The 46,505-nt window shown below is 69.9% G+C and carries 43 protein-coding genes and 1 pseudogene; 10 read left to right on the plus strand and 34 right to left on the minus strand.

The features are described 5' to 3' along the window. Positions 1-370: 370 nt before the first annotated feature. From mftF to mftA, 6 genes are read right to left on the minus strand one after another with little or no spacing between them, the layout of a single operon-like run. Positions 371-1,792 (minus strand): mycofactocin biosynthesis glycosyltransferase MftF, encoded by a 1,422-nt coding sequence (gene mftF, locus ABZ453_RS44545; RefSeq protein WP_359024764.1) that lies wholly within the window; start codon positions 1,790-1,792, stop codon positions 371-373. Next, a complete protein-coding gene (gene mftE, locus ABZ453_RS44550) occupies positions 1,789-2,601 on the minus strand; it encodes a mycofactocin biosynthesis peptidyl-dipeptidase MftE (protein WP_359024766.1) in 813 nt (270 codons plus the stop codon). Before mftE ends, mftF begins: the two co-directional genes overlap by 4 nt. A 2-nt stretch (positions 2,602-2,603) precedes the next feature. Further along, on the minus strand, positions 2,604-3,785 hold the full coding sequence (gene mftD / locus ABZ453_RS44555) for a pre-mycofactocin synthase MftD (RefSeq protein ID WP_359024769.1): 1,182 nt from the start codon (positions 3,783-3,785) through the stop codon (positions 2,604-2,606). Between the two features lie 59 nt (positions 3,786-3,844). After that, a complete protein-coding gene (gene mftC, locus ABZ453_RS44560) occupies positions 3,845-5,095 on the minus strand; it encodes a mycofactocin radical SAM maturase (RefSeq protein ID WP_359024771.1) in 1,251 nt (416 codons plus the stop codon). Further along, positions 5,092-5,379 carry a mycofactocin biosynthesis chaperone MftB gene (gene mftB, locus ABZ453_RS44565; protein ID WP_359024773.1) on the minus strand — a complete coding sequence of 96 codons (288 nt, stop codon included), beginning with the start codon at positions 5,377-5,379 and terminating at the stop codon, positions 5,092-5,094. Before mftB ends, mftC begins: the two co-directional genes overlap by 4 nt. A 13-nt stretch (positions 5,380-5,392) precedes the next feature. Then, complete coding sequence (mftA, locus tag ABZ453_RS44570) at positions 5,393-5,545, minus strand: mycofactocin precursor MftA (protein WP_359024775.1); 153 nt, start codon at positions 5,543-5,545, stop codon at positions 5,393-5,395. A gap of 298 nt (positions 5,546-5,843) precedes the next feature. Here mftA and ABZ453_RS44575 point away from each other — a divergent pair, with 298 nt between their 5' ends. Continuing rightward, positions 5,844-7,427, plus strand: a complete 1,584-nt coding sequence (locus ABZ453_RS44575) for a GMC family oxidoreductase N-terminal domain-containing protein (RefSeq protein ID WP_359024777.1) — start codon at positions 5,844-5,846, stop codon at positions 7,425-7,427. A 28-nt stretch (positions 7,428-7,455) separates the two neighbouring features. Here the strand turns inward: ABZ453_RS44575 and mftR are convergent, their stop codons facing one another. From mftR to ABZ453_RS44595, 4 genes are all read right to left on the minus strand, one after another. Then, entirely contained in the window at positions 7,456-8,142 is a 687-nt protein-coding gene (gene mftR, locus ABZ453_RS44580) for a mycofactocin system transcriptional regulator (RefSeq protein ID WP_359024779.1), read from the minus strand. A gap of 484 nt (positions 8,143-8,626) precedes the next feature. Further along, positions 8,627-9,703 (minus strand): CaiB/BaiF CoA-transferase family protein, encoded by a 1,077-nt coding sequence (locus tag ABZ453_RS44585; protein WP_359024781.1) that lies wholly within the window; start codon positions 9,701-9,703, stop codon positions 8,627-8,629. A 1-nt stretch (position 9,704) separates the two neighbouring features. Continuing rightward, positions 9,705-10,862 (minus strand): acyl-CoA dehydrogenase family protein, encoded by a 1,158-nt coding sequence (locus ABZ453_RS44590; protein WP_359024783.1) that lies wholly within the window; start codon positions 10,860-10,862, stop codon positions 9,705-9,707. A gap of 8 nt (positions 10,863-10,870) precedes the next feature. After that, entirely contained in the window at positions 10,871-12,055 is a 1,185-nt protein-coding gene (locus ABZ453_RS44595; RefSeq protein ID WP_359024785.1) for a thiolase family protein, read from the minus strand. A 136-nt stretch (positions 12,056-12,191) separates the two neighbouring features. Between ABZ453_RS44595 and ABZ453_RS44600 the strand changes: the two genes are divergently transcribed. Genes ABZ453_RS44600 through ABZ453_RS44610 form a run of 3 tightly spaced genes read left to right on the plus strand, consistent with a single transcriptional unit; the run spans position 12,192 to position 14,647 of the window. Beyond that, entirely contained in the window at positions 12,192-13,160 is a 969-nt protein-coding gene (locus tag ABZ453_RS44600) for a nitronate monooxygenase family protein (protein ID WP_359024787.1), read from the plus strand. An 18-nt stretch (positions 13,161-13,178) separates the two neighbouring features. Next, entirely contained in the window at positions 13,179-13,940 is a 762-nt protein-coding gene (locus ABZ453_RS44605; RefSeq protein WP_359024789.1) for a 3-hydroxyacyl-CoA dehydrogenase, read from the plus strand. A 47-nt stretch (positions 13,941-13,987) separates the two neighbouring features. Continuing rightward, positions 13,988-14,647 (plus strand): TetR/AcrR family transcriptional regulator, encoded by a 660-nt coding sequence (locus ABZ453_RS44610; RefSeq protein WP_359024791.1) that lies wholly within the window; start codon positions 13,988-13,990, stop codon positions 14,645-14,647. Positions 14,648-14,928: 281 nt separating this feature from the next. Here the strand turns inward: ABZ453_RS44610 and ABZ453_RS44615 are convergent, their stop codons facing one another. Next, a complete protein-coding gene (locus ABZ453_RS44615) occupies positions 14,929-15,582 on the minus strand; it encodes a PaaI family thioesterase (protein WP_359024793.1) in 654 nt (217 codons plus the stop codon). A gap of 191 nt (positions 15,583-15,773) precedes the next feature. Between ABZ453_RS44615 and ABZ453_RS44620 the strand changes: the two genes are divergently transcribed. After that, positions 15,774-16,445 carry a TetR family transcriptional regulator gene (locus ABZ453_RS44620; RefSeq protein ID WP_359024795.1) on the plus strand — a complete coding sequence of 224 codons (672 nt, stop codon included), beginning with the start codon at positions 15,774-15,776 and terminating at the stop codon, positions 16,443-16,445. 9 nt (positions 16,446-16,454) lie between these two features. Here the strand turns inward: ABZ453_RS44620 and ABZ453_RS44625 are convergent, their stop codons facing one another. The 17 genes from ABZ453_RS44625 to ABZ453_RS44705 all read right to left on the minus strand — a co-directional run bounded on the left by ABZ453_RS44625 (position 16,455) and on the right by ABZ453_RS44705 (position 34,566). Then, on the minus strand, positions 16,455-17,891 hold the full coding sequence (locus ABZ453_RS44625; protein WP_359024797.1) for an aldehyde dehydrogenase: 1,437 nt from the start codon (positions 17,889-17,891) through the stop codon (positions 16,455-16,457). Positions 17,892-18,058: 167 nt separating this feature from the next. Then, the gene (locus ABZ453_RS44630) at positions 18,059-19,234 is read right to left on the minus strand and encodes a transporter (protein WP_359024799.1); all 1,176 of its coding nucleotides are present in this window, start codon (positions 19,232-19,234) and stop codon (positions 18,059-18,061) included. Next, a complete protein-coding gene (locus ABZ453_RS44635) occupies positions 19,231-19,671 on the minus strand; it encodes an OB-fold domain-containing protein (protein WP_359024801.1) in 441 nt (146 codons plus the stop codon). Before ABZ453_RS44635 ends, ABZ453_RS44630 begins: the two co-directional genes overlap by 4 nt. After that, a complete protein-coding gene (locus ABZ453_RS44640; protein WP_359024803.1) occupies positions 19,668-19,991 on the minus strand; it encodes a hypothetical protein in 324 nt (107 codons plus the stop codon). The genes ABZ453_RS44635 and ABZ453_RS44640 overlap by 4 nt, the downstream gene beginning before the upstream one ends. 48 nt (positions 19,992-20,039) lie before the next feature. Next, a complete protein-coding gene (locus ABZ453_RS44645) occupies positions 20,040-21,506 on the minus strand; it encodes an acetyl-CoA acetyltransferase (RefSeq protein WP_359024805.1) in 1,467 nt (488 codons plus the stop codon). Between the two features lie 37 nt (positions 21,507-21,543). Then, positions 21,544-23,187 carry an FAD-dependent oxidoreductase gene (locus tag ABZ453_RS44650; protein WP_359024807.1) on the minus strand — a complete coding sequence of 548 codons (1,644 nt, stop codon included), beginning with the start codon at positions 23,185-23,187 and terminating at the stop codon, positions 21,544-21,546. Positions 23,188-23,223: 36 nt separating this feature from the next. Next, a complete protein-coding gene (locus ABZ453_RS44655; protein WP_359024809.1) occupies positions 23,224-24,336 on the minus strand; it encodes an NDMA-dependent alcohol dehydrogenase in 1,113 nt (370 codons plus the stop codon). Further along, complete coding sequence (locus ABZ453_RS44660; protein ID WP_359024811.1) at positions 24,333-24,722, minus strand: SCP2 sterol-binding domain-containing protein; 390 nt, start codon at positions 24,720-24,722, stop codon at positions 24,333-24,335. The genes ABZ453_RS44655 and ABZ453_RS44660 overlap by 4 nt, the downstream gene beginning before the upstream one ends. Positions 24,723-24,769: 47 nt before the next feature. Next, positions 24,770-25,987: a cytochrome P450 gene (locus ABZ453_RS44665; RefSeq protein WP_359024813.1), complete on the minus strand. Its 1,218-nt coding sequence runs from the start codon at positions 25,985-25,987 to the stop codon at positions 24,770-24,772. Between the two features lie 30 nt (positions 25,988-26,017). Beyond that, entirely contained in the window at positions 26,018-26,224 is a 207-nt protein-coding gene (locus ABZ453_RS44670; protein WP_359024815.1) for a ferredoxin, read from the minus strand. Further along, on the minus strand, positions 26,221-27,720 hold the full coding sequence (locus ABZ453_RS44675; RefSeq protein WP_359024817.1) for an aldehyde dehydrogenase family protein: 1,500 nt from the start codon (positions 27,718-27,720) through the stop codon (positions 26,221-26,223). Before ABZ453_RS44675 ends, ABZ453_RS44670 begins: the two co-directional genes overlap by 4 nt. Further along, positions 27,704-28,687: a hypothetical protein gene (locus ABZ453_RS44680; RefSeq protein WP_359024819.1), complete on the minus strand. Its 984-nt coding sequence runs from the start codon at positions 28,685-28,687 to the stop codon at positions 27,704-27,706. The genes ABZ453_RS44675 and ABZ453_RS44680 overlap by 17 nt, the downstream gene beginning before the upstream one ends. After that, positions 28,684-29,862: an SRPBCC family protein gene (locus tag ABZ453_RS44685; RefSeq protein ID WP_359024821.1), complete on the minus strand. Its 1,179-nt coding sequence runs from the start codon at positions 29,860-29,862 to the stop codon at positions 28,684-28,686. The genes ABZ453_RS44680 and ABZ453_RS44685 overlap by 4 nt, the downstream gene beginning before the upstream one ends. A gap of 91 nt (positions 29,863-29,953) precedes the next feature. After that, positions 29,954-31,222, minus strand: coding sequence for an FAD-dependent oxidoreductase (locus ABZ453_RS44690; protein ID WP_359024823.1), 1,269 nt, complete (start codon positions 31,220-31,222; stop codon positions 29,954-29,956). 1 nt (position 31,223) lies between these two features. Continuing rightward, entirely contained in the window at positions 31,224-32,033 is an 810-nt protein-coding gene (locus tag ABZ453_RS44695; RefSeq protein WP_359024825.1) for an enoyl-CoA hydratase-related protein, read from the minus strand. A 51-nt stretch (positions 32,034-32,084) separates the two neighbouring features. Then, a complete protein-coding gene (locus ABZ453_RS44700) occupies positions 32,085-33,602 on the minus strand; it encodes an AMP-binding protein (protein WP_359024827.1) in 1,518 nt (505 codons plus the stop codon). A 13-nt stretch (positions 33,603-33,615) separates the two neighbouring features. Further along, on the minus strand, positions 33,616-34,566 hold the full coding sequence (locus tag ABZ453_RS44705) for a PDR/VanB family oxidoreductase (protein ID WP_359024829.1): 951 nt from the start codon (positions 34,564-34,566) through the stop codon (positions 33,616-33,618). Positions 34,567-34,671: 105 nt separating this feature from the next. Here ABZ453_RS44705 and ABZ453_RS44710 point away from each other — a divergent pair, with 105 nt between their 5' ends. Next, positions 34,672-35,433 (plus strand): SDR family NAD(P)-dependent oxidoreductase, encoded by a 762-nt coding sequence (locus ABZ453_RS44710; RefSeq protein WP_359024831.1) that lies wholly within the window; start codon positions 34,672-34,674, stop codon positions 35,431-35,433. Here the strand turns inward: ABZ453_RS44710 and ABZ453_RS44715 are convergent. Next, positions 35,420-36,319, minus strand: coding sequence for an enoyl-CoA hydratase-related protein (locus tag ABZ453_RS44715; protein WP_359024833.1), 900 nt, complete (start codon positions 36,317-36,319; stop codon positions 35,420-35,422). The two genes, ABZ453_RS44710 and ABZ453_RS44715, sit on opposite strands and share 14 nt — an antisense overlap. Before the next feature lie 70 nt (positions 36,320-36,389). Between ABZ453_RS44715 and ABZ453_RS44720 the strand changes: the two genes are divergently transcribed. Then, positions 36,390-38,720, plus strand: a complete 2,331-nt coding sequence (locus ABZ453_RS44720) for a CoA transferase (RefSeq protein ID WP_359024834.1) — start codon at positions 36,390-36,392, stop codon at positions 38,718-38,720. 73 nt (positions 38,721-38,793) lie between these two features. Continuing rightward, positions 38,794-39,381, plus strand: a pseudogene (locus tag ABZ453_RS44725) (glutamine synthetase); the annotation flags it as partial. Between the two features lie 108 nt (positions 39,382-39,489). On the opposite strand, the gene ABZ453_RS44730 reads toward ABZ453_RS44725, so the two are convergent. Genes ABZ453_RS44730 through ABZ453_RS44740 form a run of 3 tightly spaced genes read right to left on the minus strand, consistent with a single transcriptional unit; the run spans position 39,490 to position 43,852 of the window. After that, positions 39,490-40,092: a DUF6262 family protein gene (locus ABZ453_RS44730; protein ID WP_358583149.1), complete on the minus strand. Its 603-nt coding sequence runs from the start codon at positions 40,090-40,092 to the stop codon at positions 39,490-39,492. Continuing rightward, positions 40,089-42,692 (minus strand): site-specific integrase, encoded by a 2,604-nt coding sequence (locus ABZ453_RS44735; protein ID WP_359024836.1) that lies wholly within the window; start codon positions 42,690-42,692, stop codon positions 40,089-40,091. The genes ABZ453_RS44730 and ABZ453_RS44735 overlap by 4 nt, the downstream gene beginning before the upstream one ends. After that, positions 42,689-43,852, minus strand: coding sequence for a tyrosine-type recombinase/integrase (locus ABZ453_RS44740; RefSeq protein ID WP_359024837.1), 1,164 nt, complete (start codon positions 43,850-43,852; stop codon positions 42,689-42,691). The genes ABZ453_RS44735 and ABZ453_RS44740 overlap by 4 nt, the downstream gene beginning before the upstream one ends. Positions 43,853-43,919: 67 nt before the next feature. On the opposite strand from ABZ453_RS44740, the gene ABZ453_RS44745 reads away from it, so the two are divergent. Then, entirely contained in the window at positions 43,920-44,297 is a 378-nt protein-coding gene (locus tag ABZ453_RS44745; protein ID WP_359024839.1) for a hypothetical protein, read from the plus strand. A 319-nt stretch (positions 44,298-44,616) separates the two neighbouring features. Here the strand turns inward: ABZ453_RS44745 and ABZ453_RS44750 are convergent, their stop codons facing one another. Next, positions 44,617-45,771 carry an ISL3 family transposase gene (locus tag ABZ453_RS44750; RefSeq protein WP_359024841.1) on the minus strand — a complete coding sequence of 385 codons (1,155 nt, stop codon included), beginning with the start codon at positions 45,769-45,771 and terminating at the stop codon, positions 44,617-44,619. A gap of 160 nt (positions 45,772-45,931) precedes the next feature. Between ABZ453_RS44750 and ABZ453_RS44755 the strand changes: the two genes are divergently transcribed. Next, positions 45,932-46,300 carry a DDE-type integrase/transposase/recombinase gene (locus ABZ453_RS44755; RefSeq protein ID WP_359024843.1) on the plus strand — a complete coding sequence of 123 codons (369 nt, stop codon included), beginning with the start codon at positions 45,932-45,934 and terminating at the stop codon, positions 46,298-46,300. A 73-nt stretch (positions 46,301-46,373) separates the two neighbouring features. Here ABZ453_RS44755 and ABZ453_RS44760 read toward each other — a convergent pair whose 3' ends face one another. Further along, positions 46,374-46,493, minus strand: coding sequence for a hypothetical protein (locus ABZ453_RS44760; protein ID WP_359024845.1), 120 nt, complete (start codon positions 46,491-46,493; stop codon positions 46,374-46,376). Between the last annotated feature and the right edge of the window lie 12 nt (positions 46,494-46,505).

Raw genomic sequence — 46,505 nt, forward strand, 5'->3', positions numbered from 1 at the left:
CTGGGCAGACCAGCGGACACCTCCTGCCCGCACACCAGCCGAAAGCCCAGAACCCGCCCTCGGAGAACTTCGAAATCCCGTCGGTGGATCAAGGCTAAAGCCTCGATGTATGGCTCGGCCGAAGGCCAGTCGGTCGGTCGGCCGGTCGGCCAGTCACGGTGTCCTGGACATGGCGACTCTGCCCGCGGCGATGGGGATCATCCACCTGGAGCACGCCTATGGCTTCGCGACCGACGACCGGTTCCTCGTCGGCACTCCGTTCGCGTTGCTCGCAGTGATCACCGTCCTGTTCATGAAGGGAGGTGCCATGGCCATGGGCGCAGCAGCCCGACGTGGTCGGGCTGGGGCGTCAGCCGGGTGTCCGCCCCGGTCAGCACGCACGCCGACCGGATATTCGCATGGACGGGCGTAGCGCCGCCGTGGAGCGGCCTTTGACGGCGGAATACCATACTCCGGCGCCGTAGGCCAGATCGTCGAGGCGGCGTGCGATGCCGTAGCGAAGTGGATCCAGGCCCGTCTCACCGAACCGGTACTCACAGACGACGTCCGCCACGGCCGCCACCGCAGCCGCACGGCGCAGACGGCTCGACGCCAGACAGCCGACGGCGGCGAGCGGCCACCAGTGTCGGGTGATCAGGGACCCGCCCTGCAGCAGCGTGACCACTCCCCCGTTGGCGATGAGCCGCACCGCGTGGCGCCACGGCCGGTCGGTTCCCCGCAGCTTCCCGGCGATCCGCCCGGTGGTGACCGCGCAGACGACGCCGGCCGCCGGGAGGGACCATCGTCGCTGCGCGAGCAGGGCGAGCAGCAGCGCGGCGCTCCAGGGCGCCAGCACGACAGGCGCGGCGTACCCGGGATGGCGCTTGGCGATCGGGTGCGCGCCGGTACCGTAGAACGCCTTCCGCCGGATCCAGGCGGTGAGCCGCGTCCGGTGCTCGTGGGCGGCCTGCGCGGTGGGTTCATAGCGCAGACGCCATCCGTCCCGCTCAAGTCGCCAGCACAGGTCGACGTCCTCTCCGACGCGCATGCGGGCGTCGAATCCCGCGGCGGCGGCGAAGGCATCGGTACGGACGACCACACAGGCGCTCGGCACCCAGGAGACCGGCGTGCCGGAGCGGACGGCGGCCGGTCTGCTCCCCAGGTCGAGGGACGACCGGGCGTTCTCGTAGCGGCCGAGCCAACCGGTGGTGTCTCCCGTGTCGAGGCCGGCGATCCGTGGCGCGGCCAGGGCGACGCGCGGATCGGCGAAGCAGTCCAGCAGGGTGGGCACGGTGGTGGGCGACAGCACGACATCCGAGTCGACGAAGGCGACGAAGGGCGTGGTGACAAGGCTCAGTCCGGCATTGCGGGCACCGGCCGGACCGAGATTGACCGGCAGCAGCAGCAGCCGTGCACCGTGCCGCGCTGCGACCCGGGCGATGTGGTCGGGGCTTCGCGAGGCGTCGTCCACGATCACTACCGGGGCACCGGAGGGGATGCTCGCCAGTAGGCGGTCGAGTTGCCGGGGGCGGTCGCGCACCGGGACGACGTATGTGCAGACCGGTCCGTCTCCCCTTACGTCCGTCGTGCCCGGCTCCGGTGAGGGGTGTGCGAGGCCCGCATCCAGAAGGCGGTCCGCGAGGAACGCTCCGGCCTCGTCCCGTACGCGAAGCTCGCGTCCGGACAGCAGCGTCCGGGCGCGAGGGCTGAGCCGGAGCAGCCGGGTGGGGTGTCCGCCGAGGAGTGCCCGCCCTTCGTCGAGTATCCGGGTACGGTCGTCGAGGACGACCCTGAAGCCATGCGGCAGTGTCACGAGTGGCCCTCCTTCGGCAGCGTTGCGGGCGGAGCGGATGTGAGGGAACCGCCTCGGCAGGGCGGTACGCAGACGCACTCCTCAGATGTCGCGACGAGTCGGCCGTGCCTGCCCGTGCAGCCCGCGCTGACGCGGCTCAGGGCGGCCGACACCATGGACGCGAGCAGGGCCCGGCCCTCGGACGCGGTCGCTCCGGCGGGGTCGCCGAGCACGCCGGTGGGCGACACATGTCTCACACCCTGGGCCATCAGCTCCGGCAGCAGGTCGGCGAGTGGGCGGGTGTCGCCGGGAACGGCCTCGGCGAGGCGGACGTCGGCAGGGGCCAGATGCAGCATCAGTGAGGTCTCGGTCCGCCCCGCGTGGGCATCCCCGCCGGGTACTTCACAGCCCAGCCAGGCCACGTCATGGCCTTCGTGGCGGAGGCTGCCGACGGCCGCGTCGAGAGTGGACACATTGCCGCCGTGTCCGTTGACGAAGACGGTGCGGCCGGCCCATGTGGACAGCGAGCGGACGGTCTCCACGAGCACGACGCGCAGCGCGTCGCGGCCGATGGAGACCGTCCCGGGGAAGCCGGCGTGCTCTCCGCTGGCGCCGTAGGCGATGGTCGGAGCGAGTACGGCGGACAACTCGGCCGCGACCGACCGCGCCACCGCGGTGGCGATGACGCTGTCCGTGTGCAGGGGCAGATGCGGCCCGTGCTGCTCGGTGGCGCCCACCGGCACCAGTACCAGCGGGTTCGCGGGTACCTTTGGCCAGGTGAGGTGTGCCAGCGGTGCGGGGCGGGCTGCCTGGTGACGGTCTGTCGGCATGGTCAGCCGTTCGGTCCGGCGATGCGCGTGAATCCGTCCGGGACGACGAGGTCGTCCGGCGACAGTTCGTGGACCGAGGCCCGGCCGAGGCCGAGGACGGCGGAATCGAGTCCACCGCGCATGATGTCGAGGACGTTCTCCACGCCTGCCTGCCCGTTGGCCGCGAGCCCCCAGAGGTATGCGCGGCCGATGAGCACCGCCCTCGCGCCCAGCGCCAGGGCCTTCGCCACGTCACCGCCGCGGCGTACGCCCCCGTCGAGGAGAACCTCCACCGTGTGGCCGACAGCCTTGGCCACCTCAGGGAGCAGGCGGATGGTGGCGGGTGTGGTGTCGAGGTTGTTGCCGCCGTGGTTGGAAACGGAGATGCCCGTCACACCGGCGTCGACCGCCCGCTTGGCATCGTCGACCCGGCTGACCCCCTTGAGCAGGAACGGGCCTCCCCACTCCTCCCGCATCCACTTGATGTCGTCCCAGGTCGGGGGAGTGGTCTGCATCCACTCGCCGTAGGCGCCGAAGAAGGTCGGAACGCCGCCCTCGGGCGAGCGGAGGTTCGGTGTGGTGAGATCGGGTACTCGCCCGGCCCGTGCGAAGGACCACAGCCATCGGGGGTGCCGCGCCACTTCGGGGGCGAACCTCAGCATCGTTCTGAGATCGATCCGGTCGGGGATGCTCGGACTGCCCCAGTCCCGTCCGTTGGAGAACGACCAGTCCAGAGTGGCGATCAGCGCTCTGGCACCGGAGGCCCGCGCCCGCTCCATCCGCTGGACCATCGTCTCCCGGGTGCCCGACCAGTACATCTGGAAGAACGTGTTCGGGTTGGCCGCGGTCACCTCCTCGACGGGCTTGCTCGCGAAGGAGCTCAAGCCCATGATGACGCCACGGTTCGCCGCGGCGCGGGCGACCGCCACCTCTCCGTCGGGGTGCACCGCCTGAACGCCTGTCGGTGAGATGACCACGGGGATCGCGGACGGTGTTCCGAGGACGGTGGTGGACAGATCGCGCTCCGCGTGATGGCCCACGATACGTGGGGCGAAGCCGAGTTCGGCGAATGCCTCGTTGTTGTCGTCCACGGTGCGCCCTCGCTCCGAACCTGCGACGAGCGCGCCGTAGACCGAGCTCGGGAGTCGTTTGCGCGCACGGCGTTGCGCTTCGGCGACGGTCTCGAACCAGGGGTTCCTGCCCATATACGGCCTCTCCGTACAGTTTTCGAAGTACTCGGATGTGGTGTCGCCCAGCCGTCGGGTCAGTCGGTGCGCAGTCCGGCGAGAGGATTTTCGGCACACGCGGCGACGGGCGGTGCGGCCAGGTCCGGACGGCGGGTCAGCACGAGGTCGACGGTGCCGGGACGGCGTGCGGGTTCCTTGCGGTGGGAGTGGTCACCGGACGGCTTGGGCAGGTGGCCGGCGCCCTTGGAGCGGTCGGCCAGCAGATGTTCGCCGTGACCCTGGACGCATTCGGGGTCGGGGCCGTCCAGCGGCAGCCCGGTGAAGAACTTGGCCGCCAGGCACCCGCCCTTGCAGCTGTCGTAGAAGGCACAGGACGCGCACGCTCCGCCGTGCTGCGGTGCGCGCAGCCGGTGGAAGAGCCCGGAATCGCGCCAGACCGCGGCGAAGCCACCGGGCGTGCGCACATTACCCGCGAGAAAGTCGTCGTGGATGGCGAACGGACAGGCGTACACGTCTCCGACCGGGTCGATCAGACACACCACCCGTCCGGCTCCGCACAGGTTCAGGCCGGGCAACGCCTTGCCGTACGCGGAGAGGTGGAAGAAGGAGTCGCCGGTCAGAACACTGTCACCGTGCTCCATCAGCCAGTCGTACAGCTGCCGTTGCTGCTCCGGTCGCGGGTGCAGCTCGTCCCACACGTCCGCGCCGCGCCCCGACGGCCGCAGCCGGGTCAGCCTCAGCTGGGCTCCGTAGCGGTCGGCGATGGCCTTGAACTCGTCCATCTGCGGAATGTTGTGACGAGTGCACACGACGGAGAGCTTGAAGTTCGCCATCCCGGCATCGCTGAGGTTGCCCATCGCGCGAAGTGCCGTGTCGTACGAACCGGGCCCGCGTACCACATCGTTGACCCCGCGTGTCGCGCCGTCGAGCGAGATCTGCACGTCCACGTAGTCGTCATCGGCCAGGCGACGGGCGGCCTCGGGTGTGATGCGTACCCCGTTGGTGGAGAACTTCACTCCCACGTGGTGTGCGGTGGCGTAGTCGAGGAGTTCGAAGAAGTCCGGGCGAGTCGTGGGCTCGCCACCACCGATGTTGACGTAGAAGACCTGCATGGCCTCCAGTTCGTCGATGACGGCCCGGGCTTCCGCCGTGGTCAGCTCGCGCGGGTCGCGGCGCCCGGAGCTGGACAGACAGTGACTGCAGGACAGATTGCAGGCGTAGGTGAGTTCCCAGGTGAGACAGATCGGGGCGGCGAGGCCGCGCTCGAAGAGATCCACCAGACGTTCGGTGCCTGGGGCCGGCCGCAGCGTGCCGGGGACTGGGGTCATGGGATCGGAGTCCTTTCGACGACCATCGACGACCTGGCGAGGGCGGCGAGCGCCCGCCCGTAGCGCGGCAGGTCCTGCTCCGCCACGCCGGCGGCCGCGCAGGCCGCGCGCGCGGTGGCCGCACTCTCGAGCGTCCGGACGACCGTGAGCAGCCTGACGTCCTTGAGGAAGGAGAGCTGCCGGGTACCGAAGTGGTACAGCAGCGCGCCGAAGGGTTCCGGCCGTACCGAGACCTGAGGGTGCAGCGCCCAGGCTCGGTCGAGTTCGGGAGGCAGGGGAGTCATGGCCGGCAAGTCCTTAGTAGACACCGCACATGCCGTCGATCGAGACCTCCTCGATCAGGTCGTCCGCCTCGATGAGCGGGGCGGACGCTTCCGGGGATCCGGGCGCGATGTCCCCCGGGAGGCGGGCGGCCTCGGTCTCCGGTGTCGTCGACGAGACGTCATTCATGTGTTCTCCCTGGTTGGTGCCAAATGTGTGGGTGGGAATCACGGAGCCACGTGGTGTGCCGTGACAGGTGCGGAGGGAGTGGGAGGCGCGCCGTGGACCACGGCGGACAACTATGGCCTCCGGTTGGGGAATTACCGGGTGTTGTGCGGTTCACCGCCGTGCCGTGGGTACAGTCGGAGAGTATTGGCATGCCGTGCCAAAATGGAAGGGGTGTGCAGATGTTGTTGTCCACCGAACCGGATGAAGCCTCGTCAACGGCCCCGTTTCACATGGAGACGACGGTCATAAAGGCGCGGCAGTGACGCGTTCCCGCCCCGATGTGATCGTGGTCGGCGCGGGGGCGGCCGGTGCGACGCTCGCGTCACGGCTGACCGAGGTTCCCGGGCTGAAGGTGCTGCTGTTGGAGGCGGGGCGAGTCCCCCGCGGTCTCGCCGGATTCGGTCCGGAACTGCTGGACGCGCGGTTGATCCCCGGAGCTCGGCCGGGCCATCCGGACATAACCGCTCACCATGTGCGCCTCACTCCGCGGCGCCCGTGGCAGGTCCCGCGCGGGCGCGTCCTCGGCGGCTCGACCACGGTCAATGGGGGGTATTTCATCCGCGCACGGCGTGAGGACTTCGACCGCTGGGCGGCCTTGGGCAACCCCGCCTGGGCCTACGGCCAAGTCCTGCCCCTGTTGCGGAAACTGGAGTCCGATCTGGACTTCGGAGCGAGCGACCTGCACGGCGGCGACGGTCCCATGCGCATTCGCCGCGGCCGTCTCGACCACCCCGCCGCCGCGGCGTTCCGCGGTGCGGCCCGTGCGCTGGGCCACCCCGCCGAGCATGACAAGAACGACCAGGAGCCGCCGGGGTTCGGTCCCGTGCCGGCCAATGTCGTCGACGGGGTACGCGGGAACAGCGGGCTCGCCTACCTTCCCCCGGACGTGCTCGACCGCCCCGGCCTCGACGTCCGGGGCGGCTGCCGAGTCCACCGGGTCGTTGTCGAACGGGGCCGCGCCACGGGCGTCGTCGTCGAGCGCGGCGGCGCCATCACCCGGGTGGACGGCGGTGCGGTCGTGCTGTGTGCCGGCGCCCTGGCCTCACCCCATGTGCTCCAGCTCTCCGGCATCGGCCCCCGCGCCGACCTCGAACGCCTCGGCATCCCCGTGGTGCGGGACGCTTCCGCCGTCGGCGCGCAGATCAGCGACCATCCCCAACTCGTCCTGGAATGGACCCCGCGCGAGGAGCTCGGCGCCCCTTCCGGTTCCTGGCTCGGCGGCTGTCTGCACCTGCGCTCTGCCGCCGGGGGAACCGGCTGCGCTCCTGCCGGTTCGGACGGGCCGGGCGATCTCGAGATCCTGCAGTCCCTGGTTCCCATGGCGGGGCTCGTCGGCGGCACGGTGGATGCCCCAGGTGCCCCGCTGCCTCTGCTGGTCTCCGCGCTCGCGCCTCGCCGGTCCGGCCGCCTGCGCATCCGGTCCGCCGACCCGGTCACTCCCCCGGACATCGACTACGGCTATCTCTCCGCCGCGGACGACTATCGTCCTCTGCGTGACGCCGTGCGCACCACCGCCGCGCTCTTCGGCACCGAGCCGTTCGAAGCCGTCGCGCACGGGCTCGTCGATGTCGGCCCGGCGATCCTCGATGACGACCGAAAGCTGAACCACTGGATCGAAACCCGTCTCGGGACGGCCCAGCACACGTGCGGCACGGTCCCGATGGGCCACCCGGACGATGCACGGCACGCTGCCGCTGACCAGTACGGGCGCGTCCACGGTGTTCGTGACCTGCGGGTGGCCGACACCTCTCTGCTCCCCGACGCCCCCCAGCGCGGGCCGGCAGCCACCGCGGTACTCGTGGGTGAACTCGTCGCCCACGCCATCGTTTCCGGCCTATCCTGACCCTTCCCCTGCGCGCTGCCGACAGGCGCTACAACGCGCCGAGTCCGTCGGCCAGCTGCCGCATCAGCCGGTCGAGCAGTTCGGCCAGGCAGGCGTCCTCGTCGGCCAGCCAGTGTTCATACGCGGCGATGGCCGCGGCGAGTGCCGCGTGACCGAAGAACCGTGGCAGCATGTCCGAGGGCGCCAGGCCCATACGCCGGGCCGTGAACTCGGCGACGATGCGCCGCCATGAGTAGTAGCGCAGGGTGGCGTCGGCCTGGAGCGCGGGTACGGACAGGATGAGTTGCATGCGCTGCCGGTGCCATGGCACAACGGTGTCGTCGAACCGGTTGAACTCGACGACGGCTTCGCGCAGGGCGTCCACGACCGGGACCTCCGGATCCATGGTGTTCAGCAGATCGCGGAAGCCGACGAGCTGCTGCTCGAAATCACCCCAGACCAGATCGTTCTTGGACGCGAAATACCGGAAGAACGTACGTCGGCCGATACCCGCGGAGCGTGCGATGTCCTCGACCGTGGTGGCGTCGAACCCCTGCCCAGCGAAGAGTTCGAAGCCCAGCCGCTCCAACTCCGCCCGCGAAGTGACACGCGGACGCCCGCTCCGGGTCCCCGAGGCCTGCGGCAGGCTCGCCCCGGTCCCGCTTCCGGGCCCTGCCGCGACGGTCCCGCTGTGCGCCACCGGCTCCACCGACACCCCTTCCTGCCTGGACGACACCTCACGATACGGCCGACAGGCGATGCAGGGGCCGGTTCGCAGTCGAAGAACAGGCGGGCAGGTCGGGTCACAGCGCGTGCCGCCAGCCGGTTGTCCTCCCCCACCGGCACAAGCTTCCATTCAACGTCACCGGCGACGTGAGCGCCGAGCCTGGCAGCCGGCCGGAGTCGGGAGAGCCGATCTGGTCTTTCCAGGGCACCCGGTCCAAGACAGCGACGGGCGACCGGACAGTACGGTTCCAGGCACTCCCGCCGCCTGAGGGGCGATCCGACGACGGACCTCCGGCGACGCTACGCCTGTGCGGCGGGGGCGGCGGACAGTTCCTGCTGTCCTGCCGGTGAGCCCGTCGGCCAGGATCTCCGGGGTGCCCTGCTCGCTCGCATGCAGCGCCTGAGCTGCGACGTCGGCGGGGTCGACCGTGTCCTCGGGCGGCATCCCGGCGGTCATGTCGGTGTCCAAGGGGACCGTGGACATCCCCGTCCGCTCAGATCTGCCAGTCGACAGACACCGCACCAGTGTCCGCGTCGGGGACGGGCGGGCGCGCGGGCATCTGGGGGACGGTCCTGGAGAATCGCGGTGCCGGTGCGGGCTGGGGCACGCCGTCGAGTTCCGTCAGCGTGCCCCGCGCGGTGAGGTGCGGATGCCGGCGGGCCTCCTCGAAGGTCAGTACCGGCGTGACGCACGCGTCGGTGTCGGCGAAGACCTTCACCCAGTGGTCCCGTGGCCCGGTGTGGAACGATTCGGCGATCCGCGACCGCAGCGTCGGCCATCCGACGCGGTCCGTCTGGTCGGGCAGCTCCGCCGGGTCCAGCCCGAGTCCGCTCAACAGCTGTGCGTAGAACTGCGGCTCGATGGCTCCGACGGCCACATACCGGCCGTCGGAACACTCATACGTGTCGTAGTACGGTGCGCCGCCGTCGAGGATGTTGGTGCCTCGGGTGTCGCTCCAGTTTTCCTGGGCGCGCATGGCCCACACCATCTGCAGCAGCAGGCTTACCCCGTCGACCATCGCCGCGTCGACGACCTGGCCCTGCCCGGAGCGCTCCCGCTCCCACAGCGCGGCCAGGATCCCGGTGAGCAGCAGCATCGAGCCACCGCCGAAGTCCCCGACGAGGTTGAGGGGCGGTACCGGGCGTTCACCGGGCCTGCCGATCGCGTGCAGCGCCCCGGTGAGGGCGATGTAGTTCAGGTCGTGCCCGGCCCGTGACGCGAGCGGACCGTCCTGTCCCCACCCTGTCATCCGCCCGTAGACGAGGCGTGGATTGAGCGCGAGGCAGTCGTCGGGACCGATGCCCAGCCGCTCGGCGACGCCCGGTCGGTAGCCTTCGACGAGCACGTCGGCTTTCCCCACCAGACGCCGCACCAGGTCGAGCCCGTGTTCCGTCTTCAGGTCGGCGTGGACCGAGCGGCGCCCGCGGAGCAGCGCGTCCCGCTCCGCGGTTCCCGGCCGCTCCACCCGTACGACGTCGGCGCCCAGGTCGGCGAGGACCATCGCGGCGTGCGGGCCGGGGCCGATGCCCGCGAGCTCGACGACACGCAGGCCGGTCAGTGGTCCGGTCATGTCAGCCCTCCGACCGTGCGAGGTCGCGGCCGATGATCTCCTTCATGATCTCGGTGGTGCCGCCGTAGATCGTCTGGATGCGCGAGTCGACGAACGCTCGCGCGACCGGGTACTCGAGCATGTAACCGTAGCCACCGTGCAGCTGCACGCACCGGTCGATCACGCGCTTCTGGAGTTCGGTGATCCACCACTTGGCCTTCGCGGCGTCGACCGCGGACAGCCGTCCCTCGTTCAGCGCCAGCACGGCGGCGTCGTGGTACGCCCTGGTGACGTCGAGTTCGGTGGCCATCTCGGCGAGGACGAACCGGGTGTTCTGGAAGTCCCCGATCGGGCGGCCGAACGCGCGCCGCTCGAAACAGTACCGCCTGGTCTCGGCGAAGACGGCCTCGGCACTCGCCAGGGCGGCGGTGCCGATCGACAGCCGCTCGAGCGGCAGCCGCTCCATGAGGTGGGCGAAGCCGCGGCCTTCGGTGCCGAGCAGGTTTGCCGCCGGCACCCGGACCTCGTCGAAGAAGAGCTCGGCGGTGTCCTGGGCCTGGAGGCCGACCTTGTCCAGCTTGCGCCCGCGGGTGAAGCCCGGGGTACCGGTCTCGACGACGACGAGACTGAAGCCGCGGGAGCCGGCGTCCGGGTCGGTCCGGGCCACGACGATGACGAAGTCGGCGTTGATCCCGCTGGTGATGAACGTCTTCTGGCCGTTGACGACCCATTCGTCGCCGTCGCGGACCGCGGTGGCGCGTATGCCCTGCAGGTCGCTGCCCGCTCCGGGTTCGGTCATGGCGATGGCACCGATCAGTTCGCCGCGGGCCATGCCGGTCAGCCATCCCTGCTTCTGCTCATCGGTGCCGAGGTCGGCGACGTAGGGCACGATGATGTTGTCCTGCAATGAGAAGCTGGAGATCAGGGACGTCGCGCCGGCCTTGGCGAACTCCTCGATCACCACGACCTGGTAGCGGTAGTCGGGTTGCCCGCCGCCGCCGTACTCCTGCGGGACGCTGAGGCCGATGACGCCCTGCTTGCCCGCGGCGAGCCAGACCGGACGGTCGATCAGCCTTTCCTCGTCCCAGCGCGACAGGTTGGGCGTGACCTCCCGGGTGACGAACTCCTCGACCAGCTCCCGGTAGACGTCGTGGTCGTCGGTGAACAGGGTGCGATCCATCGGTGCTCCTAAAGACGTTCGATCAGGGTGGCGTTGGCCATGCCGCCGCCCTCGCACATGGTCTGCAGGCCGTAGCGGCCGCCCGTGGCCTCGAGGTGGTTGAGCAGCGTGGTCAGCAGCCGCGTGCCGGAGGCGCCGAGGGGGTGTCCCAGCGCGATCGCGCCACCCCGTGGGTTGAGCCGCTCCGGGTCCGCGTCCAGTTCGCGCTGCCACATCAGGGGCACGGGTGCGAACGCCTCGTTGACCTCGTACGCGTCGATGTCCTCGATCCTCAGGCCGGCTCGTGCCAGCAGCTTCTGCGTGGCGGGGACGACCCCGGTCAGCATCAGCAACGGGTCGCTGCCGGTGACGGCGAAGCTGTGGAACCTCGCCCGCGGGCGCAGGCCCAGCTCGTTCGCCCTCTTCTCGCTCATCACGAGGACCGCGGAGGCTCCGTCGGTGAGCGGCGACGAATTGCCCGGGGTGATCTTCCAGTCGATCTCGGGGAACCGGCAGCCGGTCTCCTCGTCACGGAAGGACGGCCTGAGGCCGGCCAGCCCGGCCGGGGTGGTGCTGGCGCGGACCGTCTCGTCGAGCACGGCCGCCTGCTCCGCGCCCAGGACGGGGACCGGGACGATCTCGCTGTCGAAACCGCCGGCGGCCGCGGTGGCCGCCGCGCGCGCGTGCGAACGTGCCGAGTACTCGTCGAGGTCCTCCCTGCTCAGTTTCCACCGCCCGGCGATCAGTTCGGCCGAGACACCCTGGTTCACCAGACCGTCGGGATAGCGTGCGGCGACGCCGGTGCCCGCCGCGTCCTGCCCCATGGACGGCGTTCCCATGGGGATCCGGCTCATCGACTCGACCCCGCACGCGATGACGACGTCGTAGGCCCCGGCCAGGATGCCCTGCGCGGCGAAGTGGGCGGCCTGCTGGCTGGATCCGCACTGCCTGTCGATCGTCGTCGCCGGAACGGATTCCGGGAGACCGGCGCCGAGCACGGCCGACCGGGTGATGTTGAGCGCCTGCTCGCCCGCCTGGCCGACACAGCCGCCGATCACGTCGTCGACGACGGCGGGATCAACCCCGGTTCGCCGGACCAGTTCACGCAGGACATGACTGAGCAGGTCGGTCGGATGGACACCGGAGAGCTGTCCACCCGGCTTGCCCTTGCCGGAGGGAGTACGGATCGCGTCGACGATGACTGCGGCGGTCATGAAGTCCTCCTCGTTGCCCCTTACCTAACGATCGCTAAGTTCCTGAAGGCCCGTCAAGGAGAGGTGTCTCACATTCCTACCTAGCGCTCGCTAAGTATGGTGGGGTTCTCCAGTACCTCAGGAGAGGCGGTCAAGCGTGCGCACCAGGTTCACCGAGGTGTTCGACGTCGAGCACCCGATCGTGCAGGGCGGGATGCAGTGGGTCGGCCGGGCCGAGCTGACCGCGGCCGTGGCCAACGCCGGCGGCCTCGGATTCATCACCGCGCTGACCCAGCCGACACCGGAAGCACTGGCCGCGGAGATCGCCCGTTGCCGCGGGCTCACCGACAAACCGTTCGGGGTGAACCTGACGATCCTCCCGTCGATCAGTCCGCCGCCGTACGCGGAGTACCGCGACGTGATCGTGGAGTCAGGAGTACCGGTGGTGGAGACCGCCGGCTCCAACCCCGCAGAACACATGGCCGCGTTCCGCTCGGGCGGGGTGAAGGTGCTGCACAAGTGCACCAGCGTCCGGCATGCGGTCAGAGCTCAGGAACTCGGCGTGGACGGGATCACGATCGACGGATTCGAGTGCGCCGGGCATCCGGGCGAGGACGACATCCCGGGTCTGATACTCATCCCCGCCGCGGCGGAGGAGATCACCATCCCGATGGTCGCCTCCGGCGGCTTCGGTGACGCGCGCGGTCTCGTGGCCGCGCTGGCGCTGGGCGCCGACGGCATCAGCATGGGCACGCGCTTCCTGGCGACCACCGAGGCGCCGGTGCACGAGAACGTCAAACGGCACCTGGTGGAGGCGTCCGAACGGGACACCGAGCTGATCTTCCGCCCACTGCGCAACACCGCCCGGGTCGCGAGCAACCAGGTGTCCCGCGAGGTCGTCGCGGTCCTGGAGCGGGGCGGCGCGTTCGAGGACGTCCGGGAGCTCGTCGCGGGCGCCCGGGGCCGGAAGGTCTTCGAGACCGGTGACCTCGACCTCGGCGTCTGGACCGCCGGTCTGGTCCAGGGACTGATCAGGGACATCCCGACGGTGGCCGACCTGATCGGGCGAATCGTCGACGAGGCCGAAGAACTCATCACGGGCCGGCTGAACCGGCTCGTGGACTGAACACGAGAGGAGTCGTACATGGACGTCAAGGACACCGTCGCACTGGTGACCGGGGGCGCGTCGGGCCTGGGGCTCGCGACAGCCAGGGAACTGCACGGCCACGGCGCGAAGGTGGTCATCGTGGACCTGCCCTCGTCCCCGGGAGAGTCCGTTGTTGAGGAACTGGGCGACGGGACGGCGTTCGCCGCCGCCGATGTCACCGACGAGGCACAAGTGGCCGCCGCACTGGACGCGGCAGAGGCGTTCGGCCCGCTGCGGGTCGCGGTTAACTGCGCCGGCATCGGCAGCGCAGTCAGGACCGTGGGCAAGAAGGGCGTCTTCCCGCTGGCCGACTTCACCCGGGTCCTCAACGTCAACCTGATCGGCACGTTCAACGTGATCCGGCTCGCCGCCGAACGCATCGCTCAGTCCGAGCCGGTGGGTGAGGAACGAGGTGTCATCATCACCACCGCCTCGGTCGCCGCGTTCGACGGGCAGATCGGGCAGGCCGCCTATTCCGCCTCCAAGGGCGGCATTGTCGGCATGACCCTACCGATCGCCCGTGACCTGGCCGACCTGAATATCCGCGTGGCAACCATCGCCCCCGGCCTTTTCCGCACCCCTCTGTTCGCCACGCTGTCGGACGAGGCGATCACCTCGCTCGGCGCCCAGGTGCCTCATCCGTCCCGGCTCGGCGATCCCGCCGAGTACGCCGCACTGGCCCGCCACATCGTCGAGAACGCCATGCTCAACGGCGAGACCATCCGCCTGGACGGTGCCATCCGCATGGCACCTCGCTGACACGTCCGCGAGCCGGATATCCTGTCGGCCGGCGCAGGGAGGAAGCGATGCAGGGCTCGGCCGAGCCAGACACCAAGGACGACTGGCTGCACTTCGGCCCGCTCGAGCTGAGCCCCATCCTGGCCGCGGCACTCGACGTGATGTACGAGAACGGCTACCACGGCGCGACCGTGCGCGACATAGCCCGGCGCGTCGGGCTCACCGTGCCCGCGCTGTACTACCACCACGAGAGCAAGGAAGGCCTCTTCGCCGCGCTGCTCGAGGTCGGGACCGGCGAGGTCGCCTGGCGGGTGCGCAGCGCGGCTGAGGAGACACCGGACCGGCCCGACCTGCAGTTCGTCAACGTCATCCGCGCCGTGGTGCTGCATATGGCCCACCGCACGCGTCTGGCCGCATTGGATCAGGAACTGCGCTATCTCTCGCCCCGCAATCGCCAGCGGTACGCCGCTCGCCGCAAGGACGTGGAGAACGTCCTGGTCGAGATCATCGACACCGGGACCCGGGAAGGATTCTTCACCCCCCACGATCCTCACGAAACCGCGAGGGCGCTTCTCGGGATGTGCCAGTCGGTGGGGCGCTGGTACTCCGCCGACGGGCCTTTGACCCCGGACGACGTGGCGGAGCGGTACATCGACATCGCTCTGATGACCGTCGGGATCGCAAAGCGACCGGGACCACGGCCGGCCCGGCGACGCCGGTCGCGTTGAGCGCTCCGCTGGATGTGCGGGCAGCCGTCGTCGGTCGGCTGCGGCGCCGTCGTGGCTGGTCGCGCCCACGCGGCGGAGCCGCGAATGTCACAGCCCCACGCCCCTTCGGGGCGCTGCCGAACCGCAGCGGACTCGGCAGAACCGCTCGAAGCCTGTCCGGAGCACTCCACGGGCACGCCCGGCGGCGTGCGGGGACACCTGACCGACGACGCCCCACTTACGACTCCCGCCTCGCACCGTCGGGCTCCGCGTCGCCACGGGCGCCGCGCCGTCGCGTCGGTTCAGGACTGCTCGGCGGTGAGGCTCACGAACAGACCGGTGGCCTGCGCGCAGAGCACGTCGCCATGCCGGATCTCGCCGGCGAGGTAGCGCTTTCGTCCGACCTCCTGCTCGAACCAGGCACGGACGACGAGTTCCTCGTCGACCGGGGTGACCGCGCGGAAGTCGACCGTCAACGAGGCCGTCCGGGCTGGCGTCCTCCCCGCCGTGTCGGACAGGCGTCCGAGCACCTCATCGAGCAGCAGGGCGATGGCGCCCCCGTGGACGGCGCCGTTGCCGCCCAGGAAGAACCGCCCGAACGTCACCGTACCCTCGACGCTGTCCGGGCCACGTGCCGTCATGACGAACGCGGGCGCCATGACCTGCCCCCTGCCCGGGAGGTCGACCCGGTGTCCGAACGCCTGCTCCCGCTCCGGCACCGCCTGGGTGCGGAGCCGTCTTCGCCAGGCCTCGACGTCCGCGGTCAGCCCGGCCGCGAGGTCCGCGTCGGGCACCGCGCCCGCGAGGTCGTCGAGGAAGCCGCGAACCGCGGCCATCAGCGGTCCGTAGGCGGACCCGCCGACCAGACCGTCGGGATCGCCGTGGCCGTCCGGGACAAAGGACTCGGGCACCCCGATACGGGTCGCCCACGGCTCGGCGCCGTGCATCATGGACATGTTCACCCCGTCAGCGCATGTGAGTTCCCTGAAGAGGCCGTGGGCCGAGCGGACGTCCGCGGCGCCTGCTAAAACTATCACCATTAGGTGAGTGGCGTCGCGGCGGGTCAACTCACCGGCCCGGAACCGGCACGCCCGCAACCGTGAGAGAATCCGGAACAGGACCGCAGGGGTCGATCCGAGGAGGACGGGTGCCGCGTCCGAGCACACCATTGATCAGCCGCAAGGCGACGATCGAGGCGGCACTGTCGATCATCGACGACGACGGCCCGGACGCCCTGAGCCTCCCGCGCCTCGCGCGCGAACTGAAGGTGAAGCCGCCATCGCTGTACTACCACTTCGCCGACAAGGAGGAGATCCTCACCGCGGTCGCCCGGGCCATCGTCACGAAGACGGTCATTCCCCGGCGCCCCGCGTCCGGGGACTGGTCGGAGTGGTTGACCCGGCTGAGCCTGAACTTCCGCAGCGCGGTGCTGCGACACCGCAGGGCGGCCCCGATCCTGCTGCGATACCTGCCCCGCGACTATCTGACCAACATGTACGAGGACGTGGCCAAGTACCTCGCCGAATGCGGCGTCCCGCTGGAACTGCACGTGCAGATCCTGGACGGCATGGAGAAGCTCGCGCTCGGAGCCACGATCGTGGAGGCGATGCAGCCGGCGCCGCGGACCCGGGCGCAATTCGCACACGCCGACCCCGAGAGCCATCCCGTGCTGTCCGCCGCCGACCGGGCCAATCAGCTGAACGCGCGACAGCTCTTCGAACACACCGTGCGCAGCTATCTCCTGGGCATCGCGCACTTCGGCAGTATCGGAACGAGCCGGTCCGGCGAGTTGCCCGACCGGCTCGACGTCAGCGCCTGACCCTGCGGGTCAGCCTCGGTAGACCGACTTCGTCACCAGGTACGACGCAAGTCCCTCCGGGCCGAGTTCACGACCCAGACCGCTCGCCTTCACCCCGCCGAACGGCGCGTTGACATGCAGTTCGTAGTGGTTCACCCCGACCGTGCCGGTGTGGATCCGGCGGGCCAGGGACAACCCGTGCCCGGCGTCGGCACTCCACACCACGCCGCCGAGGCCGTAGGCGCTGTCGTTGGCCAGCGCGACCGCGTGGTCCTCGTCACGGTACGGGATCACGCAGAGAACCGGCCCGAAGATCTCCTCCTGGGCGATCGCCGAGGAGTTGTCGACGTCGGCGAAGACGGTCGGCTCGACGAACCAGCCCGGCCGGTCCGGAACACCACCGCCGGTGGTCAGCCGGGCGGACGTCCTGCCCCGCTCCACATGCCCCAGGACCCGCTCCCGCTGGGCGGCGGACACTAGCGGCCCCACCTGCGTCGCCCGGTCCAGGGGATCGCCGACTCTCAGTCCGGCGACGGTCGCCGTGACCGCTTCGACGACCTCGTCGTAGCGGCCGACGGGCGCGAGGATCCGGGTCGCGGCGTGGCAGGTCTGTCCGTTGTTCGGCAGGGACACATCCAGCAGTTTTCCGGTGAACAGGTCGAGGTCCGCGTCGTCCGCCACCAGCGACACCGACTTGCCGCCCAGTTCGAGCGTGACCGGGCGGAGCAGCCGACCGGCGGTCTCCGCGATCGCCCGGCCCGCGGCGGTCGAACCGGTGAAGGCGACCTTGTCGACGTCCGGGTGCTCGACGAGGTGAACCCCGGCCTCGCGATCGCCGGGCACGACGTTCAACACCCCGGCGGGCAGCCCGGCCGCCTCGGCGGCGTCAGCGAGGACGAAGGCGTCGAGAGCGGTTTCGGGCGGCGGCTTGAGGACCACCGTGCAGCCCGCGGCGAGCGCCGGCGCGACCTTCATGACCGCCAGTGACTGGGGATAGTTCCACGGGGTCACCGCGGCGACGACGCCGACCGGCTGACGCGTGACCAGGGTGTCTCCGCCGGTCGGGCTCGGCCGGCTCTCCTCGTCGGGCAGATCTCCGGCCAGCGAGGCGTAGTACCGGGTGATGAATCCGGGAGCGCTGCCGTTCACCGTCCTGGAGAGCGAGATCGGCATGCCGTTCTCGCGGCTCACCAGGGCCGCGGTCGTCTTGCGGCGGGCATCGAGCTCCCCTGCGAATGCCGTCACCAACTGGGCCCGCTCCGCCGGGCGCAGCCGCGCCCAGGGGCCGGTCAGTGCCCGCCGGGCGGCTGCGACCGCTCGGTCGATGTCATCGGTGCCCGCCAGCGCGGTCGTGGCGAACACCTCGCCCGTCGCGGCTTCGATGACCTCGTACGAGGCGCCCTTCGCCGGCTCGGTCCATCCACCCTCGACGTACAGCGCGGGCCGGTCGTACTCCGATGACGTCACATTTCCTCCTGGGGGAGCTGAGCGCTTCGCTGGATGTGCGGCAACGGGCCGCCGTTCGGCTGCCGCGCCCTGGTGGCTGGTCGCGCCCACGCGGCGGAGCCGCGAATGTCACAGCCCCGCGCCCTTTGCGGGTGTCGCCGAACCACAGTGGACTTCACCTGGTCCGCTCAGAGCGCGCGGTCGCTGCCGAAGAGCACGGAGCTGACCAACGGGGCCATCGGCCCGCCGATGAACAGGGATGTGTCGGCGGTGCCGACCTGGTTGGGAGAGGTGCCGCGCACCTGGCGGACCGCCTCGACCGCCAGCCCCATGCCGTTGACGAACGAGTCGGCGATGTTGCCGCCGGAGGTGTTCACCGGCAGCACCCCGCCGGGCGCGGTCAGGTTCTCGACCGTCATGAACTCGCCGGCCGCCGGCCCGGGCGGGCACAGGCCGTGGTCGATCAGTGACGCCACCGCCGGGCCACTGAAGTTCTCGTAGACCTGCACGACGTCGACCTCACCCGGCTTCACGCCCGCCCCCGCCCACAGCCGGGATGCCACGCCGGCACCGGAGGGGCCCGCGGCGAAGCCGGCCGACGTGTAGTGCGGGTCGTTCTCGTTGAGGGCCGCGTACCCGCCCGGCGCGCCCTGGGCCGCCGCAAGCAGGTAGGCCGGTGGCTCGGACAGCTGCGCGGCACGCCTGGCCGACGTGATCACAAGGGCCACCGCACCGTCGTTCTCCCGCGAGCAGTCGAACAGGTGAAAGGGCTCGACGATGAGCGGCGACGCCTCGTACCCGGCCTCGTCGAGCGGCTTGCCATGGCCCGCCGCCCCCGGGTTGTGCTGCGCGTGGTGATACGCGGCGAGAACGAGGTTGCGCAGTGCGCTGCGCGGCACGCCGTCGTGCTCGAGCATGCGCTGGGTGCGCAGTGCGCAGACATGTGCCGGCGTCGCCACTCCGTGCGGGAGGTAGTTGTTGTCGAAGTAGTACTTCGCGTAGCCGAGCCGCCCGGTGTCGCGCTGAGCCATGCCGCGGAAGGCGACGACGCACTCCGCCTGCCCCGACACGACGGCCGCGGCGGCGGCCCCGATCGCCGCGGCGACGCCGCCGCCTCCTCCTCCCCACACCATGCTGGACCAGCGCAGCTCGCGGACGCCGAGGTCCGCGGCGAGCACCGGCCCGCTGTGCTCACCGCCGGCGTAGGAGGTGAAGCCGTCGATGTCGCGGGGGGAGATCCCGGCGTCCGCGCACGCCGCGAGGATCGCCTCCAGCACCAGCTCGCGCTCCCCGGCCGGCGCGGCGCCCCGGGGGAAGTGCAGGTCGGCCACCCCGACGACCGCGGTCGCGGCACGGAACGTCATCGGTGTCCTCCTGTCGGCTGCCAGCGCAGCACGGGCCACTCGGCGTTGGCCGGCCGCTCGATGACCCCGCGAACGCGGTCCCCGATCGCCGGGTTGTGACCGGACGGTGTCCGGAGGAGGATTCCCAGCAGCCGTACGGGCGGCGTTGCCAGCTCGACCAGCGCGGTGACGTACGGAACCTCGACGTCCAGCTCGCTCATGAACGTGCGGTGTGTGCGCACCCAGGTGTAGATCGTGCCTTCGGGTTCGCAGCGCTCCCAGGTGACGTCGAAGGACCAGCACGACGAGCACAGCGCGCGGCCCGGCGGTCGCCATGTCCCGCACGAGCCGCACCGCGGCAGCGTCAGTCTGCCCGCACGCAGCCCTTCCCAGAAGGCGGTGTCGCCGCCGCCGGGCGCCGGGCCGGTCGGCAGGGTTCCCGCGGGCGCGCCCGTCACCGCTCGCCCGCCGGGAAGTTCTCCAGCGTGTCCGCTTGCCAGACCCCGTCGACGAGGCCCCATCCGGACCGCAGGCCGATCGGGCCGTCGGGTGTCGTGTACACCGCTTCGCCGACGGCCCGGTCGCCGTCGACGCGGGCGGTCACCACGTCTGCGGCACTGACCTCGTCCCGCGGCACGGTGACCCCTTCGAACACCGCCGGCACGCAGCCGGGGGCCATGTCCTTCATCACCTCCTTGAGTTCGCCCGCCAGCACCATGGCCACATGGTGCCGGTAGACGTCCTCGAAATCGGCAGGTCGCGTCGCCACTGACGTCATCCGGAACTCCTTACCGCGTACTGAAACCGTTTGTGGCCGCCACCGAGGTCACCTCGGCGTGAACGTGCCGTCCTCGTGGACGTCGGCCTTCACGCCCGTCTCCTCCTCGTGCACCAGACGGGTGACCGCGTCGGGTTCGACGCAGCGCGCGAGGGTTCGCGCGCCGGACGGTGTACGTAGGGCCGCCATGGCGGTCTCCGCTTCCCCGTCACGGGTGAAGACGACCGTCCACGCCTCCAGCTCGGCCGGTCCTGCGTACCCTTCAGCCACCGGGGTCGGGGGCTGCGCATCTGCCTGGGCCGTGGCCGAGCAGCGGTGGAACCCGTCGCCCGGCCACGGCGCGTAGACGCCGATCGAATGTCTGGTGAGATAGCCGCTGTTCGCCGTCACGAGTCCCGGCCGCTGTGCGCGCCGCACCTGGTCGGCCATCGTCGCGATCGCGTGCGTGCTGTAGTTGTTCCACGGGCCGCCGGCGAAGGTGAGGCCGCCGGTGACCGTGAGCGGCCGCGCGGGGTCGTCGATCGGCAGCCCGAGTTCGGTGGCCGCCACCTGCACGGCGGAAGGGAAGCACGAGTACAGGTCGACCGGCCCCAGATCGGCAAGTTCGAGACCCGCCAGCCGTAGCGCCGCGCGCCCGGCGGCTCGGATCGCGGGTGATCCGTCCAGGCGCGGGCGCGCCGCGATGGCCGCGGTGTCCGCGGCCTCGGTGCCGGCTCGCGGGAAGACCCAGCGGTCCGCCGGCACGCCGAAGCGTCGTGCGGCCCGCGCCGAGCAGACCAGGACCGCCGCCGCCTGCTCGACATTGTTGTTCGAGTTCATGAGCTTCGTGTACGGCCACGCGATGATCCGGTTGTCCGGCGTGGGCTCCGCGATCTCCTCCGGCGTGTACGCACGACGCGTCCACGCCGCCGGGTTCGCGACGGCGCTCTCACTGAATCGGGCCCAGAGCCCGGCGATGCGCGCACGATGCCCGGCGTTACTGCGGCCGGCGTTCAGCCGGAGCGCCTGCTCGAAGAGCGGGTAGACGAAGGCCGGACGGTCCAGGCCGGCCCGCAGCTCGGCCGGTGCGCGCATCGGCACCTCCGGGCGACGCTCCGGCTCCTCGACATCGTCACCCTGGATCGTCCACTGCGGACGACGACCGTCCGCCTTGAGCGCCATGCGCGTGCGCCAGGCCTCGGCACCGCCGACGAGTACGACGTCGCACCGGCCCGCGGCGATGTCCTCGGCGGCGTCGTTGACCAGTGCCTGGGGATGGCTTCCCCCGTTGCCGGTGTAGACGGTGTGCCGGACCGGCGCGCCGAGCCGCTCGCCCACCAGCCGTCCCGGGTCTCGGTAACGCCATGACAGCATGCCGACGACCCGGACCGACTCGACCGCTTCGGCAAGTCCCGGCGCGCCGGCGTCGGCGGCCGCCCGGCGGGCCGCCTCGACGATCATGTCGACCGGTTCGAGCGCGGCATCGCGCTGGTTCAACTGGCCGCCGCCGGCAACCACCGGGGTACGGGGGTCCATCGCTACTCGGTCTCCTTGTCGTGGCGAAAGGGCGGAATCAGCCGTCCCGGCGGGCCACCGCGAGCATCTCGGCGCGGTCCACCAACTTCACGCGCGGTCGGTGCTGACGCCGCCCGGCGTCGAGTTCGTGCTCGTTGATGAGCCGCCACCCACCGAGTCCGATGTGCTGCGGCAGTTCGTCGGCGATGTCCCCGGGCTCCGACGGCGTCGGGAGCCGGTCGGCCCGGTGGTCGTTGAGCAGGTGTTCGACGGTGTCCTTCGCACACTTCCGGTTGGTCCCGATCGAACCGGAGGGTCCGCGCTTGATCCAGCCGGCGGTGTAGACGCCGTGGACCGGATCGCCCGTACCCGGGTCGATCACGCGCCCGTCGTCGTTCGGGATGATCCCACGCTCGTCGTCGAACGGCAGGCCCGGCACGGGTGAGCCGCGGTAGCCGACCGAGCGGAACACCAGTTGGCAGGCGAGCTCCTCGAAGTCGCCTGTCGGGACGGCGCGCACCACGCCGTCCTCGTCGGTCACGAGCCTGGTGCGGCACAACCGGACGCCTTCCACCCACCCGTCACCGATGATCTCCGTCGGCGCCGCGAGGAAGCGCAGGGTGATCCTGCGGTCGGCGCCCGGCCGGTGGCCTAGCAGTTCGGTCAGTGCCCCGACCTTGCCCCCCGGTGCCGCGGGGCCGGCTTGACCGGCCTCCAGTTCCTCGGGGCGGACCACGACGTCCACCCCGGGGGTCCGGGCGAGGCTGAGCAGTTCCTTCGTCGTGAACGACGCCTCGGCGGGACCGCGTCGACCGATCACGACGACTTCCCGGATGGTGCTCGACCGCAGCTGTTCCAGTGCCCGGTCGGCGATGTCCGTCTTCGCCAGCCGGTCCGGGCCGAGGGCCAGGATCCGTGCAATGTCGAGGGCCACGTTGCCGTTGCCGACGACGACGGCCCGCTCCCCGGACAGGTCGAACGTCCGGTGGGAGAAGTCGGGATGGCCGTTGTACCAGCCGACGAACTCCGTCGCGGAGTGGCTGCCCGGGAGTTCCTCCCCAGGTATCCCGAGCGGCCGGTCGGCGAGCGCACCGACGGCGACCAGCACGGCGTGGTACCGCGCACGCAGCGCGTCGAGGGTGATGTCGGTGCCGACCTCGGTGTTGAGGAACAGCCGCAAGCCCTTGCGCCGCATCGTGTTCGCGAAGGTCCTCGCGGCGTCCTTGGTGTCCTGGTGGTCCGGCGCGACTCCGAACCGCACCAGACCACCGGGGGTCGGCAACCGCTCGAACATGTCGACGCGGACCTCCAGGCCGCGCTGGGTCAGCAGTCCCTCGGCGGCGTAGAAGGCCGCAGGGCCGGCGCCGACGACGGCCACCCGCAGGTCGCCGCCGGCCCACTCTCGTACACGTACCTCCTGTTGTTCCTGCGGGTAGTCCCGCCGGCCGATGCCGTCGTACCAGTGAGCGTTGATGTCCTCGAACCCGGCCTGGTCGTCGCTGAGGTCGTAGTCGGCGCTGATCGCCCCGACCGGGCAAACCTCGACACACGCGGCGCAGTCCACGCAGACGGCCGGATCGATGTAGAGCATCTCCGTCGTGCCGTAGTCCGGCTCGTCCGGTGTGGGGTGGATGCAGTTCACCGGGCAGACCGCGACGCACGAGGCATCGTTGCAGCACGCTCGGGTCACGACGTGGGGCATGGCTCGCTTCCTTCTGCTACGCCGGCTGTGGGTGACTCAGAAGTCGACGACACCGCGCAGGTTGAGGCCTGCGTGCATGTCCCGGTAGCCCTGGTTGATCTCCTCGAGGCTGTACCGGCGCGTGATCAGCTCGTCGAGCATCAGGTGCCCCTCCTGGTAGAGGCGGAGCATGTCCGGCACCGCGCGGGTGGGCTGCATCATGCCGAACAGCGAGCCCTGGATCCGCTTCTGGAACATGGCCAGCTCGAACAGGCTCACCGGGATCCCGTACTCCGTGACGTTGCCCATGCTGGTCAGCACGACCGTGCCGGCCTTGCGGATCGACTCGAACCCTTCCGCGACGTGCTCTCCGGTGACCACGCCGACGGTCACGATCGCCGAGTCCGCGCCCTGGCCGTTGGTCAGCGCCTGGGCGAGATCGGTGGCCTGCTGCATGTTCTCGAAGGCGTCCGTCGCCCCGAGCTTGAGCGCCATCTCCCGGTGGAACGGGACCGGGTCGACGGCGATGATCCGTGACGCCCCGGCGAACCTGGCGCCCTGTACGGCGTTGGCGCCGATCCCGCCGACACCCATGACGATCACGACGTGACCCGGCTGGACGGCGGCCGCGTTGACGGCCGAACCCCAGCCGGTCGGGACGCCGCAGCCCACCAGCGCCGCGACGGACAGCGGGATCTCCGGGTCGATCTTGATCGCGCCCCACTCCGGCAGCACGGAGTACTCCGAGAACGTCGACACCAGCGAGCACTGGCCGACGTCCTGGCCTGCGTCGGTGTGCAGGCGGAACGTGCCGTCGAGCTGGGTGCCCTGCATCATGTACGCGCCGTTGTCGCACAGGTTCTGCATGCCGCGGGCGCACCAGGTGCACCGTCCGCAGCCGGGGATGAAGGCCGCGACGACGTGGTCGCCCACCCTGAGGTCGCGCACGCCGGGGCCGACCTTCTCCACGACGCCCGCGCCTTCGTGGCCGCCGCAGAAGGGATAGGCCATGGCGGGCACGTCGCCCTTGGCGTAGTGGTCGTCGGAGTGGCAGAGCCCGGCGTGCTGGAAACGCACCAGGACTTCGAACTCCTTCGGGTCGTCCACCTGGACCTCGACGATCTCCCACTCGCCCGGAGCTTCCAGAAGTACAGCGGCTCGCGACCTCATTGGAACTCCACCTTCCCCATCGTCTGCTGGATGTACATGAACGCGGGCATGTTCTTGAGCATCTGGGCCGTCTTCCCGCGTACCCGGAGCTTTCCGCGTGTCATCGCGACCGTGGGGTTGATGCTGCCGTCGAAGCAGCCCCGCCAGACGTCGCTGCTGCCGCTGATGACGAAGTCGGCCTTGTCGAGGTCTTCCTGGGAGGCGACCCGGACCGCGACGACCCTGCCCTTGTCGAAGCTGACGAAGAACTGGCCCTCGATGGGGGCCTCGTACCTGTAGGCCATGTCGAAGTCGATGTTCTTGCCCTTTTCCGCCCATTCGGGGTCGTTGTTGAGGGCGTGGGCCATCGCTTCGTAGAACTCGACACTGCCGAGTTTCACGGTCATCTTCACACTCCTTTGTGCGGTGGACGATCGGTTGTGTCAGCGGAGGTTCAGAGGGACTCACCGAGGATCAGGGGCAGTTTCACCACGCCCCGGACCTGGCTGAGATGCCGGACGGGCGGGTCCGCGGGGTCCAGCCGGTAGTCGGGAATCCGGCGGTGCAGTTCTTCGAATGCGACCCGCAGTTCCAGCCGCGCCAGGTGCGAACCGACGCAACGGTGGTTGCCCGCGCCGAAGGCGAGGTGCGGGTTGGGGTCACGGGTCAGGTCGATGGCGTCGGGATCGGCGAACTTGTCGGCGTCGTGGTTGGCCGCGGCGAACGGGATGAGGATCTTGTCGCCGGCCCGCAGCTGCACCCCGTCCAGTACGTGGTCCTCCTTCACGACGCGGGCCGGGCAGACCGCGGACTCCCGGCGGAGCATCTCTTCCACCGCGGTCGGCACCAGAGCGAGGTCGTCGACGAGTTGCCTGCGCACCTCGGGGCGCTGGGCCAGGTGGATCACCGTGTGCGCGAGTTGTCCCTGCACGGTGTGCAGACCGCCGATGAGGAAGAGGAACAGGATGTTGAGGACCTCGAACTGGGTCAGCTTGCGGTCCTCGAAGGTCCCGCTGATGAGGATCTGGGTGATGTCCTCGGAATCGGCCGACTCGGACCGCTCGTCGATCATCTCGGCGAAGTACGTGTAGACCTCCGTCGCCGCCGCGGTACGCACCTCCGTGGAGCGTTCCTCGCTGGCGCCCGGCTCCCCCAGCACGATGGTGTCGGCCCAGTGGTTGAACTTGTCGGCGTCCGCGACGTTCCAGCCCATCAGGGCGAGGAAGACCCGGCTCGGCAGCGCCCGGGCGAAGGCGTCGACGAAGTCGACCTTCTCGTGCTTCAGCATCTCGTCGATCAGCTCACCGGTGATCTCCCGGACACGGGGCTCCAGCTCCGCCATCCGCTTGGGCGAGAACAGCGGGTTGATCAGTTTGCGGTAGATGCCGTGGTCCGGCGGGTCGATCTCGAGCGGGATCATCGAGCCGTCCTGGCCGATCGTGTCCGGCACGTTCACCGACTCGCTCGAGAAGACCGCCGGGTTGCGCATGACCTGCTGAATCGTGTCGTACCTGGTCGCCACCCAGTGGCCGCCGTAGCGAGGGCTGTGCGCCACCGGGCACTTCTGCCGCATCTCGGCGTAGACGTCGTCGAGAGTGTCGGCGATGTCCGGCGAATGGATGTCGAAGTCGTACTGGATGTCGGCGCTTGCTGCGTCCCTCAGCTCGCCCATGGAACTTCCTCTCACTGGTGGTATGCGGGCCTATCTGGTGGCAGTGGAGATCGCCTGCTCCGGGCAGTTGCTCACGGCCCGGTCGAGGCCGGCGATCTGTTCGGGTGTCGTCGCGTCGTCGGTGACGACCGCGAAACCCTCGTCGTCGCAGTCGAAAACGTCCGGTGCGACCATGTAGCACCGCCCGTGTCCCTTGCACAGCGCGCGGTCGACCGTGGGCCTCGTGCGCTCCGTCATTCCCACTCACCGCCCACGACGCTGTAGCCGCGACGGTCGAGACTCGTGTCGAGAGCCGTGTACAGGCTGCGCGTCTTCGTGTACGAGAACAGTCCGTCCACGCCGTTCTCCTGACCCACACCGCTCATCCCCCGGCCGGCCAGCGGGGTGCGCGCCACGTCCGCCTGGCCCACGTCGTTGACCCAGGTGAGGCCGGAGCGCAGGCGCAGCGCGGTCTCGCGGGCCTTGACCAGGTCGGTGCCCCACACCGCGGCCGCCAGCCCGTAGGGCGTGGCGTTGGCGATCCGCACCGCCTCGTCGACTCCGGAGTACCGGATGACCGACAGCACCGGCCCGAAGACCTCCTCGTGCGCCGCGGGATTGTCGTTGTCCAGGTCGACGAGCACGGTCGGGCTGACGTAGTGGCCGCCGTCCGGCACACCCACCGGCCGGTCGCCACCGACGAGGGCACGCGCGCCGCGCTCGATCCCCGCGGCGACGAGCTTCTCGACCCTCGTCCGGGCGGCCTCGGAGATCACCGGCCCGACATCCGTGGTGAACTCGGCCGCCGGGCCGACCCGCAGCACGGACGCACGCTTCTGGAGCAGGTCGGTGAACTCTTCGTAGCGCGCGTCCGGCACCAGCATCCGGGTGGTGGCGACGCATGCCTGCCCCGCGTGCATCATGCTGCTGAACAACGTCCCGCGCACGGCGAGTTCGGCGTCGGCGTCGGGCAGGACGAGGGCGGGCGACTTGCCGCCCAGTTCGAGGATGACATCCTTCGCCGTCGCGGCGGCCGCGGCCATCACGCGGGTCCCGACCGCGGTGCTGCCGGTGAAGCTGATCAGGTCGACCCCTGGGTGCGCGACCAGCGCCTCACCGACGATCCGGTCTCCGTGCACGATGTTGAGCACACCCGGCGGCAGTTCCGCCTCGATGGCGGCTGCCGCCAGCGCGTCCGGCCCGACCGGCGTGAGCGGCGACGGCTTGAGGACAACGGTGTTGCCGGCGAGCAGCGCGGGCGCGATCTTCCACACGCACATGAACAGCGGGAAGTTGTACGGCGTGAACGCGCCGACGACGCCGACCGGCTCGCGGTGCAGTTCCCACTGGCCGAGTCCCGGGGCCGCCTGGAGCGGGAAGCTCGTCGGTTCCTCGAGGAGCGGCGCCATCTCCGCGAAGTCCCGCAGGTGCGCCAACGGTGCGCCGACCTGCACCATGGGGCAGAAGCGCGCGGTGGCACCGGCATCGCTGACGAGGCCGTCGACCAGGGTGTCGAACCGGCTCTCCAGCACGGAGGCCAGCCGCCGCAGCGCGTCAGCCCGGTTACGCGGGGACATCCGGGCCCACGGGCCGTCCTCGAACGCCGTACGTGCCGCCTTGACCGCGTCCTCGACGGCTTCGGCGCCCGAGTCCGGTACTCGGCCGAACACCTCGCCGGTCGACGGATCGTCCACCGGCAGGACACCCTCGAAGTCGACCCAGCGACCTCCGACGAAGTTACCGAATGCGCGCATCGTGATCAGCCCTTCTGCCGTTCATGTCGTCGTCCCGTCCCTCGGGTCTCGCCGATCCCGATTCCCGGCCCCAGCCGGTTGCCCGGGAGAGGACATAGCGCAGGTCCGAGTGGTCGTGTTCGAAGGCCAGCTCTCTCGACACACGGACCAGGTCGTCGTGCAGGGCGTCGACGTAGAGCACGACCTTCCGCGCTCCGGCGTCCTGGACCTCGAGCAGTGCCTGGCTCACGAGGTTCCGCAGGCACTCGGCGTCGAGACCGGGTGTCTCCACCACGACGCAGGCGAGGTGTCCCGCCGATTCCCTGTCCTCGACGCCGATCAGTACGCTGCCGCCGCTGTCGGCGTCGGTCAGCCGGGTCCTGCCGCGCCCGAGCAGGGCCCGGGCGTCGGGCGCCATCCCCGCCCCGTGTCCCGGAACGACCTCCGCCGGTCGCTCCGCCACCGTGGACCTGCGCGCCCGGAGCGACGGTCCACGGTACGCGCGTGAACCGCCGACCTCGCGGAGCGTCCTGAACACACCGTGCTCCGCCGTCGCCCCGAGCCGGCGGGCGAGGCGTTCGGCCGCCGGGTGGTTGCCATGGGCCCAGGCTCGGACCCTGCGCAGCCCCGGCACTGCCGACCAGCCTCCCGGCTCCTCGTCGAGCAGTTCCGTGAGCAGCGTCGCGACTCCCCGCGAACGGAATTCGGGCCGCACGACGAACTGGACGTCACCGTCCCCGTCGGCCAGGTCCAGCCGCAGGAAAGCGACGATCTCCACGTCGGGCAGCTCGTCGAGTTCGGCGCTCCCGCGTTCGCCCTTCGGCGCGATCGTGACGATGACATGACGGGTCGCGGCTGTGCTCCCGACCACCGGCAGGACCGTGGAGAACCCGGCTTCGGCGTCGTAGTCGGCTGCGACGTCCAGCAGCTCGTCGACCGCACGGGCCTCTTCGTCGTCGAGCGACTCCCGCCATCGGTAGGTGATCACGTGTTCACCGTCTCCGTCAGCAGTTGCCTGAGCAGCCGCCGGAACACCTGGTTGGCGACCTCGTTGCGGCCGAGCAGCATGGAGCCCGCGTCCCGGCTGGCCATCCCTGCCTGGGAGTCGCGCAGCAGCGGGAAGTCCTCCGCGTGCAGGACGGACAGCAGGATCTCCCAGTTCTTCGCCCAGAGACGTTCCCAGCGCTCCTGGGACAGACCCGCCTCCTCGGGTGACGGAACGATCAACCGCATCTCCATCACCGAGCGGGTCGGAGAGTGCGGATCGGGCCGGAAGGTCAGGAGCTGGAAGTGGTCGGGCTGCTTGAGCAGCGTGCTGTTGGGCCCGAGGAAGTGGGTTTCCGTGACGTCCCCGACGAGGCTCCGGTCACCGGGGTCCTCTTCCAGCCAGCGGTCGATGGTCTTGCGCGGGGCGACGAACCGGCAGTGCCGGCCGAAGTCCTCGAACGCCATCACGTTGGTATGGATGTACTTCGCCGCCGTGTTCGGGTGGGCGTACTGCACGTGGTAGCCGTCCAGGAAAGCATCCTGCATGATCTTCCAGTTGGTCGGCTCCTCGAATCCCTCCGCCCGCACACAGCTGAGCCGATCGAGCCGGTAGCCTCCCAGCACGGCGTCCATCTCGGGTCCCAGCCACGAGGCCACGTCGATGTCCGCGCCGGCCCGGTCCACCACCCAGACGAAGCCATGGCGCTCCTCGCAGGGCAGTTCGACGAGACCGAGTCGGCTGCGGTCGAGGTCGCCGAAGGTGTTGTCGCGGGTGACCGTGCGCAGCGTGCCGTCTATGTCGTAGGACCAGCGGTGGTACGGGCACGAGAACAGCCGTCGCCTGCCCGCCGGCTCGCACTCGAGGAGCGCGCCGCGATGGCGGCACAGGTTCACCAGCGCCTTTACGCCACCGTCCCGTTGGCGCACGATGATCACGTTGTTGCGGGGCATCCGCACGGTCTTGAAGTCGAAGGGATTCGGAATCTCCGAGCCGTGCGCGACGATCGTCGGCACCCGGCCGAAGACCAGGTCGCGTTCCCGCGCGGCCAGCTCCGGGTCGGTGAACTCGGCCGCCTCGAACGGCTCCGTCTTCTCGAACTGGTCGGTCGTGTCGTTCTTCAGATGCTCGAGCGCCCGCCTGATCCGCGCTTCGCGATCGATACCGGATTCGTCCACCGCCGCCTCCCACACTAAATCTAATGACGTAAGGTAATATTCCGCGCTCATACCCGCAATGGGCTGAGCTGTTTCCGTTCGACCGGGGCCGTCACGGTCCGATGAGACGAGCACCTCTGTGCGGAGGCGCTGTGGTCCCGGCCGCGCCCGCGGGCGTCGGCGCGCCGAGCATGGCCTCCCAGGACGTCCGGTTCCGCACCGCGGTACGAAGCTTCATCAGCGGGCCGGTACGGTCCAGCGCGAAGGCGCCGACCACGTCGCCGTCGTAGCGGTACTGGGCGAGGAAGGGATCGGTGGCACCGCTGCGGTCGCCGGCCAGCTCGACCTCATCGGCCGGTTCGCCGAGCATCTGCAGCTTGTGCCCGTGCCATTCCGACCAGAAGTAGGGCACGACACCGCACGGACTCCGGTCAGTGGTGAGGGCGTTGCGCGCCACCGCGACCGCCTGCTCCCCCGCGGACGTCCAGTGCTCCAGCCGGCTCAGCCGTCCGTTCCACTGGTTGACCCACCGTGCGACGTCCCCGACGGCGTACACACCGGGCACCGTGCTCTCGAGGTAGGTCGAGCACGCGACCCCGTCGCTCACCGCCACGCCGGACCCCCGCAGCCAGCCCGTCACGGGGTCGACACCGATGCCCACCACGACGAGATCGGCCGGGACGACGCTGCCGTCGTCGAGCCGCACCTTCTCGACCGCACCGTTGCCGGTGATCTCCCGGACCTTGGTGGACTTCAGCAGGCGGACGCCGTACTGCCGGTGCAGATAGGCGAGCCGCTCGGCCACCAACGGCCCGACGGCGCCGGCCAGCGGCAGCGGCGACGCCTCCACGAGCGTGACCTCCGCACCGCGCGCCCGCGCGCTCGACGCGATCTCGCCCCCGATGAAGCCGGCCCCGACGACCACGACCCGCGCCCCGGGTTCGAGTGCCCCCCGGACCAGCCGCGCCTGTTCCACCGACCGCAGAGTGGTGACCCCGAGCAGGTCGCCGCCGGGCACGTCGAGCGCACGGGGCTGCGCGCCGGTGGCGATCACCAGGACGTCGTATCCGATGTCTCCCCGTTCCGTGCGGACCCGCCGGTTGCGTGTGTCCAGCGACAGGGCCGTGGTCCCGGTCATCAGGGTCACGCCCAGCGCCTCCGGGGCCGGCAGGTGCTCGACCAGTTCGGGCTCGGCCGCGGCGGTGAGGAAGTCCTTGGTCAGGGGTGGCCGATCGTAGGGTGCGTGCTTCTCGCGGCCGACGACGACGATCGAGCCGGTAAAGCCGGTCCGGCGCGCCTCCTCGACGACGCGGGCCGCCCCGAGCGACGCTCCCACGATCACGAGCCGGTCGATACCGTCGGCCAGTCCTCCTGCCGCCATGTCAGCGGCCCGTCCACCGGGGCGCTCGCTTCTCCGCGAACGCCCGGGTTCCCTCGGCGAAGTCGGCCGAGCCGAGCACCCGGCCCATCGCCCGGTCGTTGACCTCCCACGGCGGGGCGTCCCACTCGGAGCCCAGCCCCGTGGTCCCGTGCATCGCCTTCTTGGTCTCCCGTACCGCGAGCGGCGCGTTCGCGGCGATCCGGGCACCGAGTTCGACGGCGACGTCGAGGGCCGATCCGGCCGGTGCCAGCCTGTTGGCCAGTCCCCACCGGACCGCGCGCTCGGCCTCGACGGGGTCACCCGTGAGGGCGACCTCCAGCGCCAGCTTCAGCGGAATCTGCCGCTGCGTGCGGATGACCCCGCCGGCTGCCGCGAGCAGGCCCCGCTTCACCTCCGGGAGGCCCAGCGCGGCCCCCTCGTCGACCACGGCAAGGTCGGAGGCCAGCACGATCTCCGTGCCACCGCCCAGCGCGAATCCGTTGACGGCGGCGATCGTCGGGATCGACACGAAGTGCCGCACATACCCGGCGAAACCCCATTCCGGGTGGCCGGGCGCCGAGATGTCCTCGCCGCAGGCGAGCGCCTTGAGGTCCGCCCCGGCGCAGAACGCCCTGCCCTCTCCGGTGATCACCAGAGCCCGGACCTCGTCGTCCGCCTCCGCCTCGGCGAGGGCGTCACCGATCCCCGCGGCGACCGCGGCGTTGACCGCGTTCATGGCTTCGGGGCGGCGGATGGTCGCCACCGCGACATGGCCGTGCCGTTCCAGCGTCACGATCCGCCGGTCCGAGTCGGGACTGACAGTTGCCGACATGTTCTCGACTCCCTGATGCGAAGTAAGCGAGGTAGTGGTGCGGTGGACGGGTCAGCGGACTTTCGAGTACCGCTCGGTCAGATCGGCGTACTGCTCACGGATCCGGGTCTTGCTGATCTTCCCGCTGGGCAGCCGCGGCAGCGGCTCCTCGCTCAGGACGACGTAGCGCGGCACCTTGAAGTCGGCGAGGACCTGCGAGCACGCCTCGACGACCTCCGCCTCGGTGAGCCCGGGTTCCGCGTGGACGATGACGGCGGGCGTCTCCCCGAACTTCGGGTCGGGGGCTGCGATCACCACGCACTCGGCGACGCCGTCGATGGCGCCGACGACCTGTTCCAACTCGAAGGGCGAGACGTTGATGCCGCCGGTGATGATGAGGTCCTTGAGGCGGTCGACGAACCGGACCCGGCCGTCCTCGTCCATGACGCCGAGATCGCCGCTGTGCAGCCAGCCGTCGCGGAAGACCTCGGCGTTGACCTCGGGCGAGTTCCAGTAGCCCGGTGTCACGCCCGGCCCGCGGATGACCAGTTCCCCCTGCTCTCCCGCCGGCGCCGGGGTGCCGTTCTCCCGCACCACTCGGACCTCGGTGAAGATGTGGCCCGAGCCGCAGGAGTCCGGGTGCTCGCGGAACTCGCGGACCGGCGTCGAGGTGGCGATCCCGCCCGCCTCGGTCATCCCGTAGATCTGGCGCAGGGCGACGTCCTTGGCCACCCAGGCCTGAAGCAGCGACGCGGACACGGCGGCACCGCCGACGACGGCGCTGCGCAGCGAGGTCAGGTCGGCTTCGGCGAATTCGGGAGCGGACGCGAGTGCCTGGTACACCAGCGGCACGCCGAAGACCGCCTCGATACGGTGCTGCTCGATCAGCCGTACGGCCCGGGAGGGCGTCAGTTCCTTCTCGATCACTAGTTTCCCGCCGAGCACGGTGGTCATGAGCAGTCCCCAGACCAGCCCGGGAGTGAAGGCGAGGGGCAGCACCAGGAGCGCGCTGGAACCCCGGTGAAAACCCTCTTCGACCAGGGTCGCCTCGAACACGATGCTGAGCAGCGTGCGGTTGGTGAGCACGACCCCCTTGGAGCGACCGGTCGATCCGCTCGTGAAGATGACGGCGATCGGCTCGTCCTGGTCCCGGTCGACGCGGAACGTGCTCGCCGGGCCGCCGCGGAGGGCGTCGACGGCGCTGAACGGTACGACGCCGACGTGGTCGCCCAGGGTTCCGGCAGCTTCGGCGACGCTCGTCAGCGCATCGGCGGCGACCACCACGTCGGCCCCGGAATCGTCCAGGACCTTGCGCAACTCCGCTGCCGTGAAACGGCTGTTCAGCGGCACGAGGACGGCGCCGGCCTTGATCACGCCCAGGGCGGCGACCGGCCAGGGGACGCTGTTCGGGGCGAACAGGCCGACCCGGTCGCCCTCGCGCACACCCTCGGCGCGCAGGTGTTGAGCGACCCGGCTCGACCAGGACTCCACAGTGGCGTAGTCGAGCGTCTCGTCCTCGAAGAGGAGGGCTTCAGCAGTTGGGGTGTTCCTGGCCCACCATGCCAGGGCGGCACCGACGGTGGCGCTCATGGGGTCTCTCCTTCTACAGGTCCAGGACGAGCGGGCCGCGGACGCACCGGCCGACGCAGAGCATCATGCAGTCGTTCGCGGCCCGTTCTTCGGCCGTGAGCACGGAGTCCCGGTGCTCGGGAACCCCGTCGAGGACCGCGGTCTCGCAGGTACCGCACGTCCCCTCCCGGCAGGAGTAGTCGACGGGCACACCAGCCGCGTCGAGGGCATCGATGATGCTCTGGCCCTCCCGCACGGTCACCCGTCGTCCTGTCGAGGCGATCAGCACTTCGAAGGCTTCGCCGGAGGAGCCGACCGGTTCCCTCGGGGAGAAGCGCTCTAAGTGCAGCGACTCCTCGGAGCGTTCGGACATGATCTGCTCGGCCGCCGCCAGCAGTCCTTCCGGGCCGCAGCAGTACACCCTCCGGCCGACGACAGGCTCGCCCAGGATCTCCTGCAGATCCAGCAGTCCGGTCTCGTCCTGGCACCTGATCGTGACCCGCTCGCCGTACCTCTCGAGGTCGGTCAGGAACGCCATGCCGGTGCGGCTGCGGCCGCCGTACGCGAGTCGCCAGTCGGCACCCGCCGCTTCGGCCTCGCGGATCATCGGGAGCATCGGCGTGATACCGATACCGCCCGCAATGAACTGGTAGGAACCGGCTGGTTCGAATGCGAAGTGGTTGCGTGGGCCGCGAACCTGCAGTTCGTCACCGACCCCCAGTTTGTCGTGGATCCAGGCCGATCCACCACGCCCGTCCTCGACGCGGAGAACGGCGACGTCCCAGCGCTCGGTGTCCGCGGGGTCCCCGCAGAGGCTGTACTGCCGGCGCTGACCGCCCTCGGGCTCGAGATCGATGTGCGCACCGGGCCGCCACGGGGGCAGGGCCGTCACCGGACCGACTGCTGTCAGAGCCAGTCCGACGACCCCGTCAGCCAGCGGACGTCGTTCAACCACCGTCATCCGTATCGCCGGTTCGCGGTCCATCGCATCGCCTCCAGCTCCGTTGCTGTCGTCGGCAGTCACTGGACTTTAACTAATGCTGTTAGATTTGTGAATACCCTGTTTCGCGACTCGCACCGGAGGTTTCCGATGGGCACCCTCGACCTCTTCCGACTCGATGGCCGCACAGTCCTCGTCACCGGGGCGAGCAGCGGCCTCGGTGCGGGGTTCGCCCGCGCTTTGAGCCAGGCGGGCGCCGATGTCGTTCTCGTGGCACGCCGGGAGGACCGGCTTCGCCTCCTGGCCGAGGAGATCGAGGCGGCGGGCGGGAAGACCGCGGTCGTCACCGCGGACGTCAGCGACCCCGAAGAGTGCAAAGGAGCCGCCGAGGCGGCCATGGCCGCATTCGGACGACTCGACGGGCTCGTGAACAACGCGGGCGTCGGCTCGGCCGTGCCCGCGCTCAAGGAGACGCCCGAGGGCTTCCGCCGGATGATCGACGTCAACCTCAACGGCGTGTTCTGGATGGCGACCGCGTGCGCCCCGCTGATGACACGCGGCTCGGCCATCGTCAACGTCTCGAGTGTTCTGGGGCTGGTCGCGCCGCGGTACCCGCAAGCGGCCTACGCCGCGAGCAAGGCGGGCGTCATCGGGCTCACACGCGACCTCGCCGGCGAGTGGTCCGCCCGCCGGGGCATCCGGGTGAATGCCCTGTGCCCGGGCTACTTCGAGTCGGAGATGACCGCGGAAGGCAGTGAGGTACTGCGCGAGATGGTGGCGGACCAGAGCATGCTGGGCCGCTTCGGTGAGCAGTCGGAACTCGACTCCGCCCTGCTGTTCCTCATCAGCCCGGCATCGTCCTACGTGACCGGAACGACGCTGGCCGTGGACGGCGGTCTCACCGTGTACTGATGTCACCCGGAGGGACCGGCCACCGAGGACCGTAGTCCGGGTAGTCCTTCGGCACGCGCAGCGGGAAGTCCGGCACTCGCTTCTCGAGGAACGCCCGCACCCCTTCCCCCACGTCCGCCATCGCCGGCAACTGGTACACACCTTGGGATTCGACGGCGTGCGCGTCCCAGGGCGACGCAGCCCCGAGCATGCTCCACAAGAGCTGGCGCGACAGGGAGACGGCCACCGTGGACGTGTTGGCGACGATGTCCCGCGCGATGTCGCAGGCCGCCTCGAGCAGCTTCTCGTCGGGCACCACCCGACTGGCCAAGCCTGAGGCCATCAGTTCGGGCGCGCCGATCAGCCGCCCCGTCAGCACCCACTCGGTGGCCCGCCCCATCCCGACGAGTCGCGGCAGAAACCAGCTCGACGCCGACTCGGTGAGCATGCCGCGACGCGGGAAGACGAACCCGACACGCGAGGACTCCCCGACAACCCGGATGTCGGCGGGCAGGACCATGGAGGCCCCACCGCCGACGGCTGCGCCGTTCACGGCCACAATCAGAGGCTTCAGCATGGCCGCCACCCGGAGCGTGACCACCCCGCCGGCGTCCCGCGGCACGCCCCCGACCGAGCCGAACCGGTCGACGAACGCGGCGTACCCCGGTTGGGGTTCCCGCCCCCCGTGATGGAAGCCCTCGTCGAGATCGGCTCCGACGCAGAAGTTACGGCCCGCTCCGGTGAGCACGACCACGGCGACGTCGTCGTCGGCCTCCGCCCGGTCGATCGCGTCGACAAGCTCCCCGCACAGTTGCAGCGTCATGGCGTTGCCCCGACCGGGACGATCGAGGGTGATCATCGCCACCCGCCGATCCACACCGTAGGCGACCACGGACGACCTGGACATCGCACCTCCGGGGATTGGCAAATAAATCGAACGTCATTAGATTAACAGCAGCCGATCGAGGAGGATCCGCATGACCGCGGGGAAGCTGCTGCTGGACGACGTTCGGGTGGTCGACCTGGGTGACGCCGTGGGCGAGGCAGCTGCTCGGCTGCTGGCCGACCTGGGCGCCGACACCGTCAAGGTCGAGCCGCCCGGCGGATCCCCCTCGCGCCGACAGGAACCCGTGGTCGAAGGCATCTCCCTCCCCTTCGCCGTCCGCAACGTGAACAAGCGCGCTGTGGCCGCGGACCTCGACACACCGAGCGGACGCGCCCTCGTGCGACGACTGCTCGCCGGCGCCGACATCGCGTTCATGACACCGCAGGTGAGCGACCGGCTCGGCATCGGCGAAACGCTCGGCGAGTACGGCCATCTGGTCGTCGTGGTCAGCTCACCGTTCGGCCGGACGGGCCCCCGCAGCGACTGGCAGGCCACCGCGCGCACCCTGTTGGCGCTCAGCGGTTCCCTGTCCCGCTCGGGGAGTCCAGGCGGAGTCCCCCTACTCCCGCCCCGGAGCATCGTCGAGGCGACCGCCGCCGCCCAGGCGGCGTGGACGGCGGTGGTCGGACACGTCGTGCGCCGTCGCACGGGCACCGGACAGATCATCGACCTCTCGCACCACGAGGCTCTGGTGACCGGTCTCGACCCGGCGTACGGCGCCCAAGGGTCCGCCGCCGCCGGAAGGTCGCGCAGGGTGCGCCGGGGCCGCCCGCCCGCGGACGTCTATCCGGTCTACCGCTGCGCCGACGGCAACGTCCGGCTGTGCCTACTCAGCGAACGCCAGTGGCGCGGCATGTTCACCTGGCTCGGCGAGCCCGAGGAGTTCGCTGATCCGGCGTACAACTCCATCGCGGCGCGCGTGGCCGCCGCCGACCGTCTCGAACCGCTCATCACCGACCTGTTCGCCGACCGGCCGGCCGCCGAACTGGTCGAGGAAGCCGCACGCCGGGGAGTGCCGCTCGCCCAGGTGCTCACCCTCGGCGACGCGGTCGCGAGCGACCACTTCACCGCTGCCGGCACCGTGGCCCTCCGGGAGATCGCCCCCGGCTTCGCCACCACTCTCCCGGTCGGTTTCGCCGACGTCGAGGGCCACCGGCTCGGGATCCGATCGGCGAGCCCGGAGCCTCCCGGCACGCAGGACACACAGGACACGCAGTGGCCCCCCAGGAACAGCCCGACGGCCTCGCACACCGACGTCGCCCCCTTCAGCGGGATCCGGGTGCTGAACCTGGGCGTGATCGTCTTCGGCGCGGAGGCCGGACGTGCTTTCGCAGACCTCGGCGCAGATGTCATCAAGATCGAGAGCACGACGTTCCCGGACGGCCTGCGCCAGACCCGGCGAGGCGAGGCGATGAACGCGTCCTTCGCCTGGGGAAACCGCGGCGAGCGCAGTCTGGGGCTGGACCTGCGCACCGACGAAGGACGACAGCTCTTCAAGGACCTGGTCCGGCACAGCGACGTCATCCTGGCCAATTTCAAACCCGGGACGCTCGACTCGCTCGGTATCGGCCATGCCGTACTCGAGGCGGTCAATCCCGGGATCGTGGTCCTGGAGAGCGCCGCGTTCAGCACGAAAGGCCCGTGGTCGAACCGGCTCGGCTACGGTCCGCTCGTCCGTGCCTCGTGCGGTGTCACCAGCCTGTGGAGGTACGCGCCCGACGACACCGAGTCGTGGGACGGCGTGACCGTCTTCCCCGACCACGTGGCGGCCAAGCTCGGAGCCCTCACGGTCGCGGCCGCGCTGCTGGCGAAGGAGCGGACCGGCCGCGGCGCGCATCTGGAGATCGCCCAGTCCGACGTGGTCCTGCACCAGTTCGCCGCACTCGCGGCGCTCGAAGCGGTCCGGCCGGGCTCGGCGATATCCGACGCAGGCGTGGGGACCGCGCTGTTCGGTGGCGTGTTCGCCTGTGCAGGCGATGACGAGTGGTGTGTGATCGACGTCCGCAACGGCCGCGAGGCGGAACTGCTGCGGCGGGCCACGGCGGCGCCGCCGGACAGTCAGGTCGACAGCGACCTGCACGAACACGTGGCGAAATGGACGGCTGAACGTCCTCCGGCAGAGATCGCGGAGACCCTGCAGGGTTTCGGAATTCCCGCCGCGGCGATGCTGCGGCAACCGGAGCTGCTCTACGATCCCCAGTCCCGCGCCCGCGGCACCTTCACCACCATGCGGCACCCACTGTTGGAAGGCGAGTTGCCGGCCGAGAACGTCGCGGCACCGTTCGGGCGGCTCGCTCCCGCGCCGTCCCGGCCGGCTCCGCTGAGCGGCGAACACACCGTCGAGATCTGCACCGAAGTGCTCGGACTGACGCCTGAACGAGTGCAGGACCTCATCGACCGGCGCGTGATCCACCAGAGCTGACGCGCACGAGGTCGAACGTGTCGCCGCCCGGCCCACGGCCTGGCGTCCTGCCACGTAGTGCCCGCGCGAGTTCGTGCTCTACACGGACGGACCGTCCGGCCGGACACCGGCGTGGGAGCACAACCTCGACTACGGCCTGCAGCATTCCCACGCGGTGAGCCACTTCTTCCGCCACCTGACCAACGCACTGCGCGAGTCCCATATCGTTCACGAGGCCATCAAAACTGAGAGCGCCGCAGGCCAGACGGAGCTGACGTTCGCCTACACCGATGCTCTGCAAGCGTGTGACGAGTACGGCCTGTTCCGCATGCTGGTCCGCGATGTGGCCGAGAAGCACGGCATGATCCCCGCCTCCATGGCCGCGCCCGAGACCGGCATCGGCAACGGCCTGCACCTGCACCTGTCGCTGTGGAGCGAGCACGACGAGCCCGCCTTCGTCCATCACCGCAGCGAGGGCCTGCCGCCGCTGATGGACCACGCTGTGGCGGGGCTGCTGTCAGCGCTCCCGCACCTCGCCCCGCTGTACGCACCCACCCCGAACAGCTACAAACGCTTCCAGCCGCGCTCGTTCGCCCCCACCCGCTTCAACTGGGGCTACGACCACCGCGGCTGCGCCATCCGCGCCTGCGGCCACGGCCCCGGCGCGCACCTCGAAGTCCGCCTCGCCGGAGCCTTTTCCGACCGCATCAGTGTCCGGGTTGTGGTTGACCTGCGTGGAGACGTCGCGTGGATGTCCGGGACGGTCGGTTGGCCGTTGAGCTCTGTGGGCTCATTTCCGAAGGCTGGTCCCTTGAGTCCCGGCCTGCTGCAGTTCGAGGATCTGGGCTTCGAGATCGGCGATGCGCTTGTCGGCGAACCGGTTGTTGGAGCGAGCGCCTTCGAGTCGTTCCTGGAGCCCACGGTGTTCCTGGGTGAGCTGAAGGACGCGTCGCTTGAGTGTGGTGTTCTCGGTGATGACGGCCTGGACGGATTCGCCGGGGACCATCTGCTCGGCGTCGCGGATCTGCCCCATCAGCTCACCGATCTGCTGTCGCTGGGCGTGTACTTCCTTCTGCGTGCGGGTCAGTTCTGCTTCGGCGTTCAGCGCCCGTTCTCGCCAGGAGGCTTCGATCCTGTCGTGTGCTTCTTCGGAGGCGCGGTCGTGACGGCTCTTGCTGGCGGTGATGGCTTTCTGGACCAGGTCGCGGGCGTCGGCGTTGTCGTAGAGGAACGTGGGCGACACGTCCGCCCGGTCAGCGATGGCCCGGACGGTGAGGCGTCCTCGTTCGCGACGCAGTTGAGCGATGGCCTTCTCGACCTGGCCGAGCTTGACCTGTGTTTGTCGACGGCGGGCAGCAACGGCTGCCTCGGTCTGGCCGGTGCCGGTGGTCATGGCAGGTCCTCGTGATCGTTGAAGTCTCCGGGGCGCGTGTGTCGGGCGAGTTCTTCGGCCCGGAAGGCGGTGGCCCAGACGCGGCCGAAGTAGTCCTGCGGGCGGCGAAGGTCGAGCGCGAGAGCCTCGTTGAGGAGGCCGACTGCCTCCAGGGCCTTCTCCAGACCGTCGATCGCACGGGCGGTCGGTTCGAAGACGTCGTGGAGGAAGTCCGCGGTGGCGGGATCAGGGGCGCGTTCGGCGAGCATGCGCCACTGCTCGCGTTTGCGGTGCCAGTAGACGAGGTCGGCGCCGGACATGACGAACTTGCTGCAGTTGTGGCAGTCCATGTTCCAGGGGCACGCGTCCCCGTTGACGACGGGCTGGTAGGTGCAGAATCCGCCCTCGGCCGGCGTGGACCGGCGAGTCAGGTCGATGGCCAGGGCTTCGGCTTCTCCTCGGCTCATGGGTGCGCCGTCGGACAAGAGGATGCCGGGCTGGGCTGCCCCGGGTCCTGCGACCCATACCGCCTGGAGGGCCTGGTCGAGTTTGGGGTCGGTGTTCGCGAGGTGCGTGTAGTGCTCGGCCATCGCATCGGAGACCTGGCCCAGGTAGCGCCTGACGTGAGTGAGGTTCGCCCCGTTCTTGATCAGGTTCGTGGCCAGAGTGTGCCTGGCCTGATGGGCGACGGAGCCGGCGAAGTTGAGGGTGTCCACCCATTCCTTGAACGAGTTCTGAAACCACCCGTAGCTCACGCTCTTGGTGCCGGTGCGGTTGGCGGTTCGCCGCGGGAACAGGGCAAGTTCGAGCCGCTCGGCCCTGGTCGGCGGGCGCCCGTGTCGTTGCGCGAAGCGGGCCTCGGACGTGGCCTGGCGGATTTCAAGCCGTTGGAAGAGCCGCTCCGAGATGCGGATCCCCTCGTCCAGCTGCCCGACCTTGGTCTGGTCGTGCCAGAGGATCGGCAGATTCCGATACCGGCCAGTGCACTCCAGCCGCAGTTTCAGCACCTCGCTGGCCCGGCGGCCAGTGACGATGATCGCTTCCCAGACATCGCGCAGTCCGCGGTCCTCACCGTCCATGCCATCGAGGCACTTCAAGTTCTCCTCGTCGGCCAGTGCCCGCGCCACGTCGTCGGAGAAGGGCCTGCGGCGCCTTCCCTTGCCGCTCCCGCCCGGGGGCAGGGCAACAATGAACTCGCGGGCGAGGCCGATCTGCTCTGCGCTGCCGGCATCCATGGCGTCCCGCAGAACGGTACGCATCCCGTCGAAAACGCGGGCCACCTGCAACTTGTTGACATCAGCGGCGTGCGCGACCCCGCGATCCGTTCTGTGGTGCACGCCGAGGGGCTTCAGCCCGTGTTCGGCTCGGTGCCGTTGGTCGGCAACGAAGCTGAGCATGTGATCCTGTGTCAGCACGGTGGGGTCGTGGCCGCCTCCGGGCGCCTCGGCTTCGAGGTAGGCGCTGATCTCCACGCATGCGCGCCGCAGGCGGATGATCGGGCTCCCGCTGCGGGGTGGATCGGTCGTCAGCCGCAGGTCTGTCCAGTCCCAGAGCAGGTCGCGAAGCCAGCGTTGGGAGATGGCCGACAGGTCGATGTGGCTTCTGTGGTTGGTGAGACGGACCCCGTAGTGCTCGGTCTCGATGTAGCCGGCATCCCTGGTGTCCTGCCGGGTGAAGTAGACGAGCCGCAGGTGACGAAGCATCAGCTGAGCGATGTTGCGTGGATGCTCAGGGAGCTCTTCAAGGACAAGATCGGCCAGCGAGTTGACGCCCCGCCGACGGCATTCGGTGGCGAGGCGCTGAACCACGGTGAGGGGCCAGCGGGCCCCTTCGGCAGGGCCCCGGGCATGGTGGAAGAGTCCCCACTTGATCTCCGCCCGCGCCAGTGGCCGCAAGCCCAGCAGGCTCAGGACGCCGTCCGTCCTGCAGATCGCGTCGCTCTGTACGCACCAGCGCCGGAAGACGGCCTCGTCCGCGTAGACGACCTCTACCCGGTGGGGCTCACCCGTGCTCTGGTCATTCACCGCTGCGGCGCCGCCGGGCTTTCCTTCCCGGGTGTAGCGCGAGAGGTGATGCGCGCACAGGCCGAGCCAGTCGGCTCCCGGATGCGGGCAGGCCGACACCCGGCACACGCCGAAGTCCGGGAACGGCAGCTGCCAGAGAACCCACTCGTCGAAGCTCGCCTGCTGTCCCCTTCGCCGCCGGTTGGAACGCCATTTACCCAGCTTGCTTGCGTGCAGATAGCACAGCCCGTCGCTGCGGTGGGCCAATGCGTGGGGGCAGATCAGGCACGGACCGAAGGCACGAGTGCCCTTCGCCTTCAACGGCTTGGCCTTGCGGAGGAAGTCGACGATGCTGTCACCGTTGCGCTGAACCGCGGACCACTCGACACTGTGCTCGCAGCAGAACTCTCCCCACGTGGCGCGGGACCGCTCGCATCCGGAAACCGGGCAACACCACCCGTATACCGGGTGGTCCGGCACGATCCGGATCACGTCCTCGCGCAGCACCGGGTCGAAGGTCGGCGCCGCGATCAGAGCATGAAGGATCTCCAGCCGGTCCGGGGTTGTGCGGGTTTCCGCGGCCGGGTTCGCGATGAGCTTCAACAGCGGGGCGGTCACACCTTCTCACCCCAGATGGCCTGCAAGGCGGCGGTGAACTGCGGTGAGTGGAGGTCCGGATGCCCGTAGACCTCATCCACCATCTGGGCCGATGCCCAGTTGCCGGCCACCTTCGCCACCATCGGGTCGTTGGAGACGTCCAGGATGTCGTTGGTGATCTGGTGTCGGAATGCCTGCGGCTTGATCCGCCCGGGCAACTCCGCGCGGCGTCCGGCCCGCCGCAGCATGCCGCGGGCCGCATCCGCCGACCAGGGCTCACCCCGGTTCGGGCCGGCCAACTGGATCAACAACATGCCGTGCCCGGCGGCGTACTGCGCGTACTCGGTCGTCATGTAGGTGAAGTAGCTGCTGATCATGGCAGGGCTGACGCGGTAGATCTCCCCGCCGGTAATCACCCCGTTCACCGGCTTCCAGGCCGGTTTGATCTTGGCTGCCGCTCCGTTCGGATTACCCCATCGATGGCAGACATGCAGATGAGGACTCTTGCACTCCCCGCAGTCCGCGTTCTCCCGCAGGTGCAGGTCCACCAGGTGCAGCCCGGTCAGCCCGCCGATCCGCAGGCTCGTGTCGGAAAGCCACCGCACGACCATCTTGTCTCGGGCCGTGTTCACGATCTCCAGCAGCTCCGGCTTGGCCCCGTCCGGCAGCATCTTCGGGTGCCGGCGCCTCGGCGGCCGCGACGGTGCCAGAGGGTTGGCGGGCATCGAGGTCTTCAGGTGTCCCAGGAAGGACCGGCGGCGGTCCGCCTTGGTCGGCAGACGCCCCACCGACAGTGCCGCCCGCAGCTCGTCGTTGACGCCGTTGCCGGCGCAGTTGTGAAGGTAGAAGCCCTTCAGACACGCAGCGGCGACCTGGAGGGCCGAGGCGCCGTACGGCTTCTTCGGCGGCATCCGCCACGGCTGCCCGTACGGCATCGGGACCTTTGCCCCCACCGCCCCCATGTAGCGGTGCAGGTCCAGCATCGTCACCGTCTCGGTGGTCAGGCCCTCCCGGACCCGCCACCGCAGGTGATCCACGAGGGAGTAGGCGTACGTCTTCTGCGACCCCGAGCCATCGAACGGCCTGAGGTAGGAGTCCGCTTCCCCATCCACCGAGCCGTCCGGCCACAGGATCGTGTACGACCGGCCACCACCCGACCGCACCAGCACCTGAACCCTCAAGTCCCCAACAACCACTCGGCTCCGCACCATCGCTCCCCCCATCCCGTCCACGTGATGGAGACAACTGATGCAGTCGGTTAACAGGCACGGAACCACGCCCACGCAGCCCCAAACGGATGACACGGACACTCAGAACGCAGTTGGAAAAGGCGCGGACGCCAACGCCTACCTCGCGCTCGCCGCCTACGTGGCGGCGATGGCCCACGGCATCGAGGAGCGGCTGACCGCCCGGCCGGCCTGCGACGGGGACGCCTACCAGGACCAGGCGACGGGGCCGCTCTTTACCGACCTCAGTGAAGCCCTCACGTACTTCGACAACAGCACCATCGCCCAGCTCCTGGTCGGCAAGGACGTGGTGCGGCACTACGCCCAGGCGTCGCGCGCCGAACTCGCCTGGCACCGCAGGCACGTCACTGACATGGAGCGGCAACGCGGCATCCGCTGATACACCCTGCCTCCGGGTGTAACTCCCCCATCGGCGGCAGGGCCCAGCACCCCGCTCCCAGGACCGGACGGCGGTCCGGGGAACGACAGCCCGCCGCTGTCCGACCGGCCTCTCTGCACCGGGTGGGCGGCCCCACATCGGTACCGCGCTGATCGTCGAGGAGGAACCTTGATTGGCACCGCCTTACCGCAAGCCCGCGACCTGTTCGCGCTCAGCGCCGACCGCATTCGCCGCGCTGCGGGCGAGCTCTGGCCCGGCCAAACGATGACCCTTACCGATCATGTCCCCTCCGTCACCGGCTACGTCCACCGCGCCACCGTCAACGGCCGGGACCTGTACGCGAAGGACTCGAGGTGGCAGCGAGTTTGGTGACCTCGGGGATGTCGCTGTCCGCGTACCAGGTGAGGAACTTCCATCTGGCGTGGCCGATTTGTTCGCGGTCGGCGCCGGTGCGGGCCAGTGCGAGCAGGGTGCGCAAGCTCTCCTTGGCGATCCAGGCGGTGAGGAGTCGTTGTCCGATCGGTCCTTCGTCCAGGAGTGGGTTCCACATCCGTTCGAACTGCTCGTCGGTGAGGTCTTCGCGGTTACGCAGGAGGCGGTTGCGGGCCTTCCACTCCGGGTCGGTAGCGCGTCCGCGTCGGTCCCGGACTTCGGCGGTGGTGCGGCGCCGAACAGTGGAGAGCATCTTGTTGGCGAGCTGGACTACATGGAAGTGGTCGACCACGATCACCGCGTGGGGCAGGCCGGTGCGGATTGCGGCGTGGTAGGTGGCGGACATGTCGATGGCGGCGTAGCGGATGTTCGTGCGCCAGGTCAGTGGGGTGGTGAACAGCCAGGCCAGGACGTCGGCGGCGCTGCGTCCCTCGACCTGGCCGAGGAGAGCGCCAGTGCCGAGGGCGTCGACGAAGCCGGTGTGCCAGCGGTCCCGGGTCAGCTGCCACTTCCCGGTGTCGGGGTCCTGCTCCCAGCGGGGCCGCCCGCGCCTCGTCTCGTCCACGCCCAGCACCTCCACCTCGGGCAGCTCGGCCTCGGTCACCTCACCGGAGGCCGTGCGGAATGCGGACATCACCGTTGGCCAGGAGATGCGCAGGTCGCGGGCGGCCTGGACGACGGTGGAGCCGGCATCACGCACCCGCAGGGCCGCGGCCCGACGCAGCCGGGCAGTGATCCGGGCACCCGCCGGAATCTGGGGCACCTGCTCCGTGAAGGATTTTCGGGTGCAGTCCGGTTCATGGCAGTACCAGCGGCGTTTGAGCCATGTCAGCTCCAATCCCCGTTCCCCGTAGGGGAGATCACGTGGCCGGGTGCGGACCAGGCCCCTCACCCGTAAAGCCAACGTCCCGCAGGACGGGCAGGCCCTCGCGGTCTCGTCCGCGGTGACCAGGTGCACCCGCCGGGTACCGTCCGCCAGACACTCGATCCGCTCCACGGCCAGGCCGTCGAGGTCCAACAGCTTCGTCGTATTGTTGTCCAAGCCCGTGGTTCCATGTGATCAAGCTGCGTAGAGAACAGTCATGATCGTTTATGGCCACGGGCGCCTTGCGCCCCGGGTCCGGACAGCCAATCACTCACACTGCGTGACAAGCACGACCAACGACGGACATCGCACCCCGCCTAACTTCGAAGACCCGCATATGGCGGAGATCGTCACCAGCGAGGGCAAGCTGTACCTGGCCACCGTGATCGATCTGTTCTCGCGCCGCCTGCTCGGCTACGCGATGGGCGAGCGCCACGACGCGGAGCTGGTCGTCGCCTCCCTGCATATGGCCGCGGCCACCCGCGGCGGCGACGTCAGGGGCGCGCTCTTCCACTCGGACCGAGGCAGCCCAATACCAGTCACGGCGCTTCAAACGGGCCTGCCGCTGGCTCGGCGTGACCCAGTCCATGGGCCGTGTCGGCTCGTGTTTCGACTGCCGTCAGCGAGGCGTTCAACAGCGTACTCAAGGCCGCGTATGTCTACCGGCGCACCTTCACCACCCGCACCGAGGCGCGGGTCAACTTGACCCGGCCCTGAAGGACCGGGCTTGGAGGTAGCGCCCAGCTGGCTGCTGGGTTGACTCCTCCGTCCAGACACCCCTACCGGGTGGCAGGGGCGCGTGACTCACGCCCCGCATTCCACACGCTCTCGCCACGGGTGGCGATGTTGTGGGAAGCATTCCGGTCGGCGTGGGCAACGACCCCGCACCCCCGGCAGATGAAGAGTCCCTG

It is taken from the genome of Streptomyces sp. NPDC005799 (genome assembly GCF_040630525.1).
Lineage (GTDB): Bacteria > Actinomycetota > Actinomycetes > Streptomycetales > Streptomycetaceae > Streptomyces > Streptomyces griseorubiginosus_B.

Excerpts from the sequence above, each read along its gene's own strand:
- mftE (WP_359024766.1), bottom strand. The coding sequence starts at position 2,601 with ATGCCGACAGACCGTCACCAGGCAGCCCGCCCCGCACCGCTGGCACAC.
- mftD (WP_359024769.1), bottom strand. The coding sequence starts at position 3,785 with ATGGGCAGGAACCCCTGGTTCGAGACCGTCGCCGAAGCGCAACGCCGT.
- mftC (WP_359024771.1), bottom strand. The coding sequence starts at position 5,095 with ATGACCCCAGTCCCCGGCACGCTGCGGCCGGCCCCAGGCACCGAACGT.
- mftB (WP_359024773.1), bottom strand. The coding sequence starts at position 5,379 with ATGACTCCCCTGCCTCCCGAACTCGACCGAGCCTGGGCGCTGCACCCT.
- mftA (WP_359024775.1), bottom strand. The coding sequence starts at position 5,545 with ATGAATGACGTCTCGTCGACGACACCGGAGACCGAGGCCGCCCGCCTC.
- ABZ453_RS44585 (WP_359024781.1), bottom strand. The coding sequence starts at position 9,703 with ATGACCGGACCACTGACCGGCCTGCGTGTCGTCGAGCTCGCGGGCATC.
- ABZ453_RS44590 (WP_359024783.1), bottom strand. The coding sequence starts at position 10,862 with ATGGATCGCACCCTGTTCACCGACGACCACGACGTCTACCGGGAGCTG.
- ABZ453_RS44595 (WP_359024785.1), bottom strand. The coding sequence starts at position 12,055 with ATGACCGCCGCAGTCATCGTCGACGCGATCCGTACTCCCTCCGGCAAG.
- ABZ453_RS44605 (WP_359024789.1), top strand. The coding sequence starts at position 13,179 with ATGGACGTCAAGGACACCGTCGCACTGGTGACCGGGGGCGCGTCGGGC.
- ABZ453_RS44610 (WP_359024791.1), top strand. The coding sequence starts at position 13,988 with ATGCAGGGCTCGGCCGAGCCAGACACCAAGGACGACTGGCTGCACTTC.
- ABZ453_RS44615 (WP_359024793.1), bottom strand. The coding sequence starts at position 15,582 with ATGTCCATGATGCACGGCGCCGAGCCGTGGGCGACCCGTATCGGGGTG.
- ABZ453_RS44630 (WP_359024799.1), bottom strand. The coding sequence starts at position 19,234 with ATGACGTTCCGTGCCGCGACCGCGGTCGTCGGGGTGGCCGACCTGCAC.
- ABZ453_RS44640 (WP_359024803.1), bottom strand. The coding sequence starts at position 19,991 with ATGACGTCAGTGGCGACGCGACCTGCCGATTTCGAGGACGTCTACCGG.
- ABZ453_RS44645 (WP_359024805.1), bottom strand. The coding sequence starts at position 21,506 with ATGGACCCCCGTACCCCGGTGGTTGCCGGCGGCGGCCAGTTGAACCAG.
- ABZ453_RS44650 (WP_359024807.1), bottom strand. The coding sequence starts at position 23,187 with ATGCCCCACGTCGTGACCCGAGCGTGCTGCAACGATGCCTCGTGCGTC.
- ABZ453_RS44655 (WP_359024809.1), bottom strand. The coding sequence starts at position 24,336 with ATGAGGTCGCGAGCCGCTGTACTTCTGGAAGCTCCGGGCGAGTGGGAG.
- ABZ453_RS44660 (WP_359024811.1), bottom strand. The coding sequence starts at position 24,722 with ATGACCGTGAAACTCGGCAGTGTCGAGTTCTACGAAGCGATGGCCCAC.
- ABZ453_RS44665 (WP_359024813.1), bottom strand. The coding sequence starts at position 25,987 with ATGGGCGAGCTGAGGGACGCAGCAAGCGCCGACATCCAGTACGACTTC.
- ABZ453_RS44670 (WP_359024815.1), bottom strand. The coding sequence starts at position 26,224 with ATGACGGAGCGCACGAGGCCCACGGTCGACCGCGCGCTGTGCAAGGGA.
- ABZ453_RS44675 (WP_359024817.1), bottom strand. The coding sequence starts at position 27,720 with ATGCGCGCATTCGGTAACTTCGTCGGAGGTCGCTGGGTCGACTTCGAG.
- ABZ453_RS44690 (WP_359024823.1), bottom strand. The coding sequence starts at position 31,222 with ATGGCGGCAGGAGGACTGGCCGACGGTATCGACCGGCTCGTGATCGTG.
- ABZ453_RS44695 (WP_359024825.1), bottom strand. The coding sequence starts at position 32,033 with ATGTCGGCAACTGTCAGTCCCGACTCGGACCGGCGGATCGTGACGCTG.
- ABZ453_RS44700 (WP_359024827.1), bottom strand. The coding sequence starts at position 33,602 with ATGAGCGCCACCGTCGGTGCCGCCCTGGCATGGTGGGCCAGGAACACC.
- ABZ453_RS44705 (WP_359024829.1), bottom strand. The coding sequence starts at position 34,566 with ATGGACCGCGAACCGGCGATACGGATGACGGTGGTTGAACGACGTCCG.
- ABZ453_RS44710 (WP_359024831.1), top strand. The coding sequence starts at position 34,672 with ATGGGCACCCTCGACCTCTTCCGACTCGATGGCCGCACAGTCCTCGTC.
- ABZ453_RS44715 (WP_359024833.1), bottom strand. The coding sequence starts at position 36,319 with ATGTCCAGGTCGTCCGTGGTCGCCTACGGTGTGGATCGGCGGGTGGCG.
- ABZ453_RS44720 (WP_359024834.1), top strand. The coding sequence starts at position 36,390 with ATGACCGCGGGGAAGCTGCTGCTGGACGACGTTCGGGTGGTCGACCTG.
- ABZ453_RS44730 (WP_358583149.1), bottom strand. The coding sequence starts at position 40,092 with ATGACCACCGGCACCGGCCAGACCGAGGCAGCCGTTGCTGCCCGCCGT.
- ABZ453_RS44745 (WP_359024839.1), top strand. The coding sequence starts at position 43,920 with ATGCAGTCGGTTAACAGGCACGGAACCACGCCCACGCAGCCCCAAACG.
- ABZ453_RS44755 (WP_359024843.1), top strand. The coding sequence starts at position 45,932 with ATGGCGGAGATCGTCACCAGCGAGGGCAAGCTGTACCTGGCCACCGTG.